Origin of the sequence: Marivivens marinus (genome assembly GCF_035969385.1) — a bacterium.
Taxonomy (GTDB): domain Bacteria; phylum Pseudomonadota; class Alphaproteobacteria; order Rhodobacterales; family Rhodobacteraceae; genus SELP01.
The window spans coordinates 56,994-113,256 of record NZ_JAYKKJ010000010.1 but is presented as its reverse complement, the minus strand read 5'-3'; the positions used below and the strand labels follow the sequence as shown (position 1 = coordinate 113,256).

The 56,263-nt window shown below is 59.2% G+C and carries 58 protein-coding genes and 1 tRNA gene (2 of these 59 only partly in view); 36 read left to right on the top strand and 23 right to left on the bottom strand.

Annotation, left to right across the window (positions count from 1 at the left end):
• Both U3648_RS14900 and U3648_RS14895 read left to right on the top strand, forming a co-directional pair.
• Positions 1-1,100, top strand: partial view of an N-acetylglucosamine-6-phosphate deacetylase gene (locus tag U3648_RS14900; RefSeq protein WP_420860027.1) — the 3' portion only. 13 nt of this gene lie to the left of the window's left edge; the window shows 1,100 of its 1,113 coding nt (coding positions 14-1,113); its start codon lies beyond the left edge, outside the window; it ends in the stop codon at positions 1,098-1,100.
• A gap of 2 nt (positions 1,101-1,102) precedes the next feature.
• On the top strand, positions 1,103-1,789 hold the full coding sequence (locus tag U3648_RS14895) for a copper homeostasis protein CutC (RefSeq protein WP_420860026.1): 687 nt from the start codon (positions 1,103-1,105) through the stop codon (positions 1,787-1,789).
• A gap of 49 nt (positions 1,790-1,838) precedes the next feature.
• On the opposite strand, the gene U3648_RS14890 is transcribed toward U3648_RS14895, so the two are convergent.
• Both U3648_RS14890 and U3648_RS14885 read right to left on the bottom strand, forming a co-directional pair.
• Positions 1,839-5,288 (bottom strand): pyruvate carboxylase, encoded by a 3,450-nt coding sequence (locus U3648_RS14890; protein WP_420860025.1) that lies wholly within the window; start codon positions 5,286-5,288, stop codon positions 1,839-1,841.
• A gap of 234 nt (positions 5,289-5,522) precedes the next feature.
• A complete protein-coding gene (locus U3648_RS14885) occupies positions 5,523-7,025 on the bottom strand; it encodes an MDR family MFS transporter (RefSeq protein ID WP_420860024.1) in 1,503 nt (500 codons plus the stop codon).
• 145 nt (positions 7,026-7,170) lie between these two features.
• Between U3648_RS14885 and U3648_RS14880 the strand changes: the two genes are divergently transcribed.
• A complete protein-coding gene (locus U3648_RS14880; protein ID WP_420860023.1) occupies positions 7,171-9,948 on the top strand; it encodes an ATP-dependent helicase in 2,778 nt (925 codons plus the stop codon).
• Between the two features lie 9 nt (positions 9,949-9,957).
• Positions 9,958-10,251: a hypothetical protein gene (locus tag U3648_RS14875; protein WP_420860022.1), complete on the top strand. Its 294-nt coding sequence runs from the start codon at positions 9,958-9,960 to the stop codon at positions 10,249-10,251.
• A gap of 1 nt (position 10,252) precedes the next feature.
• Here U3648_RS14875 and U3648_RS14870 read toward each other — a convergent pair whose 3' ends face one another.
• Positions 10,253-10,852, bottom strand: a complete 600-nt coding sequence (locus U3648_RS14870; RefSeq protein WP_420860021.1) for a LysE family translocator — start codon at positions 10,850-10,852, stop codon at positions 10,253-10,255.
• Positions 10,853-10,924: 72 nt separating this feature from the next.
• On the opposite strand from U3648_RS14870, the gene U3648_RS14865 reads away from it, so the two are divergent.
• The 8 genes from U3648_RS14865 to U3648_RS14830 all read left to right on the top strand — a co-directional run bounded on the left by U3648_RS14865 (position 10,925) and on the right by U3648_RS14830 (position 15,600).
• Positions 10,925-11,377, top strand: coding sequence for an Lrp/AsnC family transcriptional regulator (locus U3648_RS14865; protein WP_420860051.1), 453 nt, complete (start codon positions 10,925-10,927; stop codon positions 11,375-11,377).
• 107 nt (positions 11,378-11,484) lie between these two features.
• The gene (locus tag U3648_RS14860) at positions 11,485-12,105 is read left to right on the top strand and encodes an ATP-dependent Clp protease proteolytic subunit (protein ID WP_420860020.1); all 621 of its coding nucleotides are present in this window, start codon (positions 11,485-11,487) and stop codon (positions 12,103-12,105) included.
• 152 nt (positions 12,106-12,257) lie between these two features.
• Entirely contained in the window at positions 12,258-13,520 is a 1,263-nt protein-coding gene (gene clpX / locus U3648_RS14855; RefSeq protein WP_420860019.1) for an ATP-dependent Clp protease ATP-binding subunit ClpX, read from the top strand.
• Between the two features lie 4 nt (positions 13,521-13,524).
• Entirely contained in the window at positions 13,525-13,893 is a 369-nt protein-coding gene (locus tag U3648_RS14850) for a glyoxalase superfamily protein (protein ID WP_420860018.1), read from the top strand.
• On the top strand, positions 13,890-14,270 hold the full coding sequence (locus tag U3648_RS14845) for a RidA family protein (protein ID WP_420860017.1): 381 nt from the start codon (positions 13,890-13,892) through the stop codon (positions 14,268-14,270). Before U3648_RS14850 ends, U3648_RS14845 begins: the two co-directional genes overlap by 4 nt.
• A gap of 103 nt (positions 14,271-14,373) precedes the next feature.
• The gene (locus U3648_RS14840) at positions 14,374-14,760 is read left to right on the top strand and encodes an NADH:ubiquinone oxidoreductase subunit NDUFA12 (RefSeq protein WP_420860016.1); all 387 of its coding nucleotides are present in this window, start codon (positions 14,374-14,376) and stop codon (positions 14,758-14,760) included.
• Positions 14,761-14,794: 34 nt separating this feature from the next.
• Positions 14,795-15,247 carry an outer membrane lipid asymmetry maintenance protein MlaD gene (mlaD, locus tag U3648_RS14835; RefSeq protein ID WP_420860015.1) on the top strand — a complete coding sequence of 151 codons (453 nt, stop codon included), beginning with the start codon at positions 14,795-14,797 and terminating at the stop codon, positions 15,245-15,247.
• A complete protein-coding gene (locus tag U3648_RS14830; protein ID WP_420860014.1) occupies positions 15,244-15,600 on the top strand; it encodes a DUF2155 domain-containing protein in 357 nt (118 codons plus the stop codon). The genes mlaD and U3648_RS14830 overlap by 4 nt, the downstream gene beginning before the upstream one ends.
• On the opposite strand, the gene aat is transcribed toward U3648_RS14830, so the two are convergent.
• The 4 genes from aat to U3648_RS14810 form a co-directional block, all read right to left on the bottom strand.
• Positions 15,564-16,214, bottom strand: coding sequence for a leucyl/phenylalanyl-tRNA--protein transferase (gene aat / locus U3648_RS14825; RefSeq protein ID WP_420860013.1), 651 nt, complete (start codon positions 16,212-16,214; stop codon positions 15,564-15,566). The two genes, U3648_RS14830 and aat, sit on opposite strands and share 37 nt — an antisense overlap.
• A gap of 86 nt (positions 16,215-16,300) precedes the next feature.
• A complete protein-coding gene (gene accC / locus U3648_RS14820) occupies positions 16,301-17,647 on the bottom strand; it encodes an acetyl-CoA carboxylase biotin carboxylase subunit (protein WP_420860012.1) in 1,347 nt (448 codons plus the stop codon).
• Positions 17,648-17,660: 13 nt separating this feature from the next.
• A complete protein-coding gene (accB, locus tag U3648_RS14815) occupies positions 17,661-18,161 on the bottom strand; it encodes an acetyl-CoA carboxylase biotin carboxyl carrier protein (RefSeq protein ID WP_420860011.1) in 501 nt (166 codons plus the stop codon).
• Positions 18,162-18,300: 139 nt separating this feature from the next.
• Complete coding sequence (locus U3648_RS14810; protein ID WP_420860010.1) at positions 18,301-18,636, bottom strand: hypothetical protein; 336 nt, start codon at positions 18,634-18,636, stop codon at positions 18,301-18,303.
• A 143-nt stretch (positions 18,637-18,779) separates the two neighbouring features.
• On the opposite strand from U3648_RS14810, the gene U3648_RS14805 reads away from it, so the two are divergent.
• Positions 18,780-19,343, top strand: coding sequence for an RNA polymerase sigma factor (locus tag U3648_RS14805; RefSeq protein ID WP_420860009.1), 564 nt, complete (start codon positions 18,780-18,782; stop codon positions 19,341-19,343).
• Complete coding sequence (locus U3648_RS14800) at positions 19,336-19,701, top strand: DUF6768 family protein (RefSeq protein ID WP_420860008.1); 366 nt, start codon at positions 19,336-19,338, stop codon at positions 19,699-19,701. Before U3648_RS14805 ends, U3648_RS14800 begins: the two co-directional genes overlap by 8 nt.
• Before the next feature lie 6 nt (positions 19,702-19,707).
• On the opposite strand, the gene U3648_RS14795 is transcribed toward U3648_RS14800, so the two are convergent.
• From U3648_RS14795 to U3648_RS14765, 7 genes are all read right to left on the bottom strand, one after another.
• A complete protein-coding gene (locus tag U3648_RS14795; RefSeq protein WP_420860007.1) occupies positions 19,708-19,935 on the bottom strand; it encodes a hypothetical protein in 228 nt (75 codons plus the stop codon).
• A gap of 75 nt (positions 19,936-20,010) precedes the next feature.
• Positions 20,011-21,948 carry an acetate--CoA ligase gene (gene acs, locus U3648_RS14790; RefSeq protein ID WP_420860006.1) on the bottom strand — a complete coding sequence of 646 codons (1,938 nt, stop codon included), beginning with the start codon at positions 21,946-21,948 and terminating at the stop codon, positions 20,011-20,013.
• A 73-nt stretch (positions 21,949-22,021) separates the two neighbouring features.
• Positions 22,022-22,765 carry an ABC transporter ATP-binding protein gene (locus tag U3648_RS14785; protein WP_420860005.1) on the bottom strand — a complete coding sequence of 248 codons (744 nt, stop codon included), beginning with the start codon at positions 22,763-22,765 and terminating at the stop codon, positions 22,022-22,024.
• A 14-nt stretch (positions 22,766-22,779) separates the two neighbouring features.
• Entirely contained in the window at positions 22,780-23,538 is a 759-nt protein-coding gene (locus tag U3648_RS14780; protein WP_129680055.1) for an ABC transporter ATP-binding protein, read from the bottom strand.
• Between the two features lie 12 nt (positions 23,539-23,550).
• A complete protein-coding gene (locus U3648_RS14775; RefSeq protein ID WP_420860004.1) occupies positions 23,551-24,750 on the bottom strand; it encodes a branched-chain amino acid ABC transporter permease in 1,200 nt (399 codons plus the stop codon).
• A gap of 3 nt (positions 24,751-24,753) precedes the next feature.
• Positions 24,754-25,764 (bottom strand): branched-chain amino acid ABC transporter permease, encoded by a 1,011-nt coding sequence (locus tag U3648_RS14770; RefSeq protein WP_420860003.1) that lies wholly within the window; start codon positions 25,762-25,764, stop codon positions 24,754-24,756.
• 119 nt (positions 25,765-25,883) lie between these two features.
• Complete coding sequence (locus U3648_RS14765; RefSeq protein WP_420860002.1) at positions 25,884-27,230, bottom strand: substrate-binding protein; 1,347 nt, start codon at positions 27,228-27,230, stop codon at positions 25,884-25,886.
• A 228-nt stretch (positions 27,231-27,458) separates the two neighbouring features.
• On the opposite strand from U3648_RS14765, the gene U3648_RS14760 reads away from it, so the two are divergent.
• From U3648_RS14760 to U3648_RS14740, 5 genes are all read left to right on the top strand, one after another.
• Complete coding sequence (locus U3648_RS14760) at positions 27,459-28,751, top strand: helix-turn-helix domain-containing protein (protein WP_420860001.1); 1,293 nt, start codon at positions 27,459-27,461, stop codon at positions 28,749-28,751.
• A 93-nt stretch (positions 28,752-28,844) separates the two neighbouring features.
• Complete coding sequence (locus U3648_RS14755; protein WP_420860000.1) at positions 28,845-29,213, top strand: response regulator transcription factor; 369 nt, start codon at positions 28,845-28,847, stop codon at positions 29,211-29,213.
• The gene (locus tag U3648_RS14750) at positions 29,206-29,538 is read left to right on the top strand and encodes a hypothetical protein (RefSeq protein WP_420860050.1); all 333 of its coding nucleotides are present in this window, start codon (positions 29,206-29,208) and stop codon (positions 29,536-29,538) included. The genes U3648_RS14755 and U3648_RS14750 overlap by 8 nt, the downstream gene beginning before the upstream one ends.
• The gene (locus U3648_RS14745; protein ID WP_420859999.1) at positions 29,538-32,207 is read left to right on the top strand and encodes an ATP-binding protein; all 2,670 of its coding nucleotides are present in this window, start codon (positions 29,538-29,540) and stop codon (positions 32,205-32,207) included. Before U3648_RS14750 ends, U3648_RS14745 begins: the two co-directional genes overlap by 1 nt.
• Positions 32,208-32,318: 111 nt before the next feature.
• Complete coding sequence (locus U3648_RS14740) at positions 32,319-33,329, top strand: FliM/FliN family flagellar motor switch protein (protein ID WP_420859998.1); 1,011 nt, start codon at positions 32,319-32,321, stop codon at positions 33,327-33,329.
• Here the strand turns inward: U3648_RS14740 and U3648_RS14735 are convergent.
• From U3648_RS14735 to U3648_RS14725, 3 genes are read right to left on the bottom strand one after another with little or no spacing between them, the layout of a single operon-like run.
• On the bottom strand, positions 33,326-33,766 hold the full coding sequence (locus U3648_RS14735; protein ID WP_420859997.1) for a protein tyrosine phosphatase family protein: 441 nt from the start codon (positions 33,764-33,766) through the stop codon (positions 33,326-33,328). The genes U3648_RS14740 and U3648_RS14735 overlap by 4 nt on opposite strands.
• A gap of 9 nt (positions 33,767-33,775) precedes the next feature.
• Entirely contained in the window at positions 33,776-34,207 is a 432-nt protein-coding gene (locus tag U3648_RS14730; RefSeq protein WP_420859996.1) for a DUF6691 family protein, read from the bottom strand.
• Entirely contained in the window at positions 34,207-34,632 is a 426-nt protein-coding gene (locus U3648_RS14725; protein ID WP_420859995.1) for a YeeE/YedE family protein, read from the bottom strand. Before U3648_RS14725 ends, U3648_RS14730 begins: the two co-directional genes overlap by 1 nt.
• 266 nt (positions 34,633-34,898) lie before the next feature.
• Between U3648_RS14725 and U3648_RS14720 the strand changes: the two genes are divergently transcribed.
• The 3 genes from U3648_RS14720 (at position 34,899) to U3648_RS14710 (ending at position 36,980) form a co-directional block, all read left to right on the top strand.
• Positions 34,899-35,216 (top strand): ArsR/SmtB family transcription factor, encoded by a 318-nt coding sequence (locus U3648_RS14720; protein WP_420859994.1) that lies wholly within the window; start codon positions 34,899-34,901, stop codon positions 35,214-35,216.
• 42 nt (positions 35,217-35,258) lie between these two features.
• Positions 35,259-35,540 carry a hypothetical protein gene (locus U3648_RS14715; protein WP_420859993.1) on the top strand — a complete coding sequence of 94 codons (282 nt, stop codon included), beginning with the start codon at positions 35,259-35,261 and terminating at the stop codon, positions 35,538-35,540.
• 105 nt (positions 35,541-35,645) lie between these two features.
• The gene (locus U3648_RS14710; protein ID WP_420859992.1) at positions 35,646-36,980 is read left to right on the top strand and encodes an enoyl-CoA hydratase-related protein; all 1,335 of its coding nucleotides are present in this window, start codon (positions 35,646-35,648) and stop codon (positions 36,978-36,980) included.
• 10 nt (positions 36,981-36,990) lie between these two features.
• Here the strand turns inward: U3648_RS14710 and U3648_RS14705 are convergent, their stop codons facing one another.
• Positions 36,991-37,206 carry a hypothetical protein gene (locus tag U3648_RS14705; protein WP_420859991.1) on the bottom strand — a complete coding sequence of 72 codons (216 nt, stop codon included), beginning with the start codon at positions 37,204-37,206 and terminating at the stop codon, positions 36,991-36,993.
• Positions 37,207-37,351: 145 nt separating this feature from the next.
• Here U3648_RS14705 and U3648_RS14700 point away from each other — a divergent pair, with 145 nt between their 5' ends.
• Positions 37,352-37,603 carry a DUF2312 domain-containing protein gene (locus U3648_RS14700; RefSeq protein ID WP_129680208.1) on the top strand — a complete coding sequence of 84 codons (252 nt, stop codon included), beginning with the start codon at positions 37,352-37,354 and terminating at the stop codon, positions 37,601-37,603.
• A gap of 75 nt (positions 37,604-37,678) precedes the next feature.
• Here U3648_RS14700 and U3648_RS14695 read toward each other — a convergent pair whose 3' ends face one another.
• Positions 37,679-38,557, bottom strand: coding sequence for a hypothetical protein (locus U3648_RS14695; RefSeq protein ID WP_420859990.1), 879 nt, complete (start codon positions 38,555-38,557; stop codon positions 37,679-37,681).
• Between the two features lie 95 nt (positions 38,558-38,652).
• Between U3648_RS14695 and U3648_RS14690 the strand changes: the two genes are divergently transcribed.
• Positions 38,653-40,302: an ABC transporter permease gene (locus U3648_RS14690; protein ID WP_420859989.1), complete on the top strand. Its 1,650-nt coding sequence runs from the start codon at positions 38,653-38,655 to the stop codon at positions 40,300-40,302.
• Positions 40,303-40,349: 47 nt separating this feature from the next.
• A tRNA-Thr gene (locus U3648_RS14685) sits at positions 40,350-40,425 on the top strand.
• Between the two features lie 102 nt (positions 40,426-40,527).
• Here the strand turns inward: U3648_RS14685 and U3648_RS14680 are convergent.
• Complete coding sequence (locus U3648_RS14680) at positions 40,528-41,688, bottom strand: tyrosine-type recombinase/integrase (RefSeq protein ID WP_420859988.1); 1,161 nt, start codon at positions 41,686-41,688, stop codon at positions 40,528-40,530.
• 199 nt (positions 41,689-41,887) lie between these two features.
• On the opposite strand from U3648_RS14680, the gene U3648_RS14675 reads away from it, so the two are divergent.
• The gene (locus tag U3648_RS14675; protein WP_420859987.1) at positions 41,888-42,076 is read left to right on the top strand and encodes a hypothetical protein; all 189 of its coding nucleotides are present in this window, start codon (positions 41,888-41,890) and stop codon (positions 42,074-42,076) included.
• A 38-nt stretch (positions 42,077-42,114) separates the two neighbouring features.
• Here the strand turns inward: U3648_RS14675 and U3648_RS14670 are convergent, their stop codons facing one another.
• Positions 42,115-42,330, bottom strand: coding sequence for a hypothetical protein (locus tag U3648_RS14670; protein WP_420859986.1), 216 nt, complete (start codon positions 42,328-42,330; stop codon positions 42,115-42,117).
• 244 nt (positions 42,331-42,574) lie between these two features.
• Between U3648_RS14670 and U3648_RS14665 the strand changes: the two genes are divergently transcribed.
• From U3648_RS14665 to U3648_RS14645, 5 genes are read left to right on the top strand one after another with little or no spacing between them, the layout of a single operon-like run.
• Positions 42,575-44,296, top strand: coding sequence for a type I restriction-modification system subunit M (locus U3648_RS14665; RefSeq protein ID WP_420859985.1), 1,722 nt, complete (start codon positions 42,575-42,577; stop codon positions 44,294-44,296).
• The gene (locus U3648_RS14660) at positions 44,289-45,512 is read left to right on the top strand and encodes a restriction endonuclease subunit S (RefSeq protein WP_420859984.1); all 1,224 of its coding nucleotides are present in this window, start codon (positions 44,289-44,291) and stop codon (positions 45,510-45,512) included. Before U3648_RS14665 ends, U3648_RS14660 begins: the two co-directional genes overlap by 8 nt.
• A 1-nt stretch (position 45,513) precedes the next feature.
• Complete coding sequence (locus tag U3648_RS14655) at positions 45,514-48,492, top strand: type I restriction endonuclease subunit R (protein WP_420859983.1); 2,979 nt, start codon at positions 45,514-45,516, stop codon at positions 48,490-48,492.
• The gene (locus U3648_RS14650; protein WP_420859982.1) at positions 48,489-49,190 is read left to right on the top strand and encodes a M48 family metallopeptidase; all 702 of its coding nucleotides are present in this window, start codon (positions 48,489-48,491) and stop codon (positions 49,188-49,190) included. The genes U3648_RS14655 and U3648_RS14650 overlap by 4 nt, the downstream gene beginning before the upstream one ends.
• Positions 49,191-49,202: 12 nt before the next feature.
• Positions 49,203-49,523, top strand: coding sequence for an H-NS histone family protein (locus tag U3648_RS14645; protein WP_420859981.1), 321 nt, complete (start codon positions 49,203-49,205; stop codon positions 49,521-49,523).
• A 295-nt stretch (positions 49,524-49,818) separates the two neighbouring features.
• Here U3648_RS14645 and U3648_RS14640 read toward each other — a convergent pair whose 3' ends face one another.
• Positions 49,819-50,535 carry a hypothetical protein gene (locus tag U3648_RS14640; RefSeq protein WP_420859980.1) on the bottom strand — a complete coding sequence of 239 codons (717 nt, stop codon included), beginning with the start codon at positions 50,533-50,535 and terminating at the stop codon, positions 49,819-49,821.
• Between the two features lie 251 nt (positions 50,536-50,786).
• Positions 50,787-51,335 (bottom strand): recombinase family protein, encoded by a 549-nt coding sequence (locus tag U3648_RS14635; protein ID WP_420859979.1) that lies wholly within the window; start codon positions 51,333-51,335, stop codon positions 50,787-50,789.
• A gap of 305 nt (positions 51,336-51,640) precedes the next feature.
• On the opposite strand from U3648_RS14635, the gene U3648_RS14630 reads away from it, so the two are divergent.
• The 5 genes from U3648_RS14630 to U3648_RS14610 form a co-directional block, all read left to right on the top strand.
• Positions 51,641-51,793: a hypothetical protein gene (locus tag U3648_RS14630; protein WP_420859978.1), complete on the top strand. Its 153-nt coding sequence runs from the start codon at positions 51,641-51,643 to the stop codon at positions 51,791-51,793.
• A 572-nt stretch (positions 51,794-52,365) separates the two neighbouring features.
• Positions 52,366-53,790: a circularly permuted type 2 ATP-grasp protein gene (locus U3648_RS14625; RefSeq protein ID WP_420859977.1), complete on the top strand. Its 1,425-nt coding sequence runs from the start codon at positions 52,366-52,368 to the stop codon at positions 53,788-53,790.
• 5 nt (positions 53,791-53,795) lie between these two features.
• Complete coding sequence (locus tag U3648_RS14620; protein WP_420859976.1) at positions 53,796-54,737, top strand: alpha-E domain-containing protein; 942 nt, start codon at positions 53,796-53,798, stop codon at positions 54,735-54,737.
• Between the two features lie 4 nt (positions 54,738-54,741).
• Positions 54,742-55,539, top strand: coding sequence for a transglutaminase family protein (locus U3648_RS14615; protein WP_420859975.1), 798 nt, complete (start codon positions 54,742-54,744; stop codon positions 55,537-55,539).
• Between the two features lie 7 nt (positions 55,540-55,546).
• A protein-coding gene (locus tag U3648_RS14610; protein WP_420859974.1) for a proteasome-type protease crosses the window boundary here: on the top strand, positions 55,547-56,263 show its 5' portion. 24 nt of this gene lie beyond the right edge of the window; the window shows 717 of its 741 coding nt (coding positions 1-717); it begins with the start codon at positions 55,547-55,549; the stop codon falls past the right edge of the window.

Sequence of the window (56,263 nt, the reverse complement as noted above, 5' to 3'; positions counted from 1 at the left end):
GGATCCTGCCCGACCTTTTGTTCGATGGCGACAGCCTGCGGCGCGACATGGCCCTTCGGATCGAAGACGGCCATGTGGCCGAAGTGACCTGTGCCGATGCTGCCGGGCCGTCCGCGGAACGGATCAGCAGGATCGTCGCGCCGGGATATGTCGACCTACAGGTCAACGGGGGCGGCGGCGTCCTTCTGAATGCGACGCCGACGGTCGAGGCGATGGACCAGATCGCCGCCGCCCATCGCGGGCTTGGGACTGTCGGCATTTTGCCGACCGTGATCACCGACCGGGCCGAGGTTCTGTCGCAGGCTGTCGATGCCGCTATCGCTGCCAAGGGGCGCGGCGGTATCCTTGGCCTGCATATCGAAGGCCCGCATATATCCGTGGCGCGGCGCGGCACCCATGCGCTTGCCCATGTGCGCCCGTTTGAAAGGGCGACACTGGTCCATGTCCAGCGGCTTCGGGCCACCGGGGTGCCGGTCATGATCACCGTCGCGCCCGAGGCGGCGACACCAGATCAGATCGCCGAATTGGCAGAGGCGGGCGCGGTCGTGTCCCTTGGCCATTCCGATGCGGACGCAGAGACCACCCGCGCGGCGCTGTACGCCGGGGCAGGGTGCTTTACCCATTTGTTCAACGCCATGTCGCCGATGCTGAACCGGGCGCCCGGCATGGTCGGGGCGGCGATTAATTCGGACGCCTATGCCGGGCTGATCGTCGATGGCATCCATGTGGCGGACGAGATGATCGGGCTGGCAATCCGGGCCCGTCCCGTTGCCGACCGTATGTTCCTTGTCTCGGACGCGATGCCCACCGTTGGCGGCCCGGACTGTTTCGACCTTTACGGCCAGTCGCTGCACCTTGAAGACGGGCGTTTGGTCAACGCCGAGGGCAGCCTTGCCGGGGCGCATCTGACCCAAGCCGAAGGGGTTGCGCGGCTGGTCAATGTGCTGGGTCTGAACCGGCTGGAGGCCCTGCGCATGGCCATCACCGTCCCGGCGCGGTTGATGGGGCTTGAGACCCTCGCAAAGGTAGACGGCAGGGCCGCGAAAGACCTGTTGATCCTTGATGATGACATGGGTTTCCGGGGCTGGCTTGGGGCCTAGGCATGGCATGCCCGCTTGAGATTTGCGTCGACGCACCAGACGATCTTGCCGCCGCCATCGCGGGCGGGGCGGACCGGATCGAGCTGTGCAGCGCGCTGGCGCTGGGAGGGCTGACCCCGACACCGGGGCTGATCCGCGCGGCCCAATCCTGTCCCGTTCCCGTCTATGCCATGATCCGGCCCCGTGGCGGCGACTTCCGGTTTTCACGGGCCGAAGCGCAGCAGATGGAGGCGGAGATTGCAGCGGTTCGCGCGGCGGGTCTTGCCGGGGTCGTGCTGGGGGCGGCGGATCCGGCGGGCGGTCTTGATCTGCCGCTTTTGCGGCGGCTGATGCTGGCGGCGGATGGGCTGGGGACGACCCTGCACCGGGTGGTCGATACATTGCCGGACCCTGTCGCGGCGGTGCGCCCGGTGATGGACCTCGGGTTCGAACGCATCCTGACCTCTGGCGGAGCGGACAAGGCGCCGGCCGGGGCGGGCGTGCTGTCGCGAATGATCGGTCTGGCCGGGTCACGGATCGAGGTGATGGCGGGCAGCGGCGTGGCCGCCGAAAACGTGCCCGCGCTTGCCGCTGCCGGGGTGCGGTCGTTTCACGCCTCTTGTTCCGTTACCGACCCGGATACGGGAACCCGGCGGATCGACGTCGCGGCGCTGCGGGCGCTGCGGGATGCGGTCAACCGGGTCACCTGAACGAAAAACGGGCCCCGTAGGGCCCGATTTCGTGACTGTTCCCGCGGCGCTACTCCAGCTCGACCAGAAGGTCCTTGGCGTCGATCTGGCCACCGGCCTGAACGTGAACCGCCTTGATCACGGCGTCGCGTTCGGCGTGGATGCCAGTTTCCATCTTCATCGCCTCGATGGTCAGCAGCAGGTCGCCCGCCTTGACCGACTTGCCCGCCTGCGCGGCCACCGTCGCAACAACCCCCGGCATCGGCGCGCCGACGTGGTTGGGGTTTCCGGCCTCGGCCTTGGGACGGCTGACATTATTGGCCGCGGCAATCCGGTTCAGAACCCGGACAGCGCGGGGCTGGCCGTTCAGTTCGAAGAAGACCTTCACCTCGCCGTTTTCATCCATGTCACCCACGGCCTGAAGGCGGATCTCGAGGATCTTGCCGGGGTCGATTTCGGCGCTGATTTCTTCACCCGGTTCCATTCCGTAGAAGAAAGTGCGCGTCGGCAGGGTGCGGACCGGGCCGTAAATCCGGTGGCGGCCCATGTAGTCGAGGAAGACCTTGGGATACATGAGGTAGCCGTTCAGGTCTTCGTCATCGACGGGCTTGCCATCCAGCTGTTTGGACAGGTCGGCGCGGGTGGCTTCCAGATCGACGGGGGGCAGGTGTTTGCCGGCCCGGTCGGTCAGGGGCTTTTCGCCTTTCAGAACCTTCTTTTGCAGCGCCTCGGGCCAGCCGCCCGGCGGTTGGCCAAGGTTGCCGCGCAGCATGTCGACGACCGAGTCCGGGAAAGCCACATCGGTGTTCGGGTCTTCCACCTGCGCCCGGGTCAGCCCCTGGCTGACCATCATCAGGGCCATGTCGCCCACGACCTTGGACGAGGGCGTGACCTTTACGATATCGCCGAACATCTGGTTCACATCGGCATAGGTCTGGGCGACCTCGTGCCAGCGTTCTTCCAGCCCCATGGACCGGGCCTGCGCCTTGAGGTTGGTGAACTGCCCGCCGGGCATTTCGTGCAGGTAGACCTCGGACGCGGGGGCCTGAAGGCCGGATTCAAAGGCCGTGTATTGGCCGCGCACCGCTTCCCAATAGTTGGAAATCTCGCGGATGGCGGCGATGTCCAGCCCGGTGTCCCGGTCTGTCCCGCGCATGACCTCGACCACCGATCCAAGCGTCGGCTGCGAGGTGTTGCCGGAAAACGCGTCCATCGCCGCATCGACCACGTCAACGCCCGCGTCCGACGCGGCGAGGATCGTTGCGATCTGCGCACCTGCGGTGTCATGGGTGTGGAAGTGCAGCGGCAGGCCGACCTCCTCTTTCAGGGCGGTGAACAGGGCCTTGGCGGCGGAGGGCTTCATCAGCCCGGCCATGTCCTTGATCCCCAGAACATGAGCGCCCGCGGCTTCCAGTTCCTTGGCCATGCCGATGTAATATTTCAGGTCATACTTGGACCGGTCCGGGTCCAGCATGTCGCCGGTGTAGCAGATCGTGCCTTCGCACAGCTTGCCCGAGGCCACGACCGCATCCATCGCGACGCGCATGTTTTCGACCCAGTTCAGGCTGTCGAAAACGCGGAACACATCCACGCCCGAGGCAGCCGCCTGACGAACGAATTCCTGCACCACGTTGTCGGGATAGTTGGTATATCCAACCCCGTTCGACGCCCGCAGAAGCATCTGGGTCATGATGTTGGGCATATGGGCGCGGATGTCGCGCAGCCGCTGCCACGGACATTCCTGCAGGAAGCGGTAGGCGACATCAAAGGTCGCCCCGCCCCAGCATTCGACCGAGAACAGGCCCGACATTTTCGCCGCATAGGCCGGGGCGGCGTTGATCATGTCGATCGACCGCATCCGGGTTGCCAGAAGCGACTGGTGACCGTCACGCATGGTGGTGTCGGTGATCAGCAGCTGTTTCTGCTCTTTCATCCAGGCCACCACGGCCTCGGGTCCCTTGCTGTCCAGCAGGGTCCGGGTGCCAGCGGGGGCATCCGCCGCCGCGCCGCGTTTGACCGGCGGACGGGCCGGTTTCGCCTCGGCCGCGGGCTTCGGACGTCCAGCGGTTTCCGGATGCCCGTTCACGGTAATATCCGCGATATAGGTCAGGATCTTGGTCGCCCGGTCCCGCCGCTTTTTGAAGTTGAACAGGTCCGGCGTCGTGTCGATGAACTTGGTCGTGTACTGGTTCGACAGGAAGGTCGGGTGCTTTAACAGGTTTTCCACAAAGGCGATGTTGGTGCTGACCCCGCGAATGCGGAATTCGCGTAGCGCCCGGTCCATCCGCGCGATGGCCATTTCCGGTGTCGGCGCATGGGCGGTGACCTTGGTCAGAAGGCTGTCGTAATAGCGGGTGATGACCGCGCCGGAATAGGCGGTGCCGCCGTCAAGCCGGATGCCCGGCCCGGTGGCCGACCGATACATCTGGATGCGGCCATAGTCGGGGATGAAATTGTTGGTCGGGTCTTCGGTCGTCACGCGGGTCTGAAGCGCGTGGCCGTTCAGCGCCACGTCATACTGGCTGGCCACACCGGTCGCTTCGGTCAGGGATTTCCCTTCGGCGATCAGGATCTGGGCACGGACGATGTCGATGCCGGTCACTTCTTCGGTGACGGTGTGTTCCACCTGCACGCGGGGGTTCACCTCGATGAAGTAGAACTCGCCCGTGTCCATATCCATCAGGAATTCGACCGTGCCCGCGCATTCATAGTTCACATGCTGGCAGATCTGCTTGCCCAGGTTGCACAGGTTTTCGCGCTGCGCGGCGGACAGGTAGGGGGCCGGGGCGCGCTCCACGACCTTCTGGTTGCGGCGCTGGACCGAACAGTCGCGCTCCCACAGGTGATAGATGTTGCCCTGTTTGTCGCCAAGGATCTGAACTTCGACGTGGCGGGCGCGGGTGATCATCTTTTCCAGATAACCTTCGCCGTTTCCGAATGCGGCTTCGGCCTCGCGGCGGCCTTCCAGAACCTTCGTTTCCAGCTCCGCCTCGTTTTCGATGGGGCGCATCCCACGACCACCACCACCCCAGGACGCCTTGAGCATGAGGGGATAGCCGATTTCGGCCGCCTCCTTGCGGATCGCGTCCATGTCATCGCCCAGCACTTCGGTCGCCGGGATGACGGGGACGCCAGCGGCGATGGCGACCTTGCGGGCCGATGCCTTGTCGCCCAATTCGCGCATGGTCTTGGCCTTGGGGCCGATGAAGGTGATCCCGGCGGCTTCGCAGGCGTCCACGAAATCCGGGTTCTCTGACAGAAGACCGTACCCGGGGTGGATTGCATCCGCGCCGGACATTTTGGCGACGCGGATGATTTCGTCGATCGACAGGTAGGCGGCAACCGGGCCAAGCCCCTCGCCGATCCGATAGGCTTCATCCGCCTTGAAACGGTGGAGGCCCAGCTTGTCCTCCTCGGCGAAGACGGCGACGGTCTTCTTTCCCATTTCGTTGGCAGCACGCATGATGCGAATGGCGATCTCGCCGCGGTTCGCGATGAGGATCTTCTTGAAATCGGGCATGGGGCCTCTCCCGGTTTTGCAGTTGCAGCAATTGATAGGGAGAAAACCGCGCGGGGTAAACCGTTGGAACGGTCATTTGTTACCGCTAACACGACCAGTTATCGCGAACATGCACCATATGGTGCATTTTCTTTGAAAACAGGCCGATGGCGGGTGGATTTGATCAAATAACGCCAGAATCAGGCTAGGCAAAGCCTCTGGTGGCCTCGGTCCATTTCGCGATTGCAGAAACGGCTACTCCCCACGGGGGACCATCCGGTTGGTCAGCGGGATTTCCTGTAGCCGGACCGCGAAGAACAGGCCGCACACCGTCAGGCCGGCAGCGGTCCAATAGACCGGATGCAGGGCGTTGACGACGGCACCAGCGACAGCTTCGCGCGCCTCGGGGGGAAGGCTGGCAAGGGCGCGGGGCCCCATCTCCAGTCCGCCGCCCATGACCTCTGTTCCCAGTTCGGCAGCCATGCGCGCGGCAAAGATCGCACCGAACAGGGCCACAGCCAAAGACCCGCCGATTTGCCGGAACATCACCCCGGCGGCCGTCGCCGTGCCCAGCTGTTCCCGCGGCACCGCGTTCTGGACCGAGGTTGTCACGACCGGAAAGATGAACCCCATGCCAAAGCCAACCGTGCCAAGGAACAGGCAGAACACCCAGATCGGGGTATCGACTTGCAACTGCGACAGCATCAGCAGGCCAACGGTCAGCGCCGACAATCCGATAATGGTCAGGTAGCGATAGCGCCCGTTCCGCCCCATCGCCCGGCCCGCGAAGGTCGAGGACAGGACGATCCCCACGGTCAGCGGGATCAGCAGCAGCCCGGACAGGGTGGGCGAGGTGCCCTGCGCGATTTGCAGGTAGACCGGCATGAAGGTCACCGCCCCGAACATGGCCGCGCCGGCGATGAAGCCAATCACTGACGTGATGGTGAAGACGTTCATCTTGAACAGGGAGAGCGGCAGGATCGGTTCGACCGCGCGGCGTTCTGCCATGATGAAAAACACCAGCGCCAGAATCGACAGCGCCCCCAGCCCGATGATTTCCGCCGAGTCCCAGGGCAGGGTGGTGCCGCCCAGCGAGGTGAACAGCGTCAGGCTGGCCAGCCCGATCGACAGGGTCGCGGCCCCGGCCCAGTCGATCTTGTGGCTGATCCGGCGGCCCGTGGGCTTGAACCCTGACGCAAAGCCGACGACGGCGATGACCCCAAGTGGGATGTTGATGAAAAAGATCCAATGCCAGCTGAACGCATCCACGAACCAGCCGCCCAACAGCGGCCCGATCACCGAGGAGACGGAAAAAACCGCGGCAAAGACCCCTTGCACCTTGCCCCGCTCGCGCGGGGGGATCACATCGCCGATCACCGACAGGGCCAGCACGAACAGCCCGCCGCCGCCCAGCCCTTGCAGGGCGCGCGACAGAATCAGGAAGGTCATGTCGGTGGCGACGCCACACAGGACCGACCCGAGCAGGAACAGCCCGACCGACACGAAAACCGTGTTCCGCCGCCCGTAAAGATCGCCCAGCTTGCCATAGAGCGGGGCCACGACCGTAGAGGCAAGGATATAGGCGGTGACAACCCAGCTCAGATGCTCCAGCCCGCCAAGGTCGGCAACAATGGTCGGCAGGGCGGTCGAAACGATCGTCTGGTCAAGCGCCGCCAGCAGCAGCAAAAGCGCGATGGAGCCAATGATCAACCGGGTCTTGCCCGCGTCGGGCATCGGGTTGGCGTCGGAATGGGTCATGAGGTCAGTCCTTGAAATCTGAACCAACCGGTTCAGCCATTGCCTGACTATGTGGCGCAGCAGGGGAAAGTCAATTGCTGCGGATGTGTGAACATAGGGCGAACACTTCTTTAACTTGGGTCACGAGTCATCTATCCTGCCGCGCATGAGCAGTTTCGACGAAGATGATGCATTCAACGCCGCCGCCAAAGTGCCGCTAAGCCAGCAGGCGATGATGGGCGCGCGGCCCGCCGCCCCCTATCTGGACGATCTGAACCCCGCGCAGCGCGAGGCGGTCGAGGCGCTGGATGGTCCTGTGCTGATGCTGGCCGGGGCCGGGACGGGCAAGACCAAGGCGCTGACATCCCGCATCGCCCATCTGCTGACCACCGGCCGCGCCCGCCCCAATGAAATCCTGTCGGTGACCTTCACCAACAAGGCCGCCCGCGAAATGAAGGACCGGGTGGGACGACTGCTGGGCGAGGCGGTGGAGGGGATGCCATGGATGGGCACCTTCCACTCGATTTGTGTGAAACTGCTGCGCCGTCATGCCGAACTGGTTAACTTGGAGCCGTACCTCGGTCGAAGGTTACCCTCTAGCAATCCAATCGAATTTTCTAGTTCCGAGCCCAAGCCGCATTCCAATGAAAACCTTCGGGATCTTGGTTTCACCGAACACGGGGATGTGATTGGGAATTATTTTGGTGGGGCCGCACAATCTTCTTTTTCAGACGGCGCAGGGCTTCCGCATCTGAAATCCAATTTCACCATCCTCGATACCGACGACCAGATCCGGCTCCTCAAGCAGTTGATCGCGGCCGCCAATATCGACGACAAACGCTGGCCCGCGCGGATGCTGGCCGGGATCATCGACCAGTGGAAGAACCGGGCGTGGACGCCGGAAAACGTTCCCACGAAAGAGGCCGGGGCGTTCGACGGCAAGGGCATCGCACTTTACGCACAATATCAGCGCCGCCTGCTGGAACTGAACGCGGTCGATTTCGGCGACCTCTTGCTGCACGTCGTCACCATTTTCCAGAAACACGAAGACATTCTGGCCCAGTATCAACGCTGGTTCCGCTACATCCTTGTGGACGAATATCAGGATACCAACGTGGCCCAATACCTGTGGCTGCGGCTCTTGGCAGGCGGGCACAAGAACATCTGCTGCGTCGGCGACGATGACCAGTCCATCTATGGCTGGCGTGGTGCGGAAGTGGGCAATATCCTGCGGTTTGAAAAGGATTTTCCCGGCGCCAAAGTCGTCCGGCTGGAACAGAACTACCGCTCGACCGGGCATATCCTTGCCGCCGCGGGTGGGGTGATCGCCGCCAACAAGGGCCGCTTGGGCAAGACCCTTTATACCGAAGCCGGGGATGGCGAAAAGGTCCGCCTGATCGGTCATTGGGATGGCGAGGAAGAGGCCCGCTGGATCGGCGAAGAGATCGAGGCGATGCATGGCGGTACACACCATCTTGCCCGTGATCGACTGAACCTCAAGTCAATTGGGTTGCATGATGAGTTGAAAAAGTCTTTCGGCTCCGACTTGAGGAGGTGGACACGTTTAGAATTCGTCAAGTGGGCATTCGAGACGAAGCGGGCGTATTCTGACCCACGAGTTCGAAAGCTGGTAACGAATTTGCTGGAAAAGGATTCGAACTCGGAAAGATTGTTCGGTTCTGTGTTAGAAAGCCCGCTGGATAGCTATTCTTTGAACGAAATTGCAATTCTCGTCCGGGCCTCGCATCAGATGCGGGCGTTCGAGGACCGGTTCCTCACCATCGGCTTGCCCTACAAGGTCATCGGCGGCCCGCGCTTCTACGAACGGCTCGAGATACGCGATGCCATGGCCTATTTCCGGCTGGTGGTCAGTCAGGACGACGATCTGGCGTTCGAGCGGATCGTGAACACCCCCAAGCGCGGCCTTGGCGACAAGGCGGTGCAGACGATCCAGCGGGCAGCCCGGTCAAACGGCGTGAACCTTGTGGAAGGCGCGCGGCTCTGCGTGCAGGGTGGGTTGATCAAAGGCAAGGGGGCGGCGGCGTTGGGCGAGCTGGTCACGAACCTTGACCGCTGGCACGGGCAGCTTCTGGCCGAACAGGATACCCATGTCGAATTGGCCGAGATGATCCTGGATGAATCCGGCTATACGGGGATGTGGCAGAACGATAAGACGCCTGAAGCGCCGGGGCGACTGGAGAACTTGAAGGAACTCGTCAAAGCCCTTGAAAACTTTGACACTTTGCAGGGGTTTCTGGAGCATGTCGCGCTGATCATGGACAATGACAGCGACGATGCCGAGGAGAAGGTCAGCATCATGACCCTGCACGCCGCCAAGGGGCTGGAATTTCCGGCCATCTTCCTGCCGGGCTGGGAAGACGGGCTGTTCCCGTCGCAGCGCAGCATGGATGAAAGCGGTCTCAAGGGGCTCGAGGAAGAGCGGCGGCTGGCCTATGTCGGCATCACCCGCGCCGAGGAGATCTGCACGATTTCCTTTGCCGCCAACCGGCGGGTCTATGGCCAGTGGCAATCGCAATTGCCGAGCCGGTTCATCGACGAACTGCCCGAGGAGCATGTGGAGGTTCTGACCCCGCCGGGCCTGTATGGCGGCGGCTTCGGGGCGGCGGCGCCCACCGCCTCGATCAACGATCGGGTGGCCAGCGCGGATGTCTACAATTCCCCCGGCTGGCGGCGGATGCAGGGCCGCATGGGCGCCCCGCGCGGCATGTCCACCCCGTCTGAGGCGCGACATATGACCATCGACCTTGACGCGGTATCGTCCTTTACCGTGGGCGACCGGGTGTTCCACCAGAAATTCGGCTATGGCGAGGTGATGGATATCGAGGGCGACAAGCTGGATATCGAGTTTGACCGGGCGGGGACAAAGAAGGTCGTTGCGAAATTCGTCGTGGGCGCCGCGCAGGCGGACGACGTGCCGTTTTAGGGGGATTTTATGCCCGACATTGTCTCAGATTTGTTGACTGTTTTTGGTCTTAGTTTGACGCTTGTGGGTGCCTACGTCGCTGCTCGCGGCATGATCGTTGATAATGCTGAAGCCATCCAAAGGGGTGTGACACGCCTTGCCGGTGAAACTGACGAGGAAAACCTAAGGCTGAAGCCGGTTCAGGACATCTTGTCCGGCTCTAGCAATGCAAGGTTGGGACTTTATCTAGTTGCGGTTGGAACTTTGTTTCAGATAATTCCGGTGTCCTACCGATTGGTGTCAACATTTCTCGCAGCCAGTTAGGCTAGTGCCAGAACACCGGCACGACCGACGCGACCAGCAGTGCGGCCATGGTCCAGTTAAAGGCCCGCAGCCGTGCGGGCGAGGTCAGGAACCGCCGCATCTGTTGCCCCAGCACCGTCCAGAAGGTGATGGAGGGCAGGTTGGTGCAGGCAAAGACACCGGCCACGATCAGCACCTGAAGAAAACTTTGGTCGGCGGTATAGGCCGTCAGCGCGGTCAGCGCCATGAACCAGCCCTTGGGGTTGACCCATTGGAAGCCCGCCGCCTGCAGGAACGTGAAAGGGCGGCCCTCGGCCTGCGGTGCTTCGGGGGTTTTCGGCGCTGCGTTAGCGATCTTCCATGACAGCCACAGAAGATAGGCGACGGCGACATAGGTCATCACGTCCTGGATGCGGGGGTAGGCGCGAAATACCTCCATCAGGCCCGCGCCCAGAACCACGATCATGAAGGAATGACCAAGGCTGACCCCGGCCATATGCGGCACAGTCCGGCGCAGGCCGAAATTCGCCCCCGAGGCCAAAAGCATCATGTTGTTCGGCCCCGGTGTGATCGAGGATACGAAAGCAAAGCCGACAAGGGCGAGGAGGAGTTCGATCGTCATTTGCGCATATTGCGCGGAAATCGGCGCAATGTAATTGTCGAATTGTGCGGAATCGCAGGAAGGTTGCAATTTATCGTGTCGGAAGATCGGATCAACCAGCATATATTGCGTATCCTGTCGCGGGACGGGCGAATATCGAATCTGGATCTGGCCGATCGTGTCGGCCTGTCCCCCTCGGCCTGTCTGCGCCGGGTTCAGGATCTGGAAAAGCGCGGCGTGATAAAAGGTTACCGGGCAAAGCTCGACCCGGTGCAGACCGGGCGCGGCTTTGTCGTCTATGTGGCGGTTGGCCTGTCCGAGCACACGAAGGAAGCGCAGGAAGGGTTCGAGGCGGCAATGCGCGCCACGCCAGAAGTCGCGGAATGCCACAACGTTGCCGGGGCGTTTGAATATCTGCTGCGGGTCGAAACGGCGGATTTGCCCGCCTACAAAGCGTTTCACACGGACCGGCTTGGGACCGTGGCCCATGTCCGGTCGATCACCAGCTACATGGTCATGGGCACCCCCAAGGACGACCGGGGCTAGGCAAAATGGGGTGGGGTGCCTTGCAGCCCCCGACACGCACCACTAAGACTCTCTCAAGACAATTCCGGATAAGACCTTTTGGTCCCTGTCAGAGAGGCAAGCACACGATGAGAGACCCGATCGAGACCTACATGAACCTCGTGCCGATGGTGGTGGAGCAGACCGCCCGGGGCGAGCGTGCCTATGATATTTTCTCCCGCCTCCTGAAAGAGCGAATCATCTTCGTGAACGGCCCGGTCCACGATGGCATGGCCAGCCTGATCGTGGCCCAGCTTCTGCACCTCGAGGCGGAGAACCCGAAGAAAGAGATCAGCATGTACATCAACAGCCCCGGTGGTGTCGTCACCTCGGGCCTGTCGATCTATGACACCATGCAATACATCCGCCCGAAGGTGTCGACGCTGTGCATCGGGCAGGCGGCGTCGATGGGGTCGCTGCTGCTGACCGCGGGCGAGGCCGGGATGCGGTTTTCGCTGCCCAACAGCCGGATCATGGTGCACCAGCCGTCCGGCGGGTATCAGGGCCAGGCGACGGACATCATGATCCACGCCGAAGAAACCCTGAAGCTGAAGCGGCGCCTGAATGAGATCTACGTCAAGCACACCGGCCAGAAGCTGAAGGATGTCGAAGCGGCGTTGGAGCGGGATAATTTCATGGATCCCGAAGAGGCCAAGAAATGGGGCCTGATCGACGAGATCCTGACCAGCCGGGCCGCCCCGGAAGAGTAAGTTGCCATGCGGCCGTCCCGACAGCGGGGCGGCCACACCCCTGTGACAAAGTTGTGTTTTTGGCGTTGTAGCCCCCCGATGGCTGGCCTACTCTGGGGCCGACGACAGTCCGACCGAAACCAAACCGGCCCCCATGCCGCAAGAGGACCGAAATGGCGAATAACTCCGGCAGCGACAGCAAGAACACGCTTTACTGCAGCTTTTGCGGCAAGAGCCAGCACGAGGTGCGCAAGCTGATCGCCGGCCCGACCGTCTTCATCTGCGATGAATGTGTCGAGCTGTGCATGGACATCATCCGCGAAGAGACCAAATCCTCGGGGCTGAAGGCGACCGAAGGCGTGCCAACCCCGCGCGAGATTTGTGATGTGTTGGACGACTATGTGATCGGCCAGTTTCATGCCAAGCGGGTCCTGTCGGTCGCGGTTCACAACCACTACAAGCGCCTACATCATTCGTCCAAGTCGGACATCGAATTGGCCAAGTCGAATATCCTGCTGATCGGCCCGACCGGCTGCGGCAAGACGCTTTTGGCGCAGACCTTAGCCCGTATTCTGGACGTGCCGTTCACCATGGCCGATGCGACCACCCTGACCGAGGCCGGTTACGTGGGCGAGGATGTGGAAAACATCATCCTCAAGCTGCTTCAGGCCAGTGAATACAATGTCGAACGGGCGCAGCGCGGAATCGTCTATATCGACGAGGTCGACAAGATCACGCGCAAGTCGGACAACCCCTCGATCACCCGTGACGTGTCAGGCGAAGGAGTGCAGCAGGCGCTTCTGAAGATCATGGAAGGCACGGTTGCCAGCGTGCCGCCGCAGGGCGGGCGCAAGCATCCGCAGCAGGAATTCCTGCAGGTGGACACGACCAATATCCTGTTCATTTGTGGCGGGGCCTTTGCCGGTCTCGACAAGATCATCAGCCAGCGCGGCAAGGGTAGCGCCATGGGCTTTGGTGCCGATGTCCGTGATGTGGACGCCCGCAATGTGGGCGAGGTGTTCAAGGATCTGGAGCCCGAGGACCTGCTGAAATTCGGCCTGATCCCGGAATTCGTCGGTCGCCTGCCGGTGATCGCCACGCTGGAAGATCTGGACGAAGACGCGCTTGTCACCATCCTGACCGAACCGAAGAATGCGCTGGTCAAGCAATACCAGCGTCTGTTCGAGATCGAGGATACCAAGCTGACCTTCACGGACGACGCCCTGCGCGCCATTGCCCGCCGCGCGATCGAGCGCAAGACCGGCGCCCGCGGGCTGCGGTCGATCATGGAGGATATCCTGCTGGATACCATGTTCGACCTGCCGGGTATGGACAGCGTCAGCGAGGTGGTCGTCAACGAAGAGGCGGTCGGGCCTGATGCCAAGCCGCTGATGATCCACGACGACAAGAAGAAAGAACCGGCAACCGCCGGATGATCTAATGCAATTTGGCGCCGCGACCCCGATCCTCCGCAGCTTTGACGAAGCGGCGGCGCGGGCCTTCTATGTGGATTGGCTTGGTTTCGAGGTTGTGTTCGAACACTGGTTCGAGCCGCATTTACCGCTTTATCTGGGTCTGGTGCGGGATGGGCTGCACCTGCACCTTTCGGAACACCATGGCGATACGACGCCGGGCACACGGGTTCGCATTCAGGTGGCGGATATCCATGGGTTCCATGCCGAGTTGCAGTCGCGACCCTATCCGCATCTTGCGCCAGGATCGCCCATCCGGCAGCCATGGGGCGAATTTGACCTGACCCTGACGGATCCTTTTGGAAACCGGCTGACATTTTACGAGGTCGAGACATGACAGTGCGCCATATTTCAACGGGGTCCCCATTCGAGGAAAAGATCGGCTACAGCCGTGCGGTGGTCGCGGATGGCTGGGCCTTTGTCGCGGGTACCACCGGGTATGACTATGCGACCATGACGATGCCCGAGGATGTCACCGACCAATGCCGCAATGCGCTGGCCACCATTGGCCGCGCGTTGGAAGAAGCGGGAAGCGGGCTCGATCACGTGGTGCGCGTGACCTACATCCTGCCGGACAAGGCGGATTGGCCCGCCTGCTGGCCTGTCACCTCTGCCGCCTTCGCCCGTGCCCGCCCGGCGGCGACGATGATACAGGCGGGCCTGCAGGAACCCGAGATGAAGATCGAGATCGAGGTCACGGCCCGGGTTCCGTGACTGGCGGCGCAATTCCCCGCCCGTCCTGCCCGAACCGCCCTTTGGGCACTGGACCTTTGCGCCGCTCTGGTGCAAGAGAGGGGCAGACAAACGGAGACGACCCATGGGCCTGATGACCTTTGTAAAGCGGATCTTCACGTGGTGGGATGGGCAGACCATCGGCACCCAGCTGTTCACCTGGCGCAAGGGCGTCAAGGTTGGACAGGATGCCGAGGGCAACATCTATTACAAGACCCGTGACGACAGCCGCCGCTGGGTCATCTACAATGGCGAGGTCGAGGGCAGCCGGGTTCCCGCCGACTGGCACGGCTGGTTGCATCGCACCTGGGACGAGGCGCCGACCGACAAGCCGCTGGCCCATAAGGCCTGGGAAAAGCCGCACCATGAAAACCTGTCCGGCACGGTCATGGCCTATGCACCCAAGGGGTCCATCCGCCGTGCCGATGGCCCGGCCGATCGCCGCGACTACGAAGCCTGGCAGCCCGAATAGGGCAACCGCCGGTAACCGCGAGAGGGCCGGGTAAATGCGTGAAAACACGACAGAGGTAATCATCGGGGCGCTGGTTCTGGCGGTCGCGGGTGGCTTTCTGACCTATGCCGCGCGGTCGACGGGGTTTTCGACCGGCGGGTCAGACAACTACGATCTCGTCGCTTCGTTCCGGTCGGCCGAAGGGGTGTCGCTGGGGGTCGATGTGCGCATGTCCGGCGTCAAGGTGGGTAGCGTCACGGCGCTGAACCTGAACCCTGAAACCTTCCGCGCTGACGCCACGCTCAGCCTGCGGTCGGATATCCCGGTGCCAACCGACAGCACGGCGGTCGTCCAGACGGAAAGCCTGCTGGGTGGCACGTTCGTCGAACTGGTTCCGGGCGGGTCGTTCGACAATTATCAAGCGGGCGATGTGATCCTCGATACTCAAGGCGCGGTCAGCATCGTGAACCTTCTGGCGAAATTCGCGGCCGGAGGGTCGGGCGAATGATCCGGCGCTTGGCTCTTGCCTTGTCCCTCTCAGCCACGCCGATGTGGGCCGAAACCGTGGCGAACGCGCCGCAGGGGGAACTGCGGGTGCTGGACAAGATCACGGGGCAGGTCACGGACCTGACCCTTGCCGCGGGCGAGACCCGCGAGGTGGGCCACCTGCTGATCCGCCTGTCGGAATGCCGCTATCCGGTCGATAACCCATCGGGCAACGCCTATGGCGAATTGACCATCACCTACCGCGATCAGCTGAACCCGGCGTTTCAGGGCTGGATGATCGCCTCGGCCCCGGCGCTGAACGCGATGGACCATCCGCGCTATGACGTGTGGATGCTGCGCTGTATCACGTCCTGAGCGTCGGGAACGGCCCCGGCCCGGTCAAAGTCCGCAGTGACCCTCAATGCCTCGGCCAGCCGGTTGCGATAGTCGGCCCGGCTGATTTCAACCGCGCCAAGGCTGGCAAGATGTTTGGTGATGAACTGCGTGTCGAACAGGGTGAAGCCCCCCAGCCGCAACCGGTCGATCAGGTAGGCCAGAGCGATCTTTGACGCATCCGTGGCCCGGCTGAACATGCTTTCGCCGAAGAACGCTCCGGCAAGCGCGACGCCATAGACCCCACCAACAAGCGTGTCGCCCTGCCAGACCTCGACCGAATGGGCGTGTCCGCGGTCGTGGAGCGCTTGATAGAGGTCAAAGATTGCGTCGTTGATCCAAGTCTCGGGCCGGTCGGCACAACCGGTCAGAACGCCGGTGAAATCCTGATCGAAGGTGATGGCATAATCGCCCCGGCGCATCCGCCGCGCGAGGCTGCGCGAGATGTGAAATCCGGTCAGGGGGAAGATGCCGCGCCGCTTTGGATCGACCCAGAACACTTCGGGGTCGTCGCGCCCTTCTGACATGGGAAAGACGCCTGCCGCATAGGCATGGAGCAGCAGTTCCGGGGTCAGGATCGGGCCGTCGTCGCGCATAGGCCAAGGCCTATCCGATCCGGGGCAGGCGGCCAATGAAAAAGGCCCGGGCGGGGTGCCCGGGCCTTTCGAACTTTCGCAATCCGCTACCCGAAGGTGCGGTCGAGCCATTTTTCCAGCCAGTGGATATTGTAATCCCCGGTCTGGACATCCGGTTCGGCCAGAAGCGCGTGGAACAGCGGCACGGTGGTGTCGATCCCGTCGACGATCAGTTCCCCAAGCGCGCGCTGGAGCCGGGCCAGCGCCTCGGGCCGGTCGCGGCCGTGCACGATCAGCTTGCCAATCAGGCTGTCGTAATAGGGCGGGATCTTGTAGCCGTCATAAAGCGCCGAATCCATCCGTACGCCCAGCCCGCCGGGGGCGTGATACTGGGTGATCTTGCCGGGGCAGGGGGCGAAATTCGGCAGCCGTTCGGCGTTGATCCGCACCTCGATTGCGTGGCCGTTGATCTTCAGATCGTCCTGGCTGAACGACAGCTTGTTGCCCGCGGCCACAAGGATCTGTTCGCGTACGAGGTCCTGACCAAAGATCGCTTCGGTCACCGGGTGTTCCACCTGAAGGCGGGTGTTCATTTCGATGAAATAGAACTCGCCGTCCTCATACAGAAATTCGATGGTGCCCGCGCCGGAATAGCCCATTTTGCCTATGGCATTGGCGCAAATCTCACCGATGCGCTTGCGCTCTTCGGGGGAAATGCAGGGGCCGGGGGCCTCTTCAAAGACCTTCTGGTGACGACGCTGAAGCGAACAGTCGCGTTCGCCCAGATGAACGCCGCCGCCCTGTCCGTCGCCAAAGACCTGAATCTCGATGTGACGGGGCCGCTGGAGGTATTTCTCCATATAGACTTCGTCGTTGCCAAAGGCAGCCTTGGCCTCGGACCGGGCGGTGGTAAAGGCGCTTTCCAGCGACTTCTCGTTCTCTGCCACTTTCATCCCGCGGCCACCGCCACCGGCGGTTGCCTTGATAATGACCGGATAGCCCATCTCGGCGGCGGCCTTCTTGGCAGCGGCAAGGTTGGGCACGCCCCCCTCTGATCCGGGAACGACCGGAATGCCAAGTTCCTTGGCGGTTTCCTTGGCAGTGATCTTGTCACCCATCATGCGGATATGCTCCGCCGACGGTCCGATGAAGGTCAGGCCGTGGTCTTCGATTGCCTGCACAAAGGCGGCGTTCTCCGAGAGGAAGCCATATCCAGGGTGGATCGCCTGCGCGCCGGTAATCTCGGCCGCCGACAGAACCGCCGGGAAGGAAAGGTAGGATTGGGCCGAAGAGGGCGGCCCGATGCAGACGGCCTCGTCGGCCATGCGCACGTGCATGGCGTCGGAATCGGCCGTGGAGTGAACCGCGACGGACTTGATGCCCATCTCGCGGCAGGCGCGGATCACGCGCAGCGCGATCTCGCCCCGGTTCGCAATGAGGATTTTGTCGAACATCCGCGTCCCCGGCCTATTCGATGATCATCAGCGGCGCACCGTATTCGACCGGGCTGCCGTCTTCGACCAGAAGCCGCTTGACCGTGCCGGACTTGGGCGCGGGGATGTGGTTCATGGTCTTCATCGCTTCGATGATCAGAAGGGTGTCGCCTTCCGACACCTTCGCGCCGACGGCGGCAAAGGCCGCAGCGCCCGGTTCGGGCGACAGGTAGACGGTGCCAACCATGGGCGAGGTGACCGCGCCGGGGTGGCTGGCCGGATCGTCGCCAGAGGCGGCGGCAGGGGCCGCGGGCGCGGCAGCCGCCGGGGCGGCCGCAGGCGCGGCCACCGGGGCGGGGGCAGGCATGCTGACCTGCGTCACAACGTTGTTGTGCCGGCTGACGGTGACGTTCAGCCGGTCGTTTTCACCATAGTCCCGTTTGACCTGAAGTTCGGTCAGATCGTTCTCACGCAGCAGTTCGGCCAGCGCCTTGATGAAGTTCACGTCGCTGTCATGACTGTTCTTGTTGCTCATGTCCTGTCCTCGGCAAGTTGCCCGTATCAACCCGGATCACTCCGGTCCTGCCACAACGGCAGGCAAAAGTCATCCCGTGGCTTATAGGGCATGCCGAAACAGGTGGAAAGCGGGGAGGCAAAAATTGCCTGACGCAGGGTCAGGTGTGGGCCTCCTCGGGGGTTTGCGCGGGCGGATCGGGGGCCCGTTCCGGCAGCATGGCGATCCCGTAGGGCTTTAGAACCCGTTCGGGGGCTTGTGGCGCGGGCATATCTGCGGTGCCGTCATCCTCTGCCAGGCGGGGCGGCAGATTTGCCTGTTGCACAAGGCCGATCTGGCTGTTCGCCGGGGCCATGGGCGCCGGGACCTGCGGGCGCGAGTTGCGGGCCAACGCGGCACTGTCAGCGCTCGGGCGCTGGTCGGCCACGTGCTGTGGCGCCTGCGGCTGCGGTTGCGCAACCTGCGGCACCCTTGCGGTTGTATTCATGATCTCCATAACGGGCTCCATCCCGAAGATAGAGCCCCCACCAAGCCTGACTTTGCCTGATCGCGGTTTCGCGCGGGTTAATTTCCCCAAGAATCGTAGGGCATGGTTAACGCCGGTTGAACCGTTTCGAGGTTGCAGCGCACTTTCATGGCATGAGCAGAGGTTCGACACAGAAGGAACGGGCGTTGTTGGCCTATCTTGCCGCGGGCGCCCGGATTGGGGACCGGTCCGCATTGGACCGTTTGTGCCGCCTGCTGCACCCGGTCATGCTGGCCCATGCGACCCGGCTGTTGCAGGACCGGGAAGGCGCGCGGGACGCAGCACAATCGGCCCTTGCCGATGTGATCCGCGCCCTGCCCAGCCTGCGCGATCCGGGGGCCGTCCTGCCCTTCGCCCTTCGGATCACCGCCCGCCGGGTGGCGCGGGTCATTGGACATCGGCAACGGGACAGGCGCCTGTCCCGCGATTGGGCGAATGAGGCCGACACGGACATGCCGCCGACCGGACCCGACGCTGCAGATGCCCGCGCGGTGCGGGCGGCGCTGGGCCATTTGTCCCCCGACCACCGGGCCACGATTGCCCTGTTCTACCTGCATGACATGACCGTGGCCGAGGCCGCAGCGGCGCTGGATGTGCCGCCCGGCACGGTCAAGACTCGACTGATGCACGCCCGCGCGAAACTGCGCGATATCCTAGGAGGAGTTGAAGATGACTGATCGACTTGACGACCTGATCCGCGACGCGCTGGAGGCGGAGGAACAGGATATTCTGAAAGACACAGAAGAATTGGGCTATTTCGCGCTGGGCCTGTCGCAGTTCCGGGGCAAACTGGGTTGGGTGACCTGGGTGGTGATGATCGTTCAGGGGGCGATGTTCCTTGGCGGCGTCTGGTGCGCGATCGGGTTCTTCGCCGCGACCGATGCGTTGACCGCGCTGCACTGGGGGCTGCCCGCCGCGGTGCTGATACTGGCGGCGACCACACTGAAGCTGAGCCTGATGCCGCAGATGCAGGCCGACCGGATCCTGCGCGAACTCAAGCGGGTGGAATTGATGCTGGTGAGCAGGCGGTTGTAGTCGGGGCTAGGTTCCCGTGGTTTGCCACCCGTTGCGGGCGTCGATCCAACGCATTGTATAGTAATAGAAAATCGCGGCGAGGCCAAAGACGCCAGCGACAAAGAACTTTGTCAGAAAGGCTGCCGCGATTGTGATGCCGATGGAAAGTATCACGAAAAACAAGACCTGCTTGCGTGTCTTTAGGCCAATCATCGTGAATTTCACAAGCAGGGGGGCGTTTTCTGGCAACTTCATTTTCTACCCACACTTACAGAGACGGTCCCGGCAATATGCCGAGACCGTCAAATTAATCAAGGTAAGGTTGATAGGTCAGCCCCGGTTCTTGATCAGGTCATCCACGACAGTCGGATCGGCAAGGGTCGACGTGTCGCCAAGGCTGCCGAAGTCGTTCTCGGCGATTTTGCGCAGAATGCGGCGCATGATCTTGCCCGAACGGGTCTTGGGCAGGCCCGGCGCCCATTGGATCACGTCGGGGCTGGCGATCGGGCCGATTTCCTTGCGGACCCAGTTGCGCAGCTCGACCTTCAGTTCGTCGGTGTATTCCTCGCCATCCATCAGGGTGACATAGCAGTAGATGCCCTGACCCTTGATGTCATGCGGGAAGCCGACCACGGCGGCCTCGGATACAGCCTTGTGGGCGACCAGCGCGCTTTCAACCTCGGCAGTGCCCATCCGGTGGCCCGAGACGTTGATCACGTCATCGACCCGGCCAGTGATCCAATAGTCGCCATCGGCGTCGCGGCGGCAGCCGTCCCCGGCAAAGTAATACCCCTTATAGTCCGAGAAGTAGGTCTTCACGAACCGGTCGTGGTCGCCGTAGACGGTCCGCATCTGGCCCGGCCAGCTGTCCTTGATGCACAGCACGCCTTCGCAGGCGACCTCGGTAATTTCCTGGCCCGTTTGTGGTTCAAGAACCACCGGCTGCACCCCGAAGAAGGGCTTCATCGCCGCACCCGGTTTGGCGGCGTGGGCGCCGGGCAGGGGGGTCATCATGTGGCCGCCGGTTTCGGTCTGCCACCAGGTGTCGACGATGGGGCAGGTCCCCTTGCCGACGACCTCGTTATACCAGTTCCAGGCCTCGGGGTTGATCGGTTCGCCGACCGACCCCAGCACCTTCAGCGACGACAGGTCGTATTTCTCGACCGGCTCGGACCCGTGGGCCATGAGCGCGCGGATCGCGGTCGGCGCGGTGTAGAACTGGTTCACCTTGTGCTTTTCGCAGACGGCCCAGAACCGGCCCACGTCCGGGTAGGTGGGCACACCTTCGAACATCAGCGTGGTCGCACCATTGGCCAGCGGGCCATAGACGATATAGCTGTGGCCGGTGACCCAACCGACGTCGGCGGTGCACCAGTAGATATCGCCGTCATGGTAGTCGAACACATATTCATGGGTCATCGCGGCCCAGACAAGATAGCCGCCGGTGCAATGCTGCACGCCCTTCGGCGCCCCGGTCGAGCCGGAGGTGTAGAGGATGAACAGCGGGTCTTCGGCGTTCATCACCTCCGGCGCGCAATCGGTCGAGGCATGGGCCATCAGCGTCTGGTAGGGGTGGTCGCGGCCCTCTTTCATCGGCACATCAGCGCCGGTGCGTTCAACGACCAGAACCTGCGTGTCGCCGCAGATGTCCAGCGCCTTGTCCACATTGGCCTTCAGCGGCGTGTTGCGGCCGCCGCGCGGGGCCTCGTCCGCGGTCACGATCAGCGATGCCTTGCAGCCGTCCACGCGGGCGGCCAGCGCCTCGGGCGAGAAGCCGGCGAAGACGATGGAATGGATCGCGCCGATCCGGGCGCAGGCCAGCATGGCATAGGCCGCCTCGGGGATCATCGGCATGTAAAGGACAACGCGGTCGCCTTTGCCCACACCAAGCGATTTGTAGACATTGGCCAGCTTGTTCACCTGCTCGGACAGTTCCAGATAGGTGATATGCTTGGAAATGCCCGGATCGTCGCTTTCCCAGATGATCGCGGTCTGGTCGCCACGGGTGGCAAGATGCCGGTCGATACAGTTGGCCGAAACGTTCAGTTCCCCGTCTTCGAACCATTTGATCGACACGTTCGGGTAGCCATAGTTGACGTTCTTCACCTTGGTGAAGGGCTTGATCCAGTCGATCCGCTTGCCATGTTCGGCCCAGAACGCGTCCGGATCCGCGATAGAGGCCGCATACATCGCGTCGTATTTCTCGGCGGTGATATGGGCGTTGGCGACGAAATCGGCCGAGGGCGGATAGGTCTTGCTCTCGCTCATTGGGAAACTGTCCTTCCGGTCTTGAATTGTGTTGGCCCGGACGCGCGCGGGTGGCGCGGCCGGGCAAGGTGGCTCAGATGGCCAGATACTTTGCCCGAAGCGCGTCGTCTTCAAGCACTTCTTTCGCGGTGCCATCAAAGACGACCGATCCGGTATCCAGGATCACCGCCCGGTCGGCCAGCTTGAGCGCGGCGACGGCGTTCTGTTCGACGATCACCGTGGTGATCCCTTGATCGCGGATGATGCCAAGGGTCTTGGCGATTTCCTGTACGATCACCGGCGCCAGCCCTTCGTAGGGTTCGTCCAGCAGAAGCACCTTGATGTCACGGACCAGCGCGCGGGCGATGGCCAGCATCTGTTGTTCGCCGCCCGACAGGGTCACGCCTTCCTGCTTGCGCCGTTCGCGCAGGCGCGGGAACAGGTCGTAGACCCGGTCGATCGACCAGCCCTTGGGCGGGGCAATCTGCGCCAGTTGCAGGTTTTCCTCGACCGTGAGGCCGGGGATGATGCGGCGGTCTTCGGGAACCAGCGCAATGCCCGCCTGCGCCGCCTGCCACGCCTTCATGTCGTGCAGCGGCTGGTGGTCGAGCCAGATTTCCCCGTGGGTCAGGGCCGGGTCGTCCAGACGGGCGATGGTCCGCAGAGTCGAAGTCTTGCCCGCGCCGTTGCGGCCCAGAAGGGCAAGGATCTCGCCTTCATGGATGTCAAAGCTGACGCCCTGAACGATGTAGCTTTCGCCATAGTAGGCCTGCACGTCCCAGACCGAGAGGTATTTGGGATGGGTTGCGGCCATATTGGTATTGGGTGCTGCGTTCATCTTTCGGGCCTCCCTCAGACCTGCGCCTCGCCAAGATACGCTTCGCGCACCTTGGGATGGCCCTTGATGTTGTCCGGCGTGTCTTCGACCAGCGGGGTGCCTTGCGCCAGAACGGTGATCCGTTCGGCAAGGCTGAAGACCACGTTCATGTCGTGTTCGATGATCGCCATGGTCAGGCCCCGCTTGACGCGGATGTCCTTCAGCAGCTGGATCGTCGCCTCGGTATCGGCGCGGGCCATACCGGCGGTCGGTTCGTCCAGCAGAAGAAGGCGCGGTTCCTGCACAAGGCACATGGCCATTTCCAACCGGCGCTTGTCGCCCCGGCTCATCGACGCGGCATGCATGTTCAGCTTGTCGAGCATGTTCACGTCTTCAAGGATCGCCTCGGCCTTTTCGCGAATGTCCTTTTCGGCGGCCACCGTTTCATAGGCGTGCATCCGGAAGGCCCCGTCGCGCTTGGCAAAGCAGGGGATCATGACGTTTTCGATGACCGTCAGGTCGCCGAAAATCTCGGGAGTCTGGAACACCCGCGAAATCCCCATCTGGTTGATTTCGTGCGGTTTGCGCCCCAGCACCGAATTGCCGTCGAACATGACCGACCCGCTGTCGGGGATCAGCTTGCCCACCAGCACGTTCAGCAGGGTGGACTTGCCCGCGCCGTTCGGCCCGATGATGGCGTGGCAGGTGTTTTCCTGCACGCTGAGGTTCACGTCCCCCAAGGCCTGCAGCCCGCCGAAGCGTTTGTTGACGCCTTTGACTTCAAGAATACCCATCGGTCTTCCTCCTTATTCGGCAGGCTTGGTGGTTTCGTCGGCGGCGGTTTCCCGGCCCGACTTGCGCCGAACCCAGCGGGCGATCCGCTGTCCCCCTTCGACCAGACCACCGGGCAGGGCGATCACGACGATCATGAACATCAGGCCGAGGGTCAGGTGCCAGCCTTCACCAACGAAGCGGGCGAAGAACCAGACAACGATGTCCTCAAGCCCGTCCGGCAGCCAGCCAAACCAGCCATGCAGGACGCTCTCGTTGATCTTGGAGAAGATGTTCTCGGCGTATTTGATGAAGCCAGCACCGATGACCGGGCCCATCAGCGTGCCGACACCCCCCATGATGGTCATCAGAACGACCTCGCCCGATGCAGTCCACTGCATCCGTTCGGCCCCGGCAAGCGGGTCCATTGCGGCCAGAAGACCACCGGCCAGACCGGCATACATGCCCGAGATCACGAAGGCAGCAAGGGTGTAGGGGCGGGAGTTCAGGCCGGTATAGCTCATCCGGGTCTGGTTCGACTTGATCGCGCGCAGCATCATGCCAAAGGGCGAGCGGAAGATGCGCAGCGACAGGTAGAAGCCAAGGATCGCGATGACGGCGCAGAAGTAGTAGCCGATGTTGAAGGTGAAGTCCCATGGGCCCACGTTCGCGGTCCAGCTGGCGTTCATGTCCAGCCCGAACAGGGTCGGGACCGGAAGCGAACCACCTTCGGGCGCACCGTCAAGGATACGCGGGTCGGCCAGCGTCAGCTGAAGCCCGGTTTCCCCGTTGGTGATCGGGGTGAACACCGAATAGGCCAGACGATAGGACATTTCGGCGAAGGCCAGCGTCAGGATCGAGAAGTAGATCCCCGACCGCCGCAGCGAGATGTAGCCGATGACCAGCGCGAAGAGGCCTGACACGATGGTGGCGAGGATGATCGCCGGAAGGACGTTCATCGACAGCAGCTTGAACATCCAGACCGCAGCGTAAGAGCCCACACCCAGGAAGGCAGCGTGACCGAAGGAGAGGTAGCCTGTCAGGCCGAACAGGATGTTGAACCCGATCGCCATCAGCCCGTAGATCGCGAACCGCTGCATCAGCGCCGGGTAGCCCGCGTTGAACTGGGCCAGCCCGCTTTCGGACGGGAAGGGGTTAAGAAGGATCGGCGTAAGAAGCGTCAGCGCCACGACGATCAGCAGGAATTTTGTGTCTTTTTGCGACAGACCGAACATGGCTTAGTCCTCCATCACGCCCTTGCGGCCCATAAGGCCCCGAGGACGGGTCAGCAGAATGACGATTGCGACAAGGTAGATGATGACCTGGTCGATACCGGGGATGAGCGACTTCACCTCGTTCATCGAGGCGAAGGACTGCAGGATGCCCAGAAGGAACCCCGCGGCGACAGCACCGGGCAGCGAGCCCATGCCGCCGACCACGACGACGACGAAGCTGAGCACGAGGAAGTCCATCCCCATATGGTAGTTGGGCGACAGGATCGGCGTGTACATGACACCCGCCAGACCCGCGACCGCGGCCGCGATGCCGAACATCAGTGTGAACCGCTTGTCGATGTCGATGCCGAGGATGCCGACGGTTTCCCGGTCGGCCATACCTGCCCGGACCACCATCCCGAAGGTGGTGAATTGCAGGAAGGCAAAGACACCTGCGATGACGAAAGCCGAGAAGAAGAAGTAGATCAGACGCCAGACCGGATAGGCGATGGCCTGAGTCAGTTGCACCGTGCCCTGATAGTCGGACGGGGCAGGGGTCTGGATCGGGTTGGCGCCAAAGAAGTAGCGGACGAATTCCTGCAACACGATGGCCAGACCGAAGGTCACAAGGATCTGGTCGGCGTGCGGACGCTTGTAGAAATGCTTGATCAGGCCGCGTTCCATGATCCAACCGACCAGCATCATGATCGGAATGGTCACGATGATGGCGAGTGGGACTGACCAGTCGATCAGGGTGGCACCGGCGCTTTCGCCGAACCAGCCTTCGACATAGGGCACCTGAACCTTCAGCGGATTGCCCAGAAAGTCGGTCTGGGTTTCATCGACCACCTCGTAGGACAGGCTGAACAGCCGTTGCAGGGTCACGGCACAGAAGGCGCCGATCATGAACAGCGCCCCATGGGCAAAGTTCACCACGCCAAGGGTGCCGAAAATGAGTGTAAGACCCAGCGCGATCAGCGCATAGGCCGAGCCCTTGTCGAGCCCATTGAGAATTTGCAGTAGGATTGCGTCCATCGTCCCCGCCCCTCAGTGATGGGTTTGGTCAGGTTTCCGATCAGTTGGCCCGTCGGGCCGTGATGTTCCGGAAAGAAGGGGACCTGGCCGCATCAGCGGCGGCCAGGTCCGGTCGGCGTTTACGCGCCGTCGTTGCATTCACCCAGGTCGCCGCCGGCGAACATCGGGTGATCGGGTTCGTACATGACCTGATCAACGGGGGTAACTTCCACGATTTCCAGCGTGTCGTATTCGTTGGTCGGGTTGTCGCGGCCTTTCATGACCAGCACGTCCTTGAAGCACTGGTGGTCGGCGCCACGATACAGGGTCGGGCCGTTGCCCATGCCATCGAATTCGAAGTCCTCGAGGGCTTCGGCAACCGCACAGGGGTTGAACGAACCGGCGCGGGTCACGGCGTCTGCGTACAGAAGGGTCTGCACATAGCAGGTGTGGGCCGAACCCGACGGCGGACGGCCGTACTTTTCGCCGAACGAGCGGACGAAGGCCTGGGTCCCGGCATCCTGAAGCTGCCAGTTCCAGTTCATCGAACCGAACACGCCCTGGATGTTGGAGCCTGCACCAGCGGCCATCAGTTCCGAGTAGAGCGGAACGATGATGGTGAAGTCCTTGCCGTTGACCTGCTTGTCACGCAGACCGAACTGAACGGCCTGGGTCAGCGAGTTGACCATGTCCCCGCCGTAGTGGTTCAGGATCAGCGTATCGGCGCCCGAGTTCAGAACCGGCGCGATGTAGGACGAGAAGTCGCCAGCGCCGACCGGGGTCAGCACGTTCTGGACGGTTTCCCAGCCAAGGGCTTCGGTCGAAGCCGCGATCGATTCCTGCTGGGTCCAGCCCCAGGTATAGTCGGCGGTCAGGTGGTAGGCACGGCGGTCATTGCCGTATTCCTTTTCCAGCACCGGGCCCAGCGCAGCGCCGGACATGTAGCCGTTGAAGAAGTGACGGAAGCCGTTGGCCTTCTTGTCCTTACCGGTGGTGTCGTTCGAGTGGGTCAGACCGGCCATGAAGATGATGCCTGCCTCTTGGCAGAGGCCCTGCACGGCGATGGCCACGCCCGAGGACGAGCCGCCGTTGATCATCACAACGCCGTCTTTCTGGATCATCGACTGGGCCGAGGCACGGGCCACGTCCGACTTGGTCGCGGTGTCGCCGGTCACGAACTGGACCTGCTTGCCCAGCACGCCGTCGCCGCCAAGTGCCTTCGACGAGAAGGTGTTCAGCATGCCGCCGTCGCCGATCCCGTTCAGGTGTTCGACAGCGAGTTCCTGCGCGCGCAGTTCGTCAAGGCCTTCTTCGGCGTAGGGGCCGGTTTGCGGCACGTTGAAGCCGAAGGTCACCGTCGAACCGGTGGGTTCGTTGGTGAATGCGGCAGCGGACGAGCCGGTGAAGATGGTCGGCAGCGCCAGACCGGCGCCGGCAACGGCCCCGGACTTCAGAACGCCACGGCGCGAATAGTTGGTTTTGGACATTTAATCCCTCCCTTGGATGGAACGTGACCGGAAGGGCCTCCACACCCTCGGCCGATCACGCGCATTTTTACAATGCTTCCCCATTATCGGTCCGGGTTCGAAAATTTCGCAACAACCCTCTCTGAACGAACGATTTTTTTGTAAAGACTTACACAATACGATTGTGTACATTGTAAAAAATTTTTCGCCGCAATGCGGGAAGCTCATGAAAATGTTACCGGAATCTGAATGGCTGAACGTCAGTTGACAGGCACCCGTATCCGCGAACGACGCATTGACGTCGGTCTGCGACAGTCGGCGTTAGCGGAAGCAGTCGGGATATCCGGGTCCTACCTGAATCTAATCGAACATAACCGCCGCAGAATCGGCGGCAGGTTGCTGAATGACATCGCCCGCGCGCTGGATGTCGACCCCGCACAGTTGACCTCGGGCGCAGAAAGCGCGGTGTTGGACCAGCTGCGGGTCGCGGCCAGCGCCGACCCCGGCGCCGGGGCGGAACTGGCCCGGATCGAGGAATTCGCAGGCCGGTTTCCGGGCTGGGCAAAGATGGTCACGGGGCAGGCGCGCAAGCTGGCCGCGCTCGAGGCGCGGGTTTCGGCCCTGACCGACCGCCTGGCGCATGATCCGCAACTGGCCAGTTCCCTGCACGATGTGTTGTCGGCGGCGACGGCGATCCGGTCGACCTCGTCCATCCTTGTCAGTGGCGAGGCGGTCGATCAGGACTGGCAGGACCGGTTCCATCGCAACATCCACGATGACAGCCGCAGGCTGGCCGAGGCGAGCCGCGCTCTGGTCACCTATCTGGACGCGCCGGAACCGGACGCAACGCCGGTCCTGTCCCCGTCGGAAGAGGCAGAGGCTTGGCTATTGCGCAACCCCGAGGCGCTGGCCCGGATCGAAGAAGGGGAGCGCCCGGATGATGTGATGGACCGGGCCGCGCCCTTTCACGGCGCGGCGGGCCTGCATTTGCGCCGCGAATTGCAAAGACGGGCCACGGATGCCCGCAGCCTGCCGTTGGATGTGCTGGGGCAGGTGGCGCGGGAACAGGGGCATGACCCGGCCCTGATCGCGGCCCGTCTTGGCCTGCCATTCGGGCTGGTCCTGCGCCGCCTGGCCGCGCTGCGGCCTGAAGACGGCCATCCAGCGGCGGGGCTGGTCATCGCCGATGCGACCGGCGCGATCCTGATGCAGCAACCAGTCGGGGGGCTGACATTGCCACGTGGCGGGGCGGCCTGTCCGCTGTGGCCGATGTTCCGGGCGCTGGCGGCGCCGGGCCAACCGCTGCGCGACAGCCTGATCCTGCCGGGCGACCCGGCGCCAAGGTTTCTGGCCTATGCGGTGGCCGAACCCGCTGGCGCCCCCGGATTTGATCTGCCCGCCCGGTTTGAAACGGTCATGCTGGTTTTTCCGGGGCAGGCTGGCACGACGCCGCCGATCCCCGCCGGGGTCGCCTGCCGGATATGTCCGCGCACCGACTGTGCGGCGCGGCGCGATGCCTCGGTCCTTGGGGATATCCATTAGGCCGGGGGCTTTGACAGCCGCGACCTTTGCCGTGATAGTGGCGGCGTGCCCTTCGGGAGGGGGCAGTTTGATGCCTTGGGAGGGGTATCCGGAATGGCAAAACGGGTCCTGCTGATCGAGGACGAGCCGAACATCATTGAAGCGATCAGTTTCATCCTGTCCCGCGACGGGTGGACTGTGCATACGCATACGGATGGGGAAACCGCGAACGACCGGATCAAGGCAACGCCGCCCGATGTGGTGATCCTTGACGTGATGCTGCCCGGCAAGTCCGGCTATGATATCCTGCGCGATCTGCGGGCCGACCCCGCTACAGAGGGCCTGCCGGTCCTGATGCTGACCGCCCGTGGACAGACCCGCGACCGGGAAATGGCCCAGCAGCTGGGGGCCAGCGAATTCATGGTCAAACCGTTTTCCAACGACGAGGTGCTGGCGCAGGTCCGTGCCCTTGCCGGTGACTGACCGGCTTCCCGTGGCGCTGTCCCCGAAACCGCAGACCTTTCTGGCCCGGGCCAGCTATCGGCAGCGCCGGTTGCGCGACGCGGCGCGGGTACTGCCCATTGTCGGGGCCTTCCTTGTCCTGGTGCCGCTGTTGTGGCCGCGCGACGGTGGCCCGGACAACGCGAACGGGACCGCAGAGGCGACCCTGTATCTGTTCGGTGTCTGGTTTGGGCTGATTGTCCTGTCCTACATCCTTGCGCGGGTTATCGACCTGTCGGATGACGCGGACACCCGGCCAGCGGCGGAACAGGACACGGGCAATGATCCTCGGGCCGGGGCAGGCTGATGGTTTCCTTCAACCTGCTGATCGCCGTCGCGCTGGTCTATGTGGCCTTCCTGTTCATCATCGCCTTCGCCGCGGAACGCCGGGCCGAACGCGGGCGGGAAGGGTGGCTTCGGTCCCCGATGATCTACACCCTGTCGTTGTCGATCTATTGCACCGCATGGACCTTCTACGGGGCGGTGGGATACGCCGCCCGGTCAGGGCTTGAATACCTGACGATCTACCTTGGCCCTTCGCTTGTGATGATCGGCTGGTGGTGGATCCTGCGCAAACTGGTGCGGATCGGGCGCAGCCAGCGGATCACCTCGATCGCCGACCTGGTTTCGTCCCGGTTCGGGAAATCGACGCCGATCGGGGTCTTGGTGACATTGGTTGCCGTGGCGGCGGCGACCCCCTACCTCGCGCTTCAGCTGCAATCCGTAACCCTTTCTTTCGCGGTCTTCGCGGAAGGGTCCGGCCAGATCTGGGGCGGGCAGGAACTTTCTTCTGCTGCGCTGTGGGTGGCCATCGGGCTTGCGGTGTTCACCGTCATTTTCGGGACCCGGAACCTTGACGCGAACGAACGCCATCATGGGATCGTCATGGCTATCGCGGTCGAGGCGGTGGTCAAGCTCTGCGCCCTTGTCGCCGTTGGCGTCTTCGTCGTCTGGGGGCTGGCCGGTGGCGTGGGCCAGACACTGGACCTGATCGATGCCTCGCCCATCTCTGGCTGGACGCAGCCGGGCGGGCGCTGGGTCGGGCTGACTTTTCTGGCTGCTGCGGCCTTTCTGTGCCTGCCGCGCATGTTTCAGGTTCTGGTCGTGGAAAACGCCGATGAACGGCACATGGCCACAGCCAGTTGGGCCTTTCCGCTCTACCTGCTCTTGATGAGCCTTTTCGTAGTGCCCATCGCGGTTGTCGGGCTGAACCTTCTGCCCGAGGGGTCGAACCCGGACCTCTTCGTTCTTACTGTGCCGCTGGCCGAAGGGCGCAACGGGCTGGCGATCTTTTCCTTTCTCGGCGGGTTTTCCAGCGCAACATCAATGGTGATTGTTTCGACCATCGCGCTGGCAACGATGGTATCGAACCACATCGTGGTGCCGATCTGGCTGTCCAGCCGTGGGGCCGGGGCGATGGTGTCGGGCGATGTGCGCGGCGTGGTGATCATGGCGCGGCGCCTGTCGATCATGGGGGTGCTTTTTCTGGGCTACCTCTACTACCGACTGTCCGGTGGGGGAGAGGCGCTTGCCGCCATCGGCCTGATCTCTTTCACCGGGGTGGTGCAGGTCCTTCCGGCGATGATCGTCGGGATCTTCTGGCGCGGGGCGACGCGCTGGGGCGCGGCGTCGGGGCTTGTCCTTGGCTTCGCTGTCTGGATGTGGTCGCTGTTCCTGCCGTCCTTCGGCGCAGGTGCCATCATCCCACAAGCGGTGATGGACCACGGGCCGTTCGGGATCGGCTGGCTTCGGCCGCAGGCCTTTTTCGGGATCGAGGGGATGGACCCGGTGATCCACGCGGTGATGTGGTCGCTGGTGCTGAATACCGGGGCGCTGTTCCTCGGCTCGATTCTGACCTTCCCCCTGCCAATGGAGCGGCTTCAGGGCGCGCAATTCGTCAATGTGTTCGAACATTCGCCGGGTGCGCGCAGTTGGACCCAATCCTCGGCACACGCCGAGGACCTGCTGATCATGGCGCAGCGCATCCTTGGCGGGGCAGAGGCTCAGGCCCTGTTTCAGGCAGAGGCGCGGGCGCAGGGCAAGGCCGGGTTCCTGCCCGATGTGACGCCGGGGTTCGTGGAACGGCTGGAACGGGAACTGGCAGGGTCGGTCGGGGCGGCAACCGCCCATGCGATGCTTGGGCAGATCCTTCAGGGAGCGTCCGTTTCGGTCGAAGACCTGATCCGTGTGGCGGACGAAACCGCTCAGATCATGGAGTATTCCAGCCAGTTGGAAGCGAAGTCGGCGGAACAGGAACGCACGGCGCGGGCGCTTCGCGAAGCGAACGAAAAACTGACTGTGCTGTCGATCCAAAAAGATGCCTTCCTCGGGCAGATCAGCCACGAACTGCGCACGCCCATGACCTCGATCCGGTCGTTTTCCGAAATCTTGCGCGAGGGCGGGATGCCGCCAACCCAACAGGCGAAATACGCGGGCATCATCCATGACGAAGCTGTGCGCCTGACCCGGCTACTGGACGATCTTCTGGACCTCAGCGTGCTGGAAAGCGGGCAGGTGACGCTTAACCGGCAGGACGGGGTTTTGCGCGATGTGATCGACCGGGCCGTCGATGCCGCCGACAGCCGCAGCGGACCGTTGCTGATCGACCGGCGCCGGACCGACGAAGGTGTCGATTTGGCAACTGACCTTGACCGGCTGACACAGGTCTTCATCAACCTGATTGCCAATGCCCGCAAGTATTGCGATGCAGAGGCCCCGTCGCTGCGGATCAAAGTCGGGCGGCATGCCGGACGCAGGGTCGTCGATTTCATCGACAATGGCAGCGGCATTCCGGCGGACAAGCAGGGCGTGATTTTTGAAAAGTTCTCTCGGCTGACCGATGACCGCAAGGCGGGGGGCGCCGGGCTTGGCCTTGCGATCTGCCGCGAAATCATGGGCCGCCTTGGGGGCGATATCGCCTATCTTCCGGGGCAGGGTGGGGCTGCCTTCCGGGTCACCCTGCCGGATGCGGACTGACCTGTCGGGATTAAACCCTTGGTAACCACGGATCGCTAGATTGAAGAGGGGGTGCGACATGCGCCCATCTATTCCGTGGGCCAGAAGGATCGGTGCAGCCGGTGCAGTCATATGACCGAAGAGCGTGACAGCAAAAGCGTCCTGCACAGGATGGCACGGCGGCGTGGCGATGAAGGTGAACCGCCCGCGCAGTCGCCGCCGCCCAGTTCCGGGCGCGTCCTGCGCGTCGGCATGGCCAAGGCGTCCGAGGCCGCCCTTGGTCTGCCGCTTGCCGTGACCAGCGTCACCGACGAGGAACAAACGCTTGATGCACTGGTCGAAGGGCTGGACGAAGAGGGGCTGATCCTGGGGATTGAAGAGGGTGGGTCAGTTCTGGGCGTCGCGGTTCTGGATACTGATATACTGTCCGCGGCCGTAGAAATGCAGACCATCGGGAAACTCAACAACGCCAAGCCAACCCCGCGACCAGTGACAAACACGGATGCCGCCATGGTTCGGCCACTTGTTCAGGCCCTTCTTGATACGCTGGCCGTTGTCGGGTCGGGCACGCCCGTTGCTGAATGGGCCGCAGGGTACAAGGTGGGCGGGCGACTGCCCGCGGCGCGGGCGATCCCCTTGGTCTTGGGGGATCAGGACTATCGGGTCTGTCGCCTACCCTGCGATCTGGGTGTTGCCGACCGTCAGGGCGAAGTGGTGCTGGCGCTTCCGGTTCAGCGCGGTCCGGTCCCGGATGACGCGCCGGCCGTTGCGGAAAACGCCCAATCCGGCGGCTGGGCAGAGGTGTTCGAGGCTGCGGTCCTGTCGGCGCCCGCGTCTTTGGATGCGGTTCTGTTCCGGGCGCGGATGCCGCTATACAGCCTTGAAGACCTGCGGGTCGGGCAGGTCCTGCCGTTGACCGGAACGTCGGTTGCGAATGTACAGGTCGTCGCTCCGGGGGGGGCCGCGGTGGGAACGGCGCGGCTGGGGCAGGCCGCAGGTATGCGGGCGATCCGGCTGGAGGGGCGGGTCCAACTCACGCTGGACGAAGATTTTCCCGCCCCACGGCAAGCGACGGTGCAGCCTGCCCCGGACGTCGATCAGCCCCAGTCGGATGCCGGGGCTGAACTGGCCGCGGCGGGCTAGCTGCTCGTTGCGTTCGCCTCGGCCAATGCGTCGATCCGCGGCCGGAGCCCGTCCAGGTCATAGCCTGCATTCAGGGCTGAAGTCAGGATCACATCCGTGCTCATCCGCCCTGCCTGCCCCAGCGCCCAGACTATCGTGGACCGGGTGCCAGAGGCGCAATAGGCCAGGACCGGGCCGCCAGCATCGGCGATCGTATCGCGTTGCAGGGCGACCATGTCCATGTTCAACCCTTGATGGGTCACCGGGTTGACGACAAAGGCCAGACCGGCTGCTTCGGCCGCCGCTTTCACGGCTGCCGCATTGGTGTCCGGCCCGACCTCTGCGTCGGGGCGGTTGCAGATCACCGCGCGGAACCCGGCCGCGGCAATCGCGGGCAGGTCCGACGGGGCGATCTGCGGGCTGACAGAATAGTCAGCGGTCAGTTTTCTGATGTCCATGACCGCCTTTTAGGTCGGGCGCGCGATTGCGTCCAGCCGGGTTTTGAACGCCGGTGCAATCCGCATGCCAACGAACATGGCGATAAGGAAAACAAGCCCCCCGATGCCGCCATAGGACAGCGATGCAATCGACGGACCCGGGCACAGGCCGACCAGCCCCCAGCCCGCGCCGAACAGGGCCGAGCCAATGACTAGGTTGTGGCCCACGCGCTGTTCCGGACGGGGCGGGAACATGCCCCCCAGCGCCGGGTTGCGTCCGCGGGTCAACCGCCAGGCCAGCATCATCGGAAGGATCGCCCCCCCCATGACAAAGGCAAGGGTCGGATCCCAGTCACCGAAGATATCAAGCCAGCCCTGGACCTTCTGGGTGTTGGTCATTCCCGAAATCATCAGGCCCCCACCGAACAGCCCGCCGGCAATGAAAGCAAAGAAACCGCGCATCAGACCACCCCCAGGATGTGCTTGAACAGGATGACGGACAGGCCACCCGCCATGATGTAGAAAACCGTCGCGACCATGCCGCGCAGCGAGAACCGCGAGATCCCGCAGACCCCGTGACCCGAGGTGCAGCCGTTGGCAATCCGGGTGCCGACCCCAACAAGAAGCCCGGCTCCGATGACGGCAGCAAGGTTCGGCGTCAGGTTCGTTTCCGGCCTGCCGATGAAGAACGTCAGGATCAGCGGGATCGCGAACAGCCCCGCAATGAACCATAGCCGTTCCGACGTCTGTTTGCCCGCGGACCCGTCAACGACGCCGCCGATGATCCCCGAGGCCCCCATGATCCGGCCATTGACCAAAAGATAAACCGCCCCGGCGGTCCCGATCAGCCCGCCGCCTGCGAGCCCCCACAACCAATCTTCCTGCATTCCAGTCTTCCCGATGTTTCCGTTCTGGCGAGACGACAGCCAGACCTGTTTGGCCCGCTGCCCCAAGACCGCCCCGTCACCGTCCGCCAGCGCGTCCCGCTTGCAGCAAAGCCCGTTTCCATGGCAGGTTGCAGCCTGTCAGGGTCAATTTGGCCTATCGGATCGAGAGTGCGAATCTCTGTCCGATCAAGATAGGAAATGCGGGAAGCATTGCAAGAATGAAATATGTAACTATGCTAATAATTAATTATACTGGGTGGTAGAAGATGGCTGTTGCTGAATTTTCCGATGCCATGGACGAAGCTGCGGATGAAGCGGCCGAGGTCCTGAAGGTGCTGTCCAACCCGGCGCGCCTGCGGTTGCTGTGCGCCCTTGTTGGCGGCGAACGATCGGTGGGAGAGTTGGAAGAGGCGCTTGGCGCAAGCCAGTCCTATGTGTCCGGCCAACTGGCGCGGATGCGGGCCGAGGGGCTGGTCAGCTGTGACCGGGATGGGCGGATCATCCGCTATCGCATTTCGGACCCGCGCGTCGAACCGATCCTTGAACGCCTTTATGATGTCTTCTGTCCGGTGCCGCCTGCGTGATTTGACCTGTGTCATGGCGGCCTGTCCGGGCCGTGTCTAGGCTTGGAGGCGAAGCGCGGGCTGGTCCGCGTTCGCAATTTCGAGGCGCAGATGATCATGAACCACATCTCCTCCGACCCCGGACAGATCAGGGCAGAGATCGAAGATATCCTGTCGCTGATCGAAAAGAACCCCTCCCGCCGACTTGCCGCCCAACCACGTTTGCACCGGCTGCTGTCCGCCCTGAAATCGGCGGGTGAACCGATCCCTCTCGACCTATTGGCGCTTGATCAGAAGCTGGTGGACGAGGCTGTCGAGGACATGTTCGACAATCTGCCGGTCTAGACGGGCGCCGTTTCGTCAGCCAAGTAGCCCTTGCCTCTTGTGCCGTCGTCTTGCCTAATGGGATCAGCACGGGGAAAGCTGGGGGCGGTCTGAATGGTTGGTTTGGTGAAATCCCGAATCCATGACGGGATCGCCGTGATTGCCCTGGACAATCCGCCGGTAAACGCGCTTGGCGCGGCCCTGCGGTCCGAGCTTCATTCGCTTTTGCGCCTCCTTGCCGACCGTCCCGGTGTTGTCGGCGCGGTGATTGGTGCGTCCGGCGGTCCCTTGTCCGCGGGGCTGGATCTGGCCGAGCTGGACGGCCCCATCGCCGCGCCAACCCTGCGCGAAGTTTGCGATCAGATCGAACGCCTTCCATTTCCCACCATTGCAGTTCTGACCGGAAGCACCCTTGGCGCAGGACTGGAGCTTGCCCTGTCCTGCAGCTGGCGCCTGTCCGACCCCGAGGCGGTGATCGGCCTGCCGGATGTGACCCTTGGCCTTGTACCGGGCGCGGGCGGCACCCAGCGTTTGCCGCGGATCGTGGGGGCGGCGCAGGCGTTGAACATGCTGATGAGCGGCCAGTCGATCAAACCCGGTGCGGCGCAAAAGGCTGGGTTGGTGGACGGGATCGTGCGGGGGGAACCGCTGTCCGGCGGGGTGCATTTCCTGAAGGCCAAGCTGGCATCTGGCGCGCCGGTGGTGGCCAGCCGGGACAGGCGCGACGGCTTTGCCGATCCGGAGGCCTATTTGCGGCTGGTCTCGGAACGCAAGGCCGCGCTGCGGCAATCCCGCTATCTTGCGCCGCGCCGCATTGCCGACTGTGTCGAGGCGGCGATCCTCTTGCCCTTCGTCGCCGGAATGGAATTCGAAGCGGTCGCGCATGAGGAATGCCGGTCGGGGCCGCAATCCCATGCGCTGCGCCACATGTTCCGGGCCGAGCGCCGGATCGACCCGCGCTTTCTGTCCCGCGAAGACGGCAAAGGGTGGGCGCTGCATCCGGAGGGCGAGGCGGTGGCCGAACGGCTGCGCCGGGCCTTGCGGGCGGCGGTGGACCATTTGGCCAGTCTTGGCGTGACGCCCGAGGCGATTGACCGCGCTTTGCTGGATCTGGGGTTCACCCAAGTGCCGTTCGGGCATCGGGTTGCGGGTGGTGCCCCGTCGCGCGGCCATGACGCGGTGCAGCGGCGGGTGGTCGCCGCTCTGATGGCCGAAGGGTGCCGGATGGTCGAGGCGGGCGTTATCGCTCGCGCCTCGGACATCGACGCCATCGCGGTGCATGGCATGTCCTACCCGCGCTGGCGCGGCGGGCCGATGCGCACTTCGGTGCAGTTCGGGCTACTAGGGTTGAAGCGGGATATGGCCCATTGGGCCAAGGAAAGCCGTATCTGGGAGGCGCCCGCGCTGGTCGGCGAGGCGGTCAAATACGCCGCCGGGTTCGAGGCGCTGCCGACCGTCTAACCCCGGTCGCTCAGGTCAGGATGACCCCGACCAGAACCAGAAGAAGCCCAAGGATCGACAACAAGAGCGCCCCGATGTTGATCGGCAGGATACGCGACATCCGCGCGCGCAGGGCGTCGTCGTCCAGCCCGGCCTTGCGGGCACTGGCCACGGCAAAAATGCTCCAGACAATGCCGATCAGCCCCACGACCGAAATGCCTGCACCGATCCAAACCAGTAGTTCCATCCTGCCCGTTCCCTTCGTTTCATTTGCCGCCGACTGCCTAGACCCGTCGTCCCCGACTGGCAAGGGCAAGCGGGCTTGCAGGACCGGGCGCGGCGGGCTAGGGAAGGGGCCTTGAATGCAACGTCCGATCAGGTCCGGGGGTCCAATGTCCGAAAACGAATCCAGCGGCGGCGTCTATGGCGCAGAACTGCGCCAGTTCATCGAGCGCTTCGAACGGCTTGAAGCCGAAAAGAAAGACATCGCCGACGCCCAGAAAGAGGTGATGGCCGAGGCCAAGGGCCGGGGCTATGACACCAAGGTCATGCGCAAGGTGATCGCGCTGCGCAAGCGCGAACCCGACGATCTGGCCGAGGAAGAGGCGATGCTGGAAATGTACAAGGCCGCGCTGGGCATGTGACCCGGCCTTGGGCCTCAACGACAAAGGGCGCCGGCGGCGCCCTTTTGCGTTTTCGGCCCGATCATGTGCCGTTGGTCAGGGCGCGATGAAATTGACCCCCGGCATCCGGGCGATTTCGTGGACGTCGTCGTCGTAAAGCTCGGTCAGCCGGTCCATGACCGCCTCGGTCCAGCCGGGCAGGTCGTATTCTTCTTCCACCTCGTCATCCTTGGCGAATTTGTCGAGGAAGGCCGAGATGATCCGCCGTTTCTGCAATTCCGACTTTGGTGGATGGCCCTTGATGTAGGCCAGAAACCGGCTCATGCCCTCGTCGGTCATGATCGACTGGATCAAGTCGAACCCGCCCTTGATCGGGGTCAGCGGGTCGACGCCGGACAGTTCCCGCAGCAACTGCGCCCAGATCAGCGGCGTGTCTTCGTTGCACCAGACCGTGACCGAGGCGCGCGGGACAGCGGCCCGGATGCGGGCGATCAGGCTGGACCAACGAATGTCGTCCAACGCGATCCCCCCCAAAAACTGGGCAAAGTCGTTGCGGTTGTCGCAGTCACGAAACACCGCCGGAACAAAGGTGGCCGGATTGCGGATACCGATGAACAATTCCAGATCGTCCTGCGGAAACAGGTCGGACAGGCCGGTGACCTTTTGTTCGGCAAGGCCGTAGAACCGCCCCTCTTCGAACACCCGGTGCGGGAAACAGATGAACCGGTCGTGGCTCATCACCACGCGGTTGGCCTGTTCGTCGTCAAGGATCGCATCCAGCAGGATATCGCGGGTGTCGGGGGCGGGCGCCGCCCCGTCAAGGTTCTGGATCGTTTCGCGGATCAGGCGGCGGTATTTCCCCGGCCCGGGAACCTTGATTCCCTGATCGGTGAAGGACTGCGCGTTCTTCAAAAGGGATTTGAGGAGCCGCTCCTCATCGGTGCAATTAGCCCCGATATGGTAGACGATCTGCATTTCCCGACCTGCCCGTCGTTCGTGTTCCGGTTTTCGTTTTGGGCAGTATAACGTCATTTCTGGACAGTGAAACCGGTTTCCGATAACCGAGCCATATGTCCGAGCAAACTGGTCAGATATTCACACCGCGCCGGTTCCGCACCGATCCCTGGTCGGTCGGGGCGGTTGTGATCGCCGTTCTTGTCCTGCTGCCAATCGTGGCGGTCCTTTGGTTCGCGGCGACGCCGACGGACAATATCTGGCCGCACCTGATGCGCACGACGCTGCCCCGGTATCTGGGCAATACCGCCATCCTGATGTTCGGGGTTGGGCTTTTGACGGCGGCCATCGGCACCGGCGCGGCCTGGCTGGTGACGATGTATCGTTTTCCCGGGGTGGGCTGGATTCAATGGGCGCTTTTGCTGCCATTGGCGGTGCCGGCCTATGTCGGGGCCTTTGCGCTGGTGGATTTCCTTGAATACGCAGGGCCAGTGCAAACGGCGCTTCGGACCGCCTTTGGCTGGGACAATGCGCAGGATTACTGGTTCCCCGCGATCCGGACCCGGACGGCGGCGATTATCGTGCTTGCCGCCTCGCTTTACCCCTACGTCTACATTCTTGCCCGCGCGGCGTTCCGCGAACAAAGCGGCGCCGGGTTCGAGGTCGCCCGCGCGCTGGGCGTCGGTCCCCTTGGGCGGCTTCTTCGTGTCGGGCTGCCGCTGGCCCGCCCGGCCATCGCCGCCGGTGTGGCCGTGGTGATGATGGAAACGGTCAATGACTTCGGCACGGTCGATTATTTCGCGGTCCAGACGCTGACGACGGGGATTTTCACCGTCTGGCTTCAGGGCGGCAACCTTGGCGGTGCGGCGCAACTGGCCACGGTCGTGCTTGGGCTGGTGGTCCTTCTGGTGACGCTGGAAAAGATCAGCCGCCGCAAGAGCAGGGTCTACGGATCGGCGCGCGGGCTTCGGCCGGTCACGGCGACGCCCTTGCCGGGGCTGGCGGGCTGGATGGCGACGCTGGCCTGCCTGCTGCCCTTCGCGGCGGGGTTCCTGTTGCCGGTCGGCGTCCTTCTCAGCCATGCGTTCGACGCCTCGGACTGGGCCGCGCCGGGGCTGGTGCGGGCGCTGTGGCACACGGTTGCGGTCGGCGGGATTGCGGCCTTTCTTACCGTGCTTGGCGGGGTCTTCATGGTCTATGGGGTCCGGCTGTCGGGCTATCGTCTGCCACGGCTTCTGATGCCGGTCACGGCGATCGGCTATGCCGCGCCGGGGGCAGTTCTGGGCCTGGGCATTCTGGTGCCGCTGGCGGCGCTGGACAATCGGGTGGCCGATGCGATCTGGGGCGCGACGGGCTGGGACCCCGGACTGATCCTGACCGGTAGCGCGGCGGCGCTGGTCGTCGCCTATGTGGTGCGGTTCTTTGCCATTGCGCAGGGGGCGGCGGACGCGGCGCTGGGCCGGGTGTCACCGTCGCTGCCGATGGCCGCGCGGTCGCTGGGGCAAACGGCGGGCGGGGCTTTGCGCCGCGTCTATGTGCCGCTGATCCGCGCCTCGATCGGGTCGACCTTGCTTCTTGTCTTCGTGGATTGCGTCAAGGAGCTTCCCGCGACCCTGCTGCTGCGCCCCTTCAACTATGACACGCTGGCGACGCGGGTGCATGAAAAGGCCAGCCTTGAAAATATCACCGAGGCGTCGACTGCCGCACTGATGATCGTGGCGGTGGGGCTGATCGCAGTCGGTCTTTTGGCGCGGGCGAACCGCTGAAACAGGGTTGCAAGGGCCGCGCCGCCCGCGTAAATCCCTGCCCGAGTGCCCCTATAGCTCAGCTGGTAGAGCAACTGATTTGTAATCAGTGGGTCGGGAGTTCGAGTCTCTCTGGGGGCACCATATATAGTTCAAAACACCCATAAAATCACTATATATAGCGAATAAACGCGCCTTTCAGGATTTCCGAAAGACGCGTGTGAAGTTTGTGTGAAGTTGGGTGATTCATGCAGCGTCATCACTTGCGAACCATCCATCTTCCGATTCGGATGTGTGGGACGCCGTTGCTTCCGCCAGTGTGGCAACACCTTGAGCGACTGCATCCGTGTTGTGATGCGTGTAGTGCAGCAACATCTGAGTTGACTTATGTCCACTAATCACTTGGACATCTGCTATCGACAGTTTTCCGCGCATCAAAATTGAGATCGCAGTGTGGCGCATGCTGTGCGGAGTAAATCCACTCTCCGACAAACCAGCAGCATGCAAGACTCGGTTAAATTGCTTTTTCATGTATGTGCGGTGACCTGTCGCGCTTTTCGCGTCAAACAGATATCCTTGCTCGACATTTCGGCGTTCTTTCTCTTTGCTGATCACATCTAACAACGATGTATGAACAGGAACGATCCTGCTCCCTGCTTTCGCCTCTGGTATGTGGAGTGTCCGGTTATCAAAGTCGAAATGTTCGAACCGTATTCTCAGAATTTCGCTGTGACGCATGGATGTTTGAAAACCAATCAACACAAAAAAATAGGTGTAACGATCATGATCATTAGCGGCGCACTTCAACATTGCTTTGATCTGTTCTTTCGAGAACGTTTTTCTTCGTTTAGTCTCACCGCTTTTATTTTTCACAGAAATATGCTTCGTTTCGACCACACCCCTGTCGGAAAGAGAGTTTAGCATATGACGCAGGGTGGCAAACTCGCGGTTAACCGTTGCAACAGTCACTCCTGCTTGCAAACGTGAATGTCCATAGCGTTGAACGTCGAAAGTTTTCATCGCTTTGATCTTGGTTTTCCCGAAGAACGGAACCAAATGCATCTTTAATTGTTGCTGTTTTTGCTTGATGTTTTTGCCGCCACTTTCAAATAATGCATTTATATAATTATCTGCTGCCTCCGAAAACGTGATGTTCAATTTCGCAACTGAAGTATCGATATTTTCAGGAACTGAAAGTGTGAGTTCTTTTAACTTGGTCCGCGCTTTTGTGAGATTCATACCATGACGCTCATAACCAAGTTTATCACGTAACCGCTTACCGTGAACTTGTGTGGATGCATAGAAAACAAGTCCCTTTGCTGTCTTCCTGACTTCCAAACCTTCTCCAGTAATACTTTTACCTACCTCCAATTTTTGCAAATTTCGTTTCGATATTTTTTTACTCATTTATTCTCCTTCTTTTGAAAAACCAAACAACAACGCGCAAAAATTAATTGCCGTCGCTGATAAAGTGTGATATGTTTTGGGGAACTCGCGGAAAGCAAATTTATTGCTCCTGTGAGTAAAATCATCGTATCAATATTAATACCAAAAGTCAATAGTTTTCACTGTTGAAGGGAGGTTGTAAATAACGGGAGTTTAGGAAATGGAAGAAATAAGAGTTTTGCCGTGTGGATTAGTTTCGCGGAGTGATGCAGCGAAATATTTAGGTTTGAAACCAAACACTTTGGCAACATGGAATTCATCAGGAAAGCATGAAGAGTTTTTTGAAAAGAAATTCATTGGTGGTCGTGTTTTTTATGATTTTGAAAAGATAAAATCTTTTATTGAATGAATATGAGGCAGGTGTATCAACACCTGCCATTCGCATGATTATTCCCAGCGTTTTCCCGCTGAGATTGTGTCGCGTATACAATTGAGATAATCGCGGTGTTCGTCATCGAGAACACGCCAATATTTTGACGCTTTGGCGACTAGTGGCAGAACCTCTTTGAATAATCCATTTTGGATGTCCAAATGTTTCTGCTCTTTCATCACCACTTCAAGTTGGTCGAAGGTATCTTTGATTTTTTGACGGACAGGATTCATACCATTCCTTTCATTTTGGATAAGTTTGACCGGCAAAGTTCAAACGCACATGCGCTAACACTTCACATGTGAAGCGTTGTTCATTGCCGAACTTTGGGGATGCGTGTGTTCTACCACAAATCTGGGCGAAAGATAAGCTAAAAATCAACAGGGTCGCATGACGCGTTGGCTGGACTGCTACTGTGTGCTAACGTGCCAGTGAATATGCAGTAAGTAACTGCTAAGACTAAGAAAAGAGGCGTTCATGAGCAAAAAGTTGACGTTGAAGGAACTGGAATCCTTCCTCTGGGAAACCGCTGACATTCTTCGCGGCAACATGGATGCCTCAGAATTCAAGGACTACATCTTCGGGATGCTGTTCTTGAAGCGACTTTCGGATGCCTTCGAGGAAGCACAGGAACAGGTTGTTGCTGACTACGTGGCACAAGGCAGGTCACTGGAAGAAGCAAAACAACTTGCCTCTGATGAAGATGAATATGACCGCACTTTCTTTGTTCCAGAACGGAGTCGCTGGTCAGCATTGAAAGACCTGAAGCACGACATTGGGTCTGAACTGAACAAAGCAACAGAAGCAATCGAAGAGCATAATCCCTCATTGGAAGGGGTGCTGGTGACGATTGACTTCAACATCAAGAACAAATTGTCCGACAAGAAGTTGCAGGATTTGCTTTCGCATTTCTCGAAGCATCGTTTGCGGAATGTGGATTTTGAATCTTCTGACCTACTTGGGACGGCGTATGAATACCTGATCAAACAGTTCGCTGATTCCGCTGGAAAAAAGGGCGGCGAATTCTACACACCAAGCGAAGTTGTCTGGTTGCTGGTGTCTTTGCTCAAACCAGAAGCAGGGATGCGCGTATACGACCCTACAGCGGGTTCTGGTGGCATGCTGATCCAGACACGGAACTACCTCATCCAGCACGGAGATAACCCTCAGAACCTCTCTCTGTTTGGTCAGGAGATGAACCTGAACACCTGGGCAATCTGCAAGATGAACATGTTCTTGCATGGGGTGTTCAATGCTGACATTCGCAAGGGTGATACATTAGGTGATCCACAGCACATTTCTGGTGGCGAACTGATGATGTTTGACCGCGTGATCGCAAACCCGCCATTCTCACTCAAGAAGTGGGGCAAGGAAGCGGCGGATGCTGATCCTTATGGCAGATATCCCTATGGCACACCCCCGAAAGATGCCGGTGATCTTGCCTTTATCCAGCACATGATTGCGTCCCTTAATGCCGAAGGGAAGATGGGCGTTGTTGTGCCTCATGGGGTGTTATTCCGTGGGTCCAGTGAGAAGGAAATCCGCAAGGGCATTCTGGAGGATGACCTGCTGGAAGCGGTGATTGGTCTGCCGTCTGGATTGTTCTACGGAACTGGCATTCCTGCTGCGTTGTTGATCATCAACAAGAGGAAACCACAGCACCGCAAGAACAAGGTTTTGTTCATCAACGGTGAACTGGAATACCAAGAAGGAAAGAACCAGAACAAACTGCGTGACGAAGACATCCTGCATATTCTGAGCGTTTTCGATGCCTATGTTGACGAAAAACGATATTCGAAAGTTGTCACCATGGATGAAATCCGTGGCAACGACTACAACCTGAACATTCGCAGGTATGCAGATACGTCACCACCACCTGAACCGTTTGATGTTCGTGCAATTTTGCATGGTGGGGTTCCGGTTTCCGAAGTGGAAGATGAATATATTCAAGAGACCTTGCAGGGGATGGATGTGTCCTGTGTTTTTGTACGGCGGGATGCGGAATATTATGATTTCAAAGAAGAAATCGAAACTAAGGATCAGATACGGGGTCATCTTGGAGATGTTGATCAATCTGTGATCAGTCAGTTTGAACGCTGGTGGGACAAATATCGGGTTTCCCTGCATGAGATTGATGCGCAGGTGAAGCAATCCGAAGGCGTGATGTGGGGTTATCTGAAGGAACTTGGGTATGAGTAATCTTCCAGTCTCACTACCTCTATCAGAAATTGTTGAAATCAGAAAAGGTAAGAAACCAAATACGCTGAGTGATCAAAAACTTGGTGAACAATATCTCCCTTATATCTTAATTGATTCTTTTGACGGAAACTACAAACAGTTCACCGCTGATACTACATGCGTTGAAGTTTCGAAAAGTGATATAGAGATTGTTTGGGATGGTGAACGCTCTGGTTTGGTTAGTATTGGACACGAGGGTTATCTGGGGTCAACTCTTGCCGCCATTAGTTTAAAGAATGAAGACTTCTCATCAGAATTTATTTTCTACAATTTGCAGCGTAATCAGTCTTATTTAAGATCGAATGCGGAGGGGACTGGTGTTCCCCACCTTTCTCGCTGGTCGATTGAAAACTTGAAGGTTTTCGAATTTTCACTTCCTGAACAAAAGAAAATCGCTGCCATTCTCACCTCTGTTGATGATGTGATTGAAAGCACTCAGAAACAGATCGACAAACTGCAAGACCTGAAAAAAGCAACCATGAATGAGTTGCTGACCAAAGGCATTGGTCACACGGAGTTCAAGGATAGTGAACTTGGGCGAATTCCTAAGAGTTGGCAGGTAAAGGCACTTGGAAATCTACTTGACCATGAGAAAAAATATCCAATGCGCAGTGGACCGTTTGGCAGTGCGCTCCTTAAGGACGAATTGGTTGAGCGGGGCGTTCCGTTTCTTGGAATTGACAATGTTCAAGTTGAAAACTTTGTCAGTGCATTCAAGCGATACATTACGGAACAAAAATTTCGTGAACTGTCCAAGTATCAAGTTTTCGCCGATGATTTGATTGTAACGATCATGGGCACAGTTGGTCGCTGCTGTATCATTCCCGAAAACATCCCCACTGCGATTTCGTCGAAGCACACCTGGGTGATTTCCTTTGATGCAAAGAAGATAATTTCCCACTTGGTCTGCTGGCAGGTAAACCACGCTGAATGGGTGCTACGCCATTTTGCAGACAACTCTCAGGGTGGAGTGATGTCTTCAATTAGCTCTGAAACACTTAAAACAACGATGGTTCCAGTACCCCCAATGGCGGAACAGTTGAAAATTTTTGATGTTTATATGGAGTTTCAGAATTTGATTGGTGAGACATTCAAGAAACTCACGCACCTGCGATCCCTCAAAAAATCTTTAATGCAAGACCTTCTAACGGGCAAAGTGCGTGTGAAGGTGGATTGAAATGGCGAATGATGAGTTTGACAAGGTAGAAGGACCGGCACTTGAACATCTGCAAGCACTGGGATGGACCTTTGTTGATGGTGCATCCTTGTCACCTGAAACATCTGAAGAACGCTCATCATTCAAGGATGTGGTTCTGGAAAAACGCCTTTCAGATAACATCAAACGCATCAATCCATGGATCAGTGACCAGAACCTGCACAAGGTTGTCAGTGATCTAACCAAAACCCCCTATGCCAATCTGATTGAAGCAAACCAATCGATTTGGTCGCTGATCAATCAATGCGTTTCCGTGATGCAGGACTTGGGCAAAGGGAACAAAGGTCAAACGGTTCACATTATTGATTTTGAGAACCCAGAGAACAACGAATTCCTCTGCACAAACCAATTCAAAGTATCCGGAGTTCACCAGAACATCATTCCCGATATTGTCTGTTTTGTGAACGGTCTGCCGCTGGCGGTGATCGAGTGTAAGTCACCGTACATCACCAATCCCATGGAAGCAGGGATTGACCAGTTGTTGCGTTATGCCAATCGGCGATCCCCTGAACATGACGAAGGTGCAGAAAAACTGTTCCACTACAACCTGATGATGGTGTCCACGCATAGGGATAAGGCACGGGTTGGCACGATCACATCACGGATGGAACACTTCCTTGAGTGGAAAGACCCCTATCCGCGATCTGTCAAAGACTTCGACTGTGTTCCTGGGGCACAGGAAATCCTACTGGAGGGTCTGTTCTCTAAGGCGAACTTCTTGGACATCTTCCAGAATTTTACGGTGTTTGAACCCGTTGATGCACGGGTGGTGAAGAAGATACCGCGCTATCAACAGTTCCGTGCCGTTCACAAGACCATAGAGCGCCTTAGAGAGGGCAAGTCACGCCGCGATAAGGGTGGGGTCATATGGCACACACAAGGGTCTGGTAAGTCCCTCACAATGGTTTTCCTGACCATGAAGATGCGCCGCGATCCGGTTCTTCGTGAATACAAACTGGTGTTCCTGACAGATAGAACCCAACTGGATGAACAACTGACCAACACCTTCCGCAATGCGCAGGGAGAAACCATTCGCCATGCGCGTTCGGTGAAGGAACTCAAAGACCTACTGGCAACGGATGCTTCTGACATCATCACTGCCATGGTTCAGAAGTTCCAAGAAGGTGAAGATGATCTGGAATTCCCTGTCCTGAACGACTCTGACAAGATCATCGTCTTGGCAGATGAAGCGCACAGAACCCAGTATGGAACGCTTGGGGCGGCAATCAATGCAGCATTGCCCAACGCACCACGGATTGCCTTCACCGGAACGCCGTTGATCAAGACCCAGAAGACCACAAACACCTTTGGATCATACATTGACACATACACGATTGAACAAGCGGTTCAGGATGGTGCCACGGTCCAAATCCTCTACGAGGGTCGTGAAGCGGCGGTGCGTGTTACTGGGGACTCGTTGGACAGTCTGTTCGACGAATATTTCGGGGATAGGTCCGAAGAAGAACAAGCGGCAATCAAGAAAAAATACGGCACCACACAGGCAATCCTTGAAGCACCACAACGCATTCGACGGGTCTGCATAGACATCCTGAAACACTACCGCGAACACATTCAACCGAATGGGTTCAAGGCGATGATTGTCACGTCTTCACGGAATGCTGCTATCCTTTACAAGGAGCAACTGGACGCTCTGAATGCTCCTGAAAGTGCCGTGATCATCTCCGGCAATCACAACGACGAAAAACGATTTTGGGCATACACAGACGGTGCCACTCACAAGAAACAGATTGAAGACTTCAAGAAACCATTGGGAACAGGTGAGAAGCAATCCAACCTGTCATTTCTGATCGTAAAGGATATGTTGCTTACGGGGTTTGATGCTCCCGTGGCACAGGTGCTCTATCTTGATCGATCATTACGGGATCACACCCTGCTGCAAGCAATTGCCCGTGTGAACCGCACTGCACAGAACAAGTTCAGAGGTTACATTGTCGATTACTATGGACTGAGTGACTACCTCACAGAAGCATTGGAGATGTTCTCATCCGAAGACGTTGCGGGTGCTCTGAAAGACCTCAAAGACGAAATCCCAAAATTGAAAAATGCCCACACACGGGTGCTAAAGCACTTCGCTGGTCTGAACCTTGATGATCTTGATGACTGCATCATGGCGCTGGAAGATGAGGTGAAACGGCAAGTTTTCCAGACAGATTTCCAAACCTTCTCTCGCCAGTTGGACATCATCCTTCCTGATCCAGCGGCAACGCCCTTCATCAAAGACCTGAAACGCCTTGGGAAGATTTCCATAGGGGCACGGAACCTTTTCCGCGATGAGCAACTGGATATATCTGGTGCCGGTGAAAAGGTGCGGCAACTGATTGAGGAACATGTTTATTCAACGGGTGTTGATCCCAAGATTGCCCCTGTTGATCTGTTGGCTCATGACTTCAAAGAGAAGTTGCAGTCCCATACCACTGCCAAGTCACGTGCATCTGAAATTGAACATGCGATCAAGCATCACATCAAGATCAAGTTGGATGATGATCCTGAATACTACAAATCCCTGTCGCAGCGCCTTGAAGAGATCATTCAGAAACATGCCCATAAGTGGGATGAACTGGTGCAACTTCTTTTGGACTTGCGCGACAACATCGAAAATGACCGCCAACAAGGTGCTGCTGATCTTGGACTGACAGAGACAGAGTTTGCATTTCACAACATCTTGGTTGCCGAAATCACAAAACTGAATGGCGATGATAGTCTGGATGAAGCAACCTATGACACCGTGAAGGAACTGGTAAAGTCATTGGTTGCCATGATGGATGAAGCATCTGAAATTGTTGATTTTTTCAATAAATGGGATGAACAGAAACGGGTTAAACGTCAGATCAAACATGCAATCATCAAGCACTTTGATTTGGCATTGGTGAAACCCGTCACAGAACGATTCATGGAACTGGCGAAGGTGAAGTTCCGATGATCATGGATTTCCCTTTTCCAGTAGATATTGTGCGAACTGCACGTCGAAAATCTGCGGAAATTGAAATCAAAGGTGAAACAGTTCGTGTGCTGGTTCCTGATACCTTATCGGAACAACGCATAAAGGATTTGATCAACAAGCGTTCTGTTTGGATCAAGCAGAAACTCGCTATTCATGCATCCACACCGGAACCAAAGCAACGTGAATATGTGAACGGTGAAACCTTTCCTTATCTGGGCAGGAACTACCGTCTCAAACTGGAAAGCAGTAAGGAATATTCCGTCAAGTTGAAGAATGGATATTTGACGGTTGCCTATCCACGCACGGACAATGACCAGAAGAACCATGCGATCATAAAAAGATTGCTCACAACATGGTATCAATCTCACGCATATGATCGGTTGCACGAAAAAACAAAAAGATATGCGAAAATCATCGGCGTGAATCCGAACGGAATAAAGATTGATGACTTCAGGGCAAGATGGGGATCATGTCTTGATACAGGTGAAGTGGCATTCAACTGGCGGATCATCCTAGCACCACATAAAATTGTAGATTACATAGTGATCCATGAACTATGTCACCTGATAGAGCACAATCACTCACCAAAATATTGGAAATTGGTTGAAGGATACTGCGACGATTATCAGGAATGTCGCAGATGGTTGAAATATCACGGTGCAAGTCTGCACATCTAGCAAGGAAAAATGATGGATATTGATCTAAAAGAACTGAACTTGGATGAACTCAAGTCACTTCAAAAACAGGTAGTGAAAGCAATCGGCGATTTTGAGCAACGCAAGCGTGATGAAGCACTCAACGCAGCAAAGGCGATTGCTTCTGAGCATGGTTACAATTTGGAAGACTTGATGGGTGACGGACCGACGAAAAAATCAAAATCCAAAGCAGCACCAAAATATGCTCATCGTGAAAATCCAGCATTGAGCTGGACCGGGAGGGGCAGAAAACCTGCTTGGGTTATTGAACATCTAGAATCCGGCAAGTCATTGGATGAACTGCTGATCAAATAGGTCTCAGAGGCGCTGTGTTGACCACTGAATGGGCATGAACATGTTTTGCTCCCAGACCTCAATAGAATGATTTTCTGCCTTCAGTGGCAACCTGTGCGAAGATTAGACAAACCAGTTCTTCTTGCGAACGTCTGTATTATCCAGTGACGTCAAGTAGCATTTGATTGCTTCATGTATCAACTTGCTTCTTGGCGTGAATGGTCCTTTGTATTCATCTAATCTTTCAAGAAGTTCAGATTCTACATTAACGTGAATTGGTCTGTAGGTCTTTATGTTGCTCATAGAAATTCTCCTTTCATAGTTTCTTTCGATTTCGTTTTTCACTTTCAAAATTTTCTTGAAGTCCAATCATGACTTTGCAGAGATGATTGGCGCTATCTATTTCCTTTGACGTAGCATAAATATCAAATGGAAAAACCTTTGGTTCATATTCATAGATTCCTCTGCGATTTGCTTGAAGATGTGTCTTCATTGAATATTGAACATAATCTCCTAGCGGAGAGTGATGCTTCGCATCCCTGTGATAGTCTTTCTTAAAGCGATCTATCCAAATGCTTTCTTTGATGATGCAACCATCTTCATCAACTTCATCATCTTTAACTTCTTTAATATCTAAAATAGATGATTTTATCTTATGTTTCCAGAATGATAAATTTGAGTTCACCATCCTCCAGTCGCGTTCTGAAAACATGATAATACCATGAAAATGTGGAATTATTGGTTTGTTCAACACATGATCAGGAATCCATCCACTCCTGCTATCCTCAACATCACCAGCAATGAACATCGAAAAATTGAATTCATCAGATGAACTCAGTTTCCCATATATTGATCTATGGATTTTCTGAAATATTGCTTTTTGTATGTGATCAATATTTGTGAGTGTCCTCATTTGAATGGTGAATACGAGAGACCTCTCTTCAATCCCACTTTTTTCAGAGTGGGGATCAATTAGTCTTGATAAATACATAATGGCATCAATCTTTTCTTGTTGAAATATTTTGTAATGCATTTTGAAACCTTCTATTAGGCAATACTTAACTATTTGCGGATTTAATGATCCGCATTTTGATAAGTTGTGATGAATAAATATGCCTTATAAATCTTGCGATTTAGGCAACCTCAGTTTGGCGGTCGCAACCGTCTATAGTATTTATACGGCGTATGTATGTATCTCAGGAAAAAAAATTGATTTTTTGGGGATTTGTAGGTAATTATTTTGCGAGGTAGATTTTTTCTGTCAGCGGCAACAAAATCGTCATTCTACTTCAACCTGTTTAGCGCCTTGTAAACGGCAGATCGTGTGCATCCGAGCTCTTTCGCTATCGCTGTCGCACCATGACCATTTCTTTTCAATTGAAGCAACTTTTCATGGTCAATGCTGCTTGGTCGTCCCTTGTAAACACCTTTTGTCTTGGCGCGTTCTATACCTGCCTTTTGCCGCTCTTTAATGAATGACAGTTCCATCTCACTGACCATGGACAAGACGGTAAGGATCAACTTCCCTTCTGGTTTGCTTGTGTCAATGTTTCTGTCCAGCACACGAAGGAATGCTTTTTTCTGGTCAAGTGCATGAACGATGTTCAAAACGTCCCTTGTTGACCTTCCGAGGCGATCAAGTCGAACAACTACCAGAGTGTCGCCTTCGGTTATGAATTCAAGCAGTGTTTTTAATTCATCTCTGCCTTCAGTAGATGCACCAGATATCTTTTCCTTTCGAACTACTGAACAACCTACTTCATACAGTTTTTGTTCTTGGATTTCGGTTGACTGAGAAAGTGATGAAGCGCGCGCGTACCCATATAGTGCCAATAAGTGTATCCTTTGAATCTAAGACTTTGGATACATACTGTAGATTAAGTAAGATTTGTAGCTATTTTCCACGCATTTTCAGAACTATTGAACTGTAGACCAAGGGTATACTTGGTAGACATACGGTTTCCCTGGAATTTCTTTGATCGGATAAGGGAATTTTGTTACTATCAAATGCAGCGGATTTGATTTTGAAACATCGCCAAAATCTTCAAACGATTGGATCACGAAGTTCTTCTGTGACTGGTGCAAAGACAAGAAATCGAACGGTTTGCGTTTTCGAAAATCTGCAAAGGTAAAATTTCATGACCAGTGAAAAAGATGATAAGAAACCCATGACCCAAGATGAACTGAAGCGTCTACGTGATGGCGATACTGCCATTTCATACAGTGACGCCATGGCGTTCAAACGATTGGTATCCAAGATGGATGCTGAGAAAGAGAAGGACCAGAAGTAACGAATATTGGTCAATCAGATCATCATTGAATACTGACCAAACCAAAGCGTGATATGTGTTAAAATGGATAATTGTTACTGATTTATCAATGGTTTACGAATGCGATTTCGTGTGAATTTTTGTGTGAAGTAGCGTGTCGAAAACGGTCGATAGTCATCGAAAACAGAATGAATTCAAAACAAATTCTTACGCTTCAATTGCCTATATGTCACTGTTTTTAAAGGGTAAAATCTACCCATCGATATTTGTAGAAGGTTCGCTTACTACGTTTGTAATCAGTGGGTCGGGAGTTCGAGTCTCTCTGGGGGCACCATTTCAGCAAAGGGCCTGCCCGATCGGGGCGGGCCCTTTTGCTTTGTCTGATGCGGCGGAACGCGGTCCGGCGCGCGACAGTATCAATCGGCCAGCCATGCAGGCTGCATCGTGGAAATCTGCCTGATTTTTGTGCGCGACCGGGTCGATTGCCCGAAAGGCGGGCGCGGCTGTGGCGCAATTGCCTTTCCACATGCGGAATTTTGTCTGTAGCGTGAGGGGATGTCTGGCCATGATTTCGAAGGACTGGGGAAGACCCGATGACCGACGCGGCACTATTCGACGAGATGTGGGGCAGTGATAACGCTCTGCGCGACCCCTATCGCACATTCCACGGTTGGCTGGACCAGGAAGACCCGGCCCGGCTGCGGGCCAAGCAACGCGAGGCGGAAGATCTTTTTCGCCTTACCGGCATCACCTTCAACGTCTATGGCAAGGCCGATGCCGAGGAGCGGCTGATCCCCTTCGACATTATCCCGCGCATCATTTCCGGCGCGGAATGGTACCGGCTGTCGCGCGGGATCGAACAGCGGGTCCGGGCAATCAACGCCTTCCTGCACGACATCTACCACAAGCAGGAGATCGTGAAGGCCGGGCGCATCCCGGAGGAGATGATCAGCCGGAACGAGGCCTTCCTGCCGCAGATGATCGGGGTAGAGCCGCCGGGCGGCGTCTATACCCATATCGTGGGCATCGACCTTGTACGCACTGGCCCGGGCGAGTTTTTCGTGCTCGAGGACAACGCCCGCACCCCGTCCGGTGTCAGCTACATGCTGGAAAACCGGGAAACCATGCTGCAGATGTTCCCCGAGTTGTTTTCGCAGAACCGCGTGCAGTCGGTGCAGAACTATCCGGTGGACCTGCGACGGTCCCTTTCGGCCTGCGCGCCCACCTGTGCGGCGGCGGATCCGGTGGTCGCGGTGCTGACGCCCGGGATCTACAATTCGGCCTATTACGAACATGCCTTCCTTGCCGACCAGATGGGGGTCGAACTGGTCGAAGGGCACGACCTGCGGGTCGTAGACGGGCGGGTCGCCATGCGCACCACCCGGGGCTACAAGGCGATTGACGTGCTGTATCGCCGGGTCGACGACGATTTCCTTGATCCGCTGAATTTCGATCCCGAAAGCATGTTGGGCGTTCCGGGGATCATGGATGTCTACCGGGCCGGGGGGATTACCATCGCCAACGCGCCGGGCACCGGCATTGCCGACGACAAGGCGATCTATAGCTACATGCCTGAAATCGTCGAATTCTATACCGGTGAACCGCCGCTTCTGCCAAACGTCCAGACGTGGCGCTGTTCGGAACCGGACGCGCTGGCCCATGTCCTCGACAATCTAGAAGACCTCGTCGTGAAAGAGGTGCACGGGTCGGGCGGCTATGGGATGCTGATCGGCCCGACTGCGACGAAGAAGGATATCGCGACCTTCCGCAAGAAACTTCAGGCGCGGCCGGGGAACTATATCGCCCAGCCGACACTGTCGCTGTCCACCGTGCCGATCTTTTCCCGCGCGGGGCTTACCCCGCGCCATGTGGACCTGCGGCCCTTCGTCCTTGTCAGCCCCGGCAAGGTGCATGTCACCCCCGGCGGGTTGACCCGCGTAGCCCTGAAGAAGGGGTCGCTCGTGGTCAATTCCTCTCAAGGGGGCGGGACCAAGGACACCTGGGTGCTGGAGGACTGATGGCCATGCTGGGGAAAACTGCAAACGGGCTGTTCTGGATGTCCCGCTATCTTGAGCGGGCGGAAAATATCGCGCGGCTGATCGAAACCGGGCAGCGGATCGGCCTGACCCGCTTGGGCAACAGCGAAGAGGAATGGACCTCGGTGCTGGAATCCGCTGGGTCACTGGGGGCGTTTCTGGCTGAAAACGACACGGTGACCAAGGAGGCGGCGATCAACTGGATGTTGCGCGCCCGCGAAAACCCGTCGTCGATCCAGTCCTGTATCCACGCCGCCCGCCAGAACGCGCGGCTGGTGCGCACCGCGATCACGGGCGAGCTGTGGGAGGCGATCAACGCGACCTATATGGACAGCAAGACCCTGTTGGCCCGCAAGGTTTCCGAACGGGACATGCCCAATGTCATGAGGCTGATCCGGCAGAACGCTGCGCTGGTGCGGGGCATGACCCACGGGACCATGTTGCGAAATGAGATCTATGATTTCCTGCGCCTTGGCACCTTTCTGGAACGGGCCGACAACACCGCCCGCATTCTTGATGTGAAATACTACGTCCTGCTTCCCTCGGTCCGGTCGGTCGGCACCTCGATCGACAATGTTCAATGGGAAAGCATCCTGCGGTCGGTGTCGGCGCGGGGCGGGTTCCGCATGGAATACGGGGCCAGCGGCGGGCCGCAGGAAATCACGCATTTCCTGATCCTCGACAAACGGATGCCGCGCAGCCTTGCCTTTTGCGTGGGCAAGCTGAAAACCAACCTCGGCTACCTCAATTCCGGCCAGCCGCAGCGCTGCCCGGCGCAGCGGCTCGTTGCTGATCTGGAAAGCCGCTACCTGTCGCACGATGTTGCGGCGATCTTTGACTACGGGCTGCACGAATTCATCCAGGATGTGCTGGACAGCCTGTCAAAGGTGTCGCGGCAAATCGAAATCGACTTCAGGTTCTATGAGTGATCCCATGCGTCTGACCATCCATCACACGACCCGCTATCGCTTTGCCGAACCGGTGACCTTTGCCTTGCAGCAGGTGCGCAAAACGCCGAAATCGACGGCCCAGCAAACGGTTGTCGGCTGGCAGACCCATATTCAGGGCGGGCGCAAGGAATTGTCGTTCGAGGACCATCACAACAATACCGTCGAACTGGTCAGCATGGACCGCGGGGTTGTCGAACTGGATATCGTGTCGGATGGGGTGGTGGACCTGACAGAAACACACGGCGTAGTCGGGCCGCACCGGGGGGCGGCGCCGCTGTGGCTTTACCTGCGGTCCACTGACCGGACCGAGGCCGGGCCGGGCGTCCGGGAACTGCTGCGCGGCATGGACGCAGACCAGCCGCTGCCCGCCTTGCATGAACTATCCGAACGGATTCGTGACAGGATCGCCTATGAGATCGGCGCTTCTGAATCCAGTTGGGGCGCGGAAGAGGCGATCGCCGCCGGGCGCGGTGTCTGTCAGGACCACGCCCACGCCTTTCTTGCCTGCGCCCGCCGCCTTGGCATTCCCGCGCGCTATGTGTCGGGCTATCTGATGCTGGACGACCGGACCACGCAGGACGCCATGCACGCCTGGGCCGAGGCCCATGTCGAGGGGCTGGGCTGGGTCGGGTTCGACGTGTCGAACGGCATTTCCCCCGATACCCGCTATGTCCGGGTCGCGACAGGGCTGGACTATTCCGATGCCGCGCCGGTATCTGGCACACGGGTCGGTGGCGCGGGCGAGGTGCTCGAGGTGCGGATCGACGTCGCGCAACAGTGAGGGCCGGATGACATATTGCGTTGGAATGATGCTGGACGCGGGCCTCGTGTTCATGTCCGACACCCGCACGAACGCCGGCATCGACAATATCTCCAGCTTTCGCAAGATGACGGTCTGGGAAGAGCCGGGCGACAGGGTCATTACCCTCCTGTCCTCAGGCAACCTGGCCACGACGCAGGCGGTCGTCAGCCTGTTGGATGAACGCACCAAGACCCCGGAAAATCGCAAGCCATCGCTATTGGCCGCCCCGTCGATGTTTCAGGCGGCGCGGCTGGTGGCTGAAACCCTGCGCGAAGTGATCGACCAGCATCGCGAGGGCGGCCAGCAGGCGGACAGCGCTTTTGGCGCGACCCTGATCCTTGGCGGCCAGATCGCGGGCGGGCCACCGCGCCTGTTCCTGATCTACCCGGAAGGCAATTTCATCGAGGCCAGCTCCGACACCCCCTTCTTCCAGATTGGCGAGACGAAATACGGCCGCCCGATCCTTGTGCGGGCCTATCACTCTGCCATGGGGTTCGAAGAGGCAATGCGCCTCATGCTGGTCAGCTTTGATTCGACTGTAAAGGCCAACCTGTCCGTTGGTGCCCCGTTTGATTACCACTTCTACCGCACCGATAGCCTGAAGGTAGAGACCCGTGGCCGGATCGAGGCGGATGATCCCTACCTCCTGTCGATATCGGAAGGCTGGGGGGATGCGCTCAAGGCGGCGCTGGACCGTCTGCCC

Coding starts and splice junctions, on each gene's coding strand:
- U3648_RS14895 (WP_420860026.1), top strand. CDS start 1,103: ATGGCATGCCCGCTTGAGATTTGCGTCGACGCACCAGACGATCTTGCC.
- U3648_RS14890 (WP_420860025.1), bottom strand. CDS start 5,288: ATGCCCGATTTCAAGAAGATCCTCATCGCGAACCGCGGCGAGATCGCC.
- U3648_RS14885 (WP_420860024.1), bottom strand. CDS start 7,025: ATGACCCATTCCGACGCCAACCCGATGCCCGACGCGGGCAAGACCCGG.
- U3648_RS14880 (WP_420860023.1), top strand. CDS start 7,171: ATGAGCAGTTTCGACGAAGATGATGCATTCAACGCCGCCGCCAAAGTG.
- U3648_RS14875 (WP_420860022.1), top strand. CDS start 9,958: ATGCCCGACATTGTCTCAGATTTGTTGACTGTTTTTGGTCTTAGTTTG.
- U3648_RS14870 (WP_420860021.1), bottom strand. CDS start 10,852: ATGACGATCGAACTCCTCCTCGCCCTTGTCGGCTTTGCTTTCGTATCC.
- U3648_RS14860 (WP_420860020.1), top strand. CDS start 11,485: ATGAGAGACCCGATCGAGACCTACATGAACCTCGTGCCGATGGTGGTG.
- clpX (WP_420860019.1), top strand. CDS start 12,258: ATGGCGAATAACTCCGGCAGCGACAGCAAGAACACGCTTTACTGCAGC.
- U3648_RS14850 (WP_420860018.1), top strand. CDS start 13,525: ATGCAATTTGGCGCCGCGACCCCGATCCTCCGCAGCTTTGACGAAGCG.
- U3648_RS14845 (WP_420860017.1), top strand. CDS start 13,890: ATGACAGTGCGCCATATTTCAACGGGGTCCCCATTCGAGGAAAAGATC.
- U3648_RS14840 (WP_420860016.1), top strand. CDS start 14,374: ATGGGCCTGATGACCTTTGTAAAGCGGATCTTCACGTGGTGGGATGGG.
- mlaD (WP_420860015.1), top strand. CDS start 14,795: ATGCGTGAAAACACGACAGAGGTAATCATCGGGGCGCTGGTTCTGGCG.
- U3648_RS14830 (WP_420860014.1), top strand. CDS start 15,244: ATGATCCGGCGCTTGGCTCTTGCCTTGTCCCTCTCAGCCACGCCGATG.
- aat (WP_420860013.1), bottom strand. CDS start 16,214: ATGCGCGACGACGGCCCGATCCTGACCCCGGAACTGCTGCTCCATGCC.
- accC (WP_420860012.1), bottom strand. CDS start 17,647: ATGTTCGACAAAATCCTCATTGCGAACCGGGGCGAGATCGCGCTGCGC.
- accB (WP_420860011.1), bottom strand. CDS start 18,161: ATGAGCAACAAGAACAGTCATGACAGCGACGTGAACTTCATCAAGGCG.
- U3648_RS14810 (WP_420860010.1), bottom strand. CDS start 18,636: ATGGAGATCATGAATACAACCGCAAGGGTGCCGCAGGTTGCGCAACCG.
- U3648_RS14805 (WP_420860009.1), top strand. CDS start 18,780: ATGAGCAGAGGTTCGACACAGAAGGAACGGGCGTTGTTGGCCTATCTT.
- U3648_RS14800 (WP_420860008.1), top strand. CDS start 19,336: ATGACTGATCGACTTGACGACCTGATCCGCGACGCGCTGGAGGCGGAG.
- U3648_RS14795 (WP_420860007.1), bottom strand. CDS start 19,935: ATGAAGTTGCCAGAAAACGCCCCCCTGCTTGTGAAATTCACGATGATT.
- acs (WP_420860006.1), bottom strand. CDS start 21,948: ATGAGCGAGAGCAAGACCTATCCGCCCTCGGCCGATTTCGTCGCCAAC.
- U3648_RS14785 (WP_420860005.1), bottom strand. CDS start 22,765: ATGAACGCAGCACCCAATACCAATATGGCCGCAACCCATCCCAAATAC.
- U3648_RS14780 (WP_129680055.1), bottom strand. CDS start 23,538: ATGGGTATTCTTGAAGTCAAAGGCGTCAACAAACGCTTCGGCGGGCTG.
- U3648_RS14775 (WP_420860004.1), bottom strand. CDS start 24,750: ATGTTCGGTCTGTCGCAAAAAGACACAAAATTCCTGCTGATCGTCGTG.
- U3648_RS14770 (WP_420860003.1), bottom strand. CDS start 25,764: ATGGACGCAATCCTACTGCAAATTCTCAATGGGCTCGACAAGGGCTCG.
- U3648_RS14765 (WP_420860002.1), bottom strand. CDS start 27,230: ATGTCCAAAACCAACTATTCGCGCCGTGGCGTTCTGAAGTCCGGGGCC.
- U3648_RS14760 (WP_420860001.1), top strand. CDS start 27,459: ATGGCTGAACGTCAGTTGACAGGCACCCGTATCCGCGAACGACGCATT.
- U3648_RS14755 (WP_420860000.1), top strand. CDS start 28,845: ATGGCAAAACGGGTCCTGCTGATCGAGGACGAGCCGAACATCATTGAA.
- U3648_RS14745 (WP_420859999.1), top strand. CDS start 29,538: ATGGTTTCCTTCAACCTGCTGATCGCCGTCGCGCTGGTCTATGTGGCC.
- U3648_RS14740 (WP_420859998.1), top strand. CDS start 32,319: ATGACCGAAGAGCGTGACAGCAAAAGCGTCCTGCACAGGATGGCACGG.
- U3648_RS14735 (WP_420859997.1), bottom strand. CDS start 33,766: ATGGACATCAGAAAACTGACCGCTGACTATTCTGTCAGCCCGCAGATC.
- U3648_RS14730 (WP_420859996.1), bottom strand. CDS start 34,207: ATGCGCGGTTTCTTTGCTTTCATTGCCGGCGGGCTGTTCGGTGGGGGC.
- U3648_RS14725 (WP_420859995.1), bottom strand. CDS start 34,632: ATGCAGGAAGATTGGTTGTGGGGGCTCGCAGGCGGCGGGCTGATCGGG.
- U3648_RS14720 (WP_420859994.1), top strand. CDS start 34,899: ATGGCTGTTGCTGAATTTTCCGATGCCATGGACGAAGCTGCGGATGAA.
- U3648_RS14705 (WP_420859991.1), bottom strand. CDS start 37,206: ATGGAACTACTGGTTTGGATCGGTGCAGGCATTTCGGTCGTGGGGCTG.
- U3648_RS14700 (WP_129680208.1), top strand. CDS start 37,352: ATGTCCGAAAACGAATCCAGCGGCGGCGTCTATGGCGCAGAACTGCGC.
- U3648_RS14695 (WP_420859990.1), bottom strand. CDS start 38,557: ATGCAGATCGTCTACCATATCGGGGCTAATTGCACCGATGAGGAGCGG.
- U3648_RS14690 (WP_420859989.1), top strand. CDS start 38,653: ATGTCCGAGCAAACTGGTCAGATATTCACACCGCGCCGGTTCCGCACC.
- U3648_RS14680 (WP_420859988.1), bottom strand. CDS start 41,688: ATGAGTAAAAAAATATCGAAACGAAATTTGCAAAAATTGGAGGTAGGT.
- U3648_RS14675 (WP_420859987.1), top strand. CDS start 41,888: ATGGAAGAAATAAGAGTTTTGCCGTGTGGATTAGTTTCGCGGAGTGAT.
- U3648_RS14670 (WP_420859986.1), bottom strand. CDS start 42,330: ATGAATCCTGTCCGTCAAAAAATCAAAGATACCTTCGACCAACTTGAA.
- U3648_RS14665 (WP_420859985.1), top strand. CDS start 42,575: ATGAGCAAAAAGTTGACGTTGAAGGAACTGGAATCCTTCCTCTGGGAA.
- U3648_RS14660 (WP_420859984.1), top strand. CDS start 44,289: ATGAGTAATCTTCCAGTCTCACTACCTCTATCAGAAATTGTTGAAATC.
- U3648_RS14655 (WP_420859983.1), top strand. CDS start 45,514: ATGGCGAATGATGAGTTTGACAAGGTAGAAGGACCGGCACTTGAACAT.
- U3648_RS14650 (WP_420859982.1), top strand. CDS start 48,489: ATGATCATGGATTTCCCTTTTCCAGTAGATATTGTGCGAACTGCACGT.
- U3648_RS14645 (WP_420859981.1), top strand. CDS start 49,203: ATGGATATTGATCTAAAAGAACTGAACTTGGATGAACTCAAGTCACTT.
- U3648_RS14640 (WP_420859980.1), bottom strand. CDS start 50,535: ATGCATTACAAAATATTTCAACAAGAAAAGATTGATGCCATTATGTAT.
- U3648_RS14630 (WP_420859978.1), top strand. CDS start 51,641: ATGACCAGTGAAAAAGATGATAAGAAACCCATGACCCAAGATGAACTG.
- U3648_RS14625 (WP_420859977.1), top strand. CDS start 52,366: ATGACCGACGCGGCACTATTCGACGAGATGTGGGGCAGTGATAACGCT.
- U3648_RS14620 (WP_420859976.1), top strand. CDS start 53,796: ATGCTGGGGAAAACTGCAAACGGGCTGTTCTGGATGTCCCGCTATCTT.
- U3648_RS14615 (WP_420859975.1), top strand. CDS start 54,742: ATGCGTCTGACCATCCATCACACGACCCGCTATCGCTTTGCCGAACCG.